The sequence below is a fragment of the Chryseobacterium sp. SNU WT5 genome, assembly GCF_007362475.1.
GTDB lineage: Bacteria > Bacteroidota > Bacteroidia > Flavobacteriales > Weeksellaceae > Kaistella.
Genome location: NZ_CP041687.1, coordinates 2,594,337 through 2,652,007 on the forward strand (window position 1 = coordinate 2,594,337; position 57,671 = coordinate 2,652,007).

Annotated in this window: 55 protein-coding genes (1 of these 55 only partly in view); 41 read left to right on the forward strand and 14 right to left on the reverse strand. The window is 34.9% G+C overall.

Features of this window, described 5'->3' with window-relative positions; genetic code table 11:
- Positions 1–30: 30 nt before the first annotated feature.
- Entirely contained in the window at positions 31–1,914 is a 1,884-nt protein-coding gene (locus FNJ88_RS12255) for a TonB-dependent receptor plug domain-containing protein (RefSeq protein WP_143853506.1), read from the forward strand.
- Between the two features lie 37 nt (positions 1,915–1,951).
- The gene (bioB, locus tag FNJ88_RS12260) at positions 1,952–3,037 is read left to right on the forward strand and encodes a biotin synthase BioB (protein ID WP_143853508.1); all 1,086 of its coding nucleotides are present in this window, start codon (positions 1,952–1,954) and stop codon (positions 3,035–3,037) included.
- Between the two features lie 327 nt (positions 3,038–3,364).
- Here bioB and FNJ88_RS12265 read toward each other — a convergent pair whose 3' ends face one another.
- On the reverse strand, positions 3,365–3,799 hold the full coding sequence (locus tag FNJ88_RS12265) for a cold shock domain-containing protein (protein WP_143853510.1): 435 nt from the start codon (positions 3,797–3,799) through the stop codon (positions 3,365–3,367).
- Between the two features lie 424 nt (positions 3,800–4,223).
- A complete protein-coding gene (locus FNJ88_RS12270) occupies positions 4,224–4,775 on the reverse strand; it encodes a hypothetical protein (protein WP_228414530.1) in 552 nt (183 codons plus the stop codon).
- A gap of 463 nt (positions 4,776–5,238) precedes the next feature.
- Here FNJ88_RS12270 and FNJ88_RS12275 point away from each other — a divergent pair, with 463 nt between their 5' ends.
- The 4 genes from FNJ88_RS12275 to FNJ88_RS12290 all read left to right on the forward strand — a co-directional run bounded on the left by FNJ88_RS12275 (position 5,239) and on the right by FNJ88_RS12290 (position 8,682).
- Complete coding sequence (locus FNJ88_RS12275) at positions 5,239–6,141, forward strand: universal stress protein (RefSeq protein WP_185145830.1); 903 nt, start codon at positions 5,239–5,241, stop codon at positions 6,139–6,141.
- A 9-nt stretch (positions 6,142–6,150) separates the two neighbouring features.
- Positions 6,151–6,597 carry a GNAT family N-acetyltransferase gene (locus FNJ88_RS12280; RefSeq protein WP_143853514.1) on the forward strand — a complete coding sequence of 149 codons (447 nt, stop codon included), beginning with the start codon at positions 6,151–6,153 and terminating at the stop codon, positions 6,595–6,597.
- Position 6,598: 1 nt separating this feature from the next.
- A complete protein-coding gene (locus tag FNJ88_RS12285) occupies positions 6,599–7,717 on the forward strand; it encodes an alanine racemase (RefSeq protein ID WP_143853516.1) in 1,119 nt (372 codons plus the stop codon).
- A 74-nt stretch (positions 7,718–7,791) separates the two neighbouring features.
- Positions 7,792–8,682, forward strand: coding sequence for an AraC family transcriptional regulator (locus FNJ88_RS12290; protein ID WP_143853518.1), 891 nt, complete (start codon positions 7,792–7,794; stop codon positions 8,680–8,682).
- Between the two features lie 342 nt (positions 8,683–9,024).
- Here FNJ88_RS12290 and FNJ88_RS12295 read toward each other — a convergent pair whose 3' ends face one another.
- From FNJ88_RS12295 to FNJ88_RS12305, 3 genes are all read right to left on the reverse strand, one after another.
- Positions 9,025–10,467, reverse strand: a complete 1,443-nt coding sequence (locus tag FNJ88_RS12295; protein ID WP_143853520.1) for an aminoacyl-histidine dipeptidase — start codon at positions 10,465–10,467, stop codon at positions 9,025–9,027.
- Between the two features lie 84 nt (positions 10,468–10,551).
- Positions 10,552–11,046 carry a hypothetical protein gene (locus FNJ88_RS12300; RefSeq protein WP_143853522.1) on the reverse strand — a complete coding sequence of 165 codons (495 nt, stop codon included), beginning with the start codon at positions 11,044–11,046 and terminating at the stop codon, positions 10,552–10,554.
- 25 nt (positions 11,047–11,071) lie between these two features.
- Positions 11,072–11,677, reverse strand: coding sequence for a hypothetical protein (locus FNJ88_RS12305; RefSeq protein ID WP_143853524.1), 606 nt, complete (start codon positions 11,675–11,677; stop codon positions 11,072–11,074).
- Positions 11,678–11,749: 72 nt separating this feature from the next.
- Between FNJ88_RS12305 and recR the strand changes: the two genes are divergently transcribed.
- The 5 genes from recR (at position 11,750) to FNJ88_RS12330 (ending at position 15,935) form a co-directional block, all read left to right on the forward strand.
- Complete coding sequence (gene recR / locus FNJ88_RS12310; protein ID WP_143853526.1) at positions 11,750–12,361, forward strand: recombination mediator RecR; 612 nt, start codon at positions 11,750–11,752, stop codon at positions 12,359–12,361.
- A 65-nt stretch (positions 12,362–12,426) separates the two neighbouring features.
- Positions 12,427–13,218 (forward strand): glycosyltransferase family 2 protein, encoded by a 792-nt coding sequence (locus FNJ88_RS12315; protein ID WP_143853528.1) that lies wholly within the window; start codon positions 12,427–12,429, stop codon positions 13,216–13,218.
- Positions 13,215–13,769: an acyltransferase gene (locus FNJ88_RS12320; RefSeq protein WP_143853531.1), complete on the forward strand. Its 555-nt coding sequence runs from the start codon at positions 13,215–13,217 to the stop codon at positions 13,767–13,769. The genes FNJ88_RS12315 and FNJ88_RS12320 overlap by 4 nt, the downstream gene beginning before the upstream one ends.
- 1 nt (position 13,770) lies before the next feature.
- Positions 13,771–14,904 carry an NAD-dependent epimerase/dehydratase family protein gene (locus FNJ88_RS12325; protein WP_143853532.1) on the forward strand — a complete coding sequence of 378 codons (1,134 nt, stop codon included), beginning with the start codon at positions 13,771–13,773 and terminating at the stop codon, positions 14,902–14,904.
- Positions 14,901–15,935 (forward strand): lipopolysaccharide biosynthesis protein, encoded by a 1,035-nt coding sequence (locus FNJ88_RS12330; protein ID WP_143853533.1) that lies wholly within the window; start codon positions 14,901–14,903, stop codon positions 15,933–15,935. The genes FNJ88_RS12325 and FNJ88_RS12330 overlap by 4 nt, the downstream gene beginning before the upstream one ends.
- A gap of 67 nt (positions 15,936–16,002) precedes the next feature.
- Here the strand turns inward: FNJ88_RS12330 and secG are convergent, their stop codons facing one another.
- Positions 16,003–16,359 carry a preprotein translocase subunit SecG gene (gene secG, locus FNJ88_RS12335; RefSeq protein WP_143853534.1) on the reverse strand — a complete coding sequence of 119 codons (357 nt, stop codon included), beginning with the start codon at positions 16,357–16,359 and terminating at the stop codon, positions 16,003–16,005.
- Between the two features lie 282 nt (positions 16,360–16,641).
- On the opposite strand from secG, the gene FNJ88_RS12340 reads away from it, so the two are divergent.
- The 4 genes from FNJ88_RS12340 to FNJ88_RS12355 all read left to right on the forward strand — a co-directional run bounded on the left by FNJ88_RS12340 (position 16,642) and on the right by FNJ88_RS12355 (position 19,010).
- Positions 16,642–17,109 carry a hypothetical protein gene (locus tag FNJ88_RS12340; RefSeq protein WP_143853535.1) on the forward strand — a complete coding sequence of 156 codons (468 nt, stop codon included), beginning with the start codon at positions 16,642–16,644 and terminating at the stop codon, positions 17,107–17,109.
- Positions 17,110–17,189: 80 nt separating this feature from the next.
- Positions 17,190–17,765 carry a pentapeptide repeat-containing protein gene (locus tag FNJ88_RS12345; protein WP_143853536.1) on the forward strand — a complete coding sequence of 192 codons (576 nt, stop codon included), beginning with the start codon at positions 17,190–17,192 and terminating at the stop codon, positions 17,763–17,765.
- 108 nt (positions 17,766–17,873) lie between these two features.
- Positions 17,874–18,320 carry a hypothetical protein gene (locus FNJ88_RS12350; protein WP_143853537.1) on the forward strand — a complete coding sequence of 149 codons (447 nt, stop codon included), beginning with the start codon at positions 17,874–17,876 and terminating at the stop codon, positions 18,318–18,320.
- Between the two features lie 261 nt (positions 18,321–18,581).
- Positions 18,582–19,010: an META domain-containing protein gene (locus tag FNJ88_RS12355; protein WP_143853538.1), complete on the forward strand. Its 429-nt coding sequence runs from the start codon at positions 18,582–18,584 to the stop codon at positions 19,008–19,010.
- Positions 19,011–19,083: 73 nt separating this feature from the next.
- Here FNJ88_RS12355 and FNJ88_RS12360 read toward each other — a convergent pair whose 3' ends face one another.
- Positions 19,084–20,070, reverse strand: a complete 987-nt coding sequence (locus tag FNJ88_RS12360) for an SDR family oxidoreductase (protein WP_143853539.1) — start codon at positions 20,068–20,070, stop codon at positions 19,084–19,086.
- Positions 20,071–20,383: 313 nt separating this feature from the next.
- Between FNJ88_RS12360 and secD the strand changes: the two genes are divergently transcribed.
- The 8 genes from secD (at position 20,384) to FNJ88_RS12400 (ending at position 32,562) form a co-directional block, all read left to right on the forward strand.
- On the forward strand, positions 20,384–23,311 hold the full coding sequence (gene secD / locus FNJ88_RS12365) for a protein translocase subunit SecD (protein WP_143853540.1): 2,928 nt from the start codon (positions 20,384–20,386) through the stop codon (positions 23,309–23,311).
- Between the two features lie 438 nt (positions 23,312–23,749).
- Positions 23,750–24,973, forward strand: coding sequence for a TCR/Tet family MFS transporter (locus FNJ88_RS12370; RefSeq protein WP_143853541.1), 1,224 nt, complete (start codon positions 23,750–23,752; stop codon positions 24,971–24,973).
- Positions 24,974–25,136: 163 nt separating this feature from the next.
- Positions 25,137–25,460, forward strand: coding sequence for a twin-arginine translocase TatA/TatE family subunit (locus tag FNJ88_RS12375; protein ID WP_143853542.1), 324 nt, complete (start codon positions 25,137–25,139; stop codon positions 25,458–25,460).
- Between the two features lies 1 nt (position 25,461).
- Positions 25,462–26,022 carry a phosphatase PAP2 family protein gene (locus tag FNJ88_RS12380; protein WP_143853543.1) on the forward strand — a complete coding sequence of 187 codons (561 nt, stop codon included), beginning with the start codon at positions 25,462–25,464 and terminating at the stop codon, positions 26,020–26,022.
- Between the two features lie 104 nt (positions 26,023–26,126).
- Positions 26,127–28,958: a DNA polymerase I gene (polA, locus tag FNJ88_RS12385; protein WP_143853544.1), complete on the forward strand. Its 2,832-nt coding sequence runs from the start codon at positions 26,127–26,129 to the stop codon at positions 28,956–28,958.
- A gap of 29 nt (positions 28,959–28,987) precedes the next feature.
- Positions 28,988–29,866: a glycosyltransferase family 2 protein gene (locus FNJ88_RS12390; RefSeq protein ID WP_143853545.1), complete on the forward strand. Its 879-nt coding sequence runs from the start codon at positions 28,988–28,990 to the stop codon at positions 29,864–29,866.
- A gap of 8 nt (positions 29,867–29,874) precedes the next feature.
- Positions 29,875–31,497, forward strand: a complete 1,623-nt coding sequence (locus FNJ88_RS12395; RefSeq protein WP_143853546.1) for an amidohydrolase — start codon at positions 29,875–29,877, stop codon at positions 31,495–31,497.
- A 6-nt stretch (positions 31,498–31,503) separates the two neighbouring features.
- Entirely contained in the window at positions 31,504–32,562 is a 1,059-nt protein-coding gene (locus FNJ88_RS12400) for a hypothetical protein (protein WP_143853547.1), read from the forward strand.
- A gap of 4 nt (positions 32,563–32,566) precedes the next feature.
- On the opposite strand, the gene FNJ88_RS12405 is transcribed toward FNJ88_RS12400, so the two are convergent.
- Positions 32,567–34,045 carry a lipopolysaccharide biosynthesis protein gene (locus FNJ88_RS12405; RefSeq protein WP_143853548.1) on the reverse strand — a complete coding sequence of 493 codons (1,479 nt, stop codon included), beginning with the start codon at positions 34,043–34,045 and terminating at the stop codon, positions 32,567–32,569.
- A 303-nt stretch (positions 34,046–34,348) separates the two neighbouring features.
- On the opposite strand from FNJ88_RS12405, the gene FNJ88_RS12410 reads away from it, so the two are divergent.
- Positions 34,349–34,879, forward strand: coding sequence for a TlpA family protein disulfide reductase (locus FNJ88_RS12410; RefSeq protein ID WP_143853549.1), 531 nt, complete (start codon positions 34,349–34,351; stop codon positions 34,877–34,879).
- Here FNJ88_RS12410 and FNJ88_RS12415 read toward each other — a convergent pair.
- Entirely contained in the window at positions 34,865–35,530 is a 666-nt protein-coding gene (locus tag FNJ88_RS12415; RefSeq protein WP_143853550.1) for a DUF2461 domain-containing protein, read from the reverse strand. The two genes, FNJ88_RS12410 and FNJ88_RS12415, sit on opposite strands and share 15 nt — an antisense overlap.
- Positions 35,531–35,682: 152 nt before the next feature.
- On the opposite strand from FNJ88_RS12415, the gene FNJ88_RS12420 reads away from it, so the two are divergent.
- The 6 genes from FNJ88_RS12420 (at position 35,683) to FNJ88_RS12445 (ending at position 42,533) form a co-directional block, all read left to right on the forward strand.
- On the forward strand, positions 35,683–37,470 hold the full coding sequence (locus FNJ88_RS12420) for a DEAD/DEAH box helicase (protein WP_143853551.1): 1,788 nt from the start codon (positions 35,683–35,685) through the stop codon (positions 37,468–37,470).
- A gap of 159 nt (positions 37,471–37,629) precedes the next feature.
- Complete coding sequence (locus FNJ88_RS12425) at positions 37,630–38,268, forward strand: DUF47 domain-containing protein (protein ID WP_143853552.1); 639 nt, start codon at positions 37,630–37,632, stop codon at positions 38,266–38,268.
- Between the two features lie 32 nt (positions 38,269–38,300).
- Positions 38,301–39,443, forward strand: a complete 1,143-nt coding sequence (locus FNJ88_RS12430) for an inorganic phosphate transporter (protein ID WP_143853553.1) — start codon at positions 38,301–38,303, stop codon at positions 39,441–39,443.
- 109 nt (positions 39,444–39,552) lie between these two features.
- Positions 39,553–40,524: a polyprenyl synthetase family protein gene (locus FNJ88_RS12435; RefSeq protein ID WP_143853554.1), complete on the forward strand. Its 972-nt coding sequence runs from the start codon at positions 39,553–39,555 to the stop codon at positions 40,522–40,524.
- A gap of 119 nt (positions 40,525–40,643) precedes the next feature.
- Complete coding sequence (locus tag FNJ88_RS12440) at positions 40,644–41,594, forward strand: GSCFA domain-containing protein (protein WP_143853555.1); 951 nt, start codon at positions 40,644–40,646, stop codon at positions 41,592–41,594.
- 162 nt (positions 41,595–41,756) lie between these two features.
- Positions 41,757–42,533 (forward strand): TatD family hydrolase, encoded by a 777-nt coding sequence (locus FNJ88_RS12445; RefSeq protein ID WP_143853556.1) that lies wholly within the window; start codon positions 41,757–41,759, stop codon positions 42,531–42,533.
- Positions 42,534–42,629: 96 nt separating this feature from the next.
- On the opposite strand, the gene FNJ88_RS12450 is transcribed toward FNJ88_RS12445, so the two are convergent.
- From FNJ88_RS12450 to hpt, 5 genes are all read right to left on the reverse strand, one after another.
- Positions 42,630–43,892, reverse strand: a complete 1,263-nt coding sequence (locus FNJ88_RS12450; RefSeq protein ID WP_143853557.1) for a DEAD/DEAH box helicase — start codon at positions 43,890–43,892, stop codon at positions 42,630–42,632.
- Between the two features lie 194 nt (positions 43,893–44,086).
- Positions 44,087–44,563: a DUF6438 domain-containing protein gene (locus FNJ88_RS12455; RefSeq protein WP_143853558.1), complete on the reverse strand. Its 477-nt coding sequence runs from the start codon at positions 44,561–44,563 to the stop codon at positions 44,087–44,089.
- A gap of 92 nt (positions 44,564–44,655) precedes the next feature.
- Entirely contained in the window at positions 44,656–45,639 is a 984-nt protein-coding gene (gene obgE, locus FNJ88_RS12460; protein WP_143853559.1) for a GTPase ObgE, read from the reverse strand.
- 124 nt (positions 45,640–45,763) lie between these two features.
- The gene (locus FNJ88_RS12465; protein ID WP_143853560.1) at positions 45,764–46,342 is read right to left on the reverse strand and encodes an adenylate kinase; all 579 of its coding nucleotides are present in this window, start codon (positions 46,340–46,342) and stop codon (positions 45,764–45,766) included.
- A gap of 17 nt (positions 46,343–46,359) precedes the next feature.
- The gene (hpt, locus tag FNJ88_RS12470; RefSeq protein WP_143853561.1) at positions 46,360–46,917 is read right to left on the reverse strand and encodes a hypoxanthine phosphoribosyltransferase; all 558 of its coding nucleotides are present in this window, start codon (positions 46,915–46,917) and stop codon (positions 46,360–46,362) included.
- Between the two features lie 151 nt (positions 46,918–47,068).
- Between hpt and FNJ88_RS12475 the strand changes: the two genes are divergently transcribed.
- From FNJ88_RS12475 to FNJ88_RS12525, 11 genes are all read left to right on the forward strand, one after another.
- Positions 47,069–48,355: an adenylosuccinate synthase gene (locus tag FNJ88_RS12475; protein ID WP_143853562.1), complete on the forward strand. Its 1,287-nt coding sequence runs from the start codon at positions 47,069–47,071 to the stop codon at positions 48,353–48,355.
- 209 nt (positions 48,356–48,564) lie between these two features.
- Positions 48,565–49,380, forward strand: a complete 816-nt coding sequence (locus tag FNJ88_RS12480; RefSeq protein ID WP_143853563.1) for an energy transducer TonB — start codon at positions 48,565–48,567, stop codon at positions 49,378–49,380.
- 171 nt (positions 49,381–49,551) lie between these two features.
- Positions 49,552–50,325: a ParA family protein gene (locus tag FNJ88_RS12485; RefSeq protein ID WP_143853564.1), complete on the forward strand. Its 774-nt coding sequence runs from the start codon at positions 49,552–49,554 to the stop codon at positions 50,323–50,325.
- Between the two features lie 40 nt (positions 50,326–50,365).
- Entirely contained in the window at positions 50,366–51,253 is an 888-nt protein-coding gene (locus FNJ88_RS12490) for a ParB/RepB/Spo0J family partition protein (protein WP_143853565.1), read from the forward strand.
- Complete coding sequence (locus FNJ88_RS12495) at positions 51,253–51,882, forward strand: DUF5683 domain-containing protein (protein WP_143853566.1); 630 nt, start codon at positions 51,253–51,255, stop codon at positions 51,880–51,882. The genes FNJ88_RS12490 and FNJ88_RS12495 overlap by 1 nt, the downstream gene beginning before the upstream one ends.
- A gap of 32 nt (positions 51,883–51,914) precedes the next feature.
- Complete coding sequence (dapB, locus tag FNJ88_RS12500) at positions 51,915–52,622, forward strand: 4-hydroxy-tetrahydrodipicolinate reductase (protein ID WP_143853567.1); 708 nt, start codon at positions 51,915–51,917, stop codon at positions 52,620–52,622.
- A gap of 78 nt (positions 52,623–52,700) precedes the next feature.
- Complete coding sequence (gene lepB / locus FNJ88_RS12505; RefSeq protein ID WP_143853568.1) at positions 52,701–54,356, forward strand: signal peptidase I; 1,656 nt, start codon at positions 52,701–52,703, stop codon at positions 54,354–54,356.
- Positions 54,357–54,613: 257 nt separating this feature from the next.
- The gene (locus tag FNJ88_RS12510; RefSeq protein WP_143853569.1) at positions 54,614–55,225 is read left to right on the forward strand and encodes a WbqC family protein; all 612 of its coding nucleotides are present in this window, start codon (positions 54,614–54,616) and stop codon (positions 55,223–55,225) included.
- A 10-nt stretch (positions 55,226–55,235) separates the two neighbouring features.
- A complete protein-coding gene (locus FNJ88_RS12515; protein WP_143853570.1) occupies positions 55,236–56,939 on the forward strand; it encodes a S8 family serine peptidase in 1,704 nt (567 codons plus the stop codon).
- Between the two features lie 101 nt (positions 56,940–57,040).
- A complete protein-coding gene (locus tag FNJ88_RS12520; protein ID WP_143853571.1) occupies positions 57,041–57,520 on the forward strand; it encodes a lipocalin family protein in 480 nt (159 codons plus the stop codon).
- 25 nt (positions 57,521–57,545) lie between these two features.
- On the forward strand, positions 57,546–57,671 hold the beginning of the coding sequence (locus tag FNJ88_RS12525) for an OmpA family protein (protein ID WP_143853572.1). The gene runs 570 nt beyond the window's last position; the window shows 126 of its 696 coding nt (coding positions 1–126); it begins with the start codon at positions 57,546–57,548; its stop codon lies off the right edge, out of view.

Here is a 57,671-nt window from a genome sequence, read left to right on the forward strand (position 1 = left end):
AAATTCAAATAGTATCGTTAAAGAATAGTTATGAAAAAAGTAATAGTCACTATAGGACTTATTGTTGCAGTTCCCAGCTTCGCACAAAAAAAAGATTCTGTTTCTAATCCTTTGGAGCGATCTATTGAAATACAAGAACTGCTGATCCAGGGAAATCGACTGCAAACCCCTTTCAGTGAATCTACTCGAGATATTCAAGTGATTACACAAAAAGAAATTAAGGAGCTTCCTGCCAGATCGCTAAATGAGATCCTATCTTATAGTAGTGGTGTAGATATTAGACAAAGAGGTCCATTCGGGACGCAGGCAGACATTTCGATTGATGGTGGTACTTCAGAACAAACATTAGTATTGATCAATGGTGTGAAGATGATTGATGCACAAACTGCTCATAATATGATGAATATTGCAGTTCCGCTAAGTGCGATCGATCATATCGAAGTAATAAGAGGTGCCGCCGCCAGGATTTATGGAATCAATGCGCTTACAGGAGCCGTGAATATTGTTACCAAAAAAGAAAAACACTCCTCTGTTGCTGTGGATCTTCAGGGAGGAAGTTCTTTTAAATCTAAAGAAGAAGGAGATGGTTCAGGGATTTATGGTGGTGGATCTGCTGAAGTAACCGGAATCTTCGGCACGGAAAAACAAAGTCAACTTTTATCGATAGCCCAAAGTGACTACAATGGACAGCGATACAACTCGGGATCTAAAAATATCCGTCTTTTTTATAATGGTAACTATGATTTTAATAGCAAAAACAGTGTTCAGGCCATGGCAGGTTATTCTAAAAATCACTTTGGTGCCAACGGTTTTTATGCTGCTCCGGGTGATGTGAATTCGGAAGAACATGTCGAATCGTCAATATTCAGTATTTCTTCCAAACATACTTTTGGTGATTTTACGATTTCTCCAAGAGTAAGCGATCGCTATGGAGAAGATGATTATCGATATTATAAAGATAATTTGAGTAAAGCGCGTTCTTTACATTATACCAATGCACTGATGCTCGAATTAAACAGTAGTCTTAAGACGCATATCGGAACTTTTGGTTTTGGATTAGAGTCGCGATTGGAAAAAATTAACAGTTCCAATATTGGTAGTCATGAACGTGATAATCATGGAGCTTACGCAGAATATAAAGGAAGTCTTGGGCAGAGATTTAAAGGAACTGCGGGTATTTATGCTAATTATAATACTGATTTCGGTTATCAGATTTATCCAGGAGTGGATCTTGCTTATATTGTGAATGATTATTGGAAGATCGCGACAAGTATTGGTTCAGGCCAACGAATCCCTTCGTTTTCAGATTTATATTTAAATCAGCGTCCGGGAAATATTGGTAATGAATCCCTTCAACCTGAAAATGCGTGGAATTACGAAGGAAACGTTCAGTACAGTAAAGGAAATGTTCAGTTTAAAACAGGATATTTTTACAGAAATATCAGTGATTTTATTGACTGGGTCCGGGAGAATCCTTCACAGCCTTATTCTCCAGTTAATTTAGGCGAAAATAAGATGCACGGTATTTATGGAAGATTGCAGCAGGATTTTACAATATCTGCAGAACAGTCCCTGGGTTACCAAGTGACTTATAATTATATGAATCCGTCCATTGAAACTTTATCTGGAACGCAATCTAAATATACTTTAGAATCTTTGAAACATCAGTTTGTTGCAGGAATTCAGTATAGGATCAACGATTTTTCATTACATATTAAAGACCGGTGGTTAAAGCGTGAATTGGGAGACTCCTATCATATTTCAGATATTCGTATCAATTATCAATTGCAGAAGTTTTTATTATATTCAGAAGTAACTAACTTGTTTAATGAGGTTTACAAAGAAGCTGGAGCGGTGCCAATGCCTACACGATGGTTTGGGTTTGGTATAAAATATCAATGGACGCAACGCTAACGATCTTTATAATATTAAAAACATTAAAACTTACAAGATGAAACAAACCAGAAAATGGACCCGAGATGAGGTAGTTGCGTTATATAAAAAACCGATGATGGAATTGCTTTACGAAGCTGCCACGGTCCATCGTGTGTATCATGACCCAAATAAAGTACAGATATCAACTTTGGTCTCCATAAAAACAGGAGGTTGTCCTGAAGATTGTGCGTACTGTCCGCAAGCTGCACGATATCATACGAATGTGAAAGTTGAGGCTTTGATGGGAGTTGATGAGGTTATCGCCAAAGGGTTAGAAGCAAAAAAGGCAGGAAGTTCAAGAATATGTATGGGAGCGGCGTGGCGCAATGTTAAAGATGGGCCCGAATTCGATCAGGTTTTAGATATGGTAAGGTCTCTTAACAAGTTGGATGTTGAAGTATGTTGCACGTTGGGGATGATCACCGAAAATCAGGCGCAGCGACTTTCAGAGGCTGGGCTGTACGCTTACAATCATAATATAGATTCATCTGAGGAATATTATGAAGAGATCATTTCTACAAGAGGTTTTAAAGATCGTCTGGAAACGATTGAAAATGTGCGTAAAACGAATATCACCGTTTGTAGTGGTGGAATTATTGGGATGGGGGAAAGTATAGAGAATCGTGCCGATATGTTGATTACCTTAGCGTCGATGACGCCTCAGCCAGAATCTGTTCCTATTAATTCCTTGGTTCCTGTAGAAGGTACACCCATAGGTGATTTGGACCTCGTAACAATTTGGGAAATGGTACGCATGGTTGCTACAGCAAGAATTCTATTGCCCGAAACTCAAGTCCGCTTATCAGCAGGACGATCCAACATGAGCCGTGAAGGGCAAGCCCTATGCTTCTTCGCCGGAGCAAACTCCATATTTGCCGGAGATAAATTACTCACCACACCAAACCCTGACGTAAATGAAGATATGAAAATGTTTCAAGAGTTAGGATTGGTACCACAACAGCCCTTTGAAAAGCATACACAACCAAAGACAGTGGAAGTTGAGGAGCTTCACTATCATGCTTTAGGGGAAAAGCCAAAATGGTCCCGACCAAAACATACCATTCAACGGAATGTGGATGCACAGAAGAAAAGAGAAAATTAATTATAAATTCGAAAAGAAGAAGAGTTTATCTAGTTTTTCCTATTGAAGAAAAACGATCCAATTCTTTAATTATTTATTTTTATCTTCATGTAATGAGGATTCTGCAACCTATCTATTCTAAAATTCATCCAAATAAAATTTTGAATTGGAATACAGAACTAATTTTAAATTGCAAAAAAAGGATATTTACTAAGAAGAAAAAATGTCTCAATATTTCAAATGATTTAGTGAGAATTCTATATTAATGAACCATTCTTAGATAGAAGGCCAAAGTAAAGACATAAGAAAAGCCGTTACAATTACAATTGAAACAGCTTTTTTATTTTGCTATTTGATTACCTTAATATCTACTGCGACAAGTCCTTTTGGTGACTTTTCTATTTCAAATGAAACTCTATTTCCTTTTTTTACCATCTCTGAGCAATTGTTGCTGTGGAAGAAAATATTTTCCTTGCTTTTCTCTTCAGTAATAAATCCATACCCTTTTTCACTGAAAAAAGTAATAGTCCCTGATTTTACAACTTCTTCGGCTTCGATCGGGGCAGCGCCCAGCTGAATCGTACTTAGATCCACACCTTCATCATCGCTTCTGTTAGGAGGCGTACTTGTGAACTGACCATTGGCATCTACGTACATGATCATGTCGTCAAGACCTTTTCCTTTGTCATTACTTTCTTTGCGCTCTTCACGACGCATTGCCTTTTCTTTTTGCTTTTGAAGTTTTTTCTTAAAATTTTCTTTTTTGGAGAAAGAATCCGCCATATATTTTTCTTTATTTTTTGATTATCTGATAAGGTACAAAATTACTTAATATAATGCAAGAAAAGTGATAAACTTTATTTAATTTTCTAATCAACTTAGTAATTTAGTGTGATCTGACTTCTTAATAAATCCTTTTTATTAATAAAGCGACTCCAGTTCAGTTTAGTTCTCGGAAGATGTTCAATAATCGGATTCATTTTTTAAGTCATTCTCTCACATTGATTATACCACAATGTCCTATAAAATTACATTTTTGGATAATAAAATTCTCTCTGACTTAACAGAATAGGAGAAGATTTAAATATTTTGCTTAAATTTCAATCGAAAATGTGAAAGCTAAAATAATGATGATTAATAGAGTAAATTTTAATGACAGAATTTATACAGACTTTTTATAATAGTATCGATGTAATTGAGGGAGGTTCTATTTTACTTTTTCGAAGAGATACAGCTTGCCACCAGAGAATGCATAACTCTGCATCAGATTTCCTTCTAAAACCATTGTTTTACTGGTAACATCGATAATAGAAATATAGTTGCTTGAATTATATTTCAGATAATTTTCTTTATTTTTTGTGAGCGGATTTTTACCGAATTCAAATTTGTATTTAACCCAGTCTTCCTTTTCTGTTTGACAGTGAATTGGTTGAAATTTTCCTTTATTAGATTTGAATTCTATGACCTCAAAAGTATCACCGCACTCACTTTTAAAGTTGTTTGCAGGATCGCCATCTTGTGTAAACTGTTCATAAGTTCCATTATAGACCCCTACTACTTTCCAGATTCCGTCTAAACGATCATCATCAATTTTTCCTTCAGCTTTTTTTACTGCCCAACTCACCACTTTTACGGTTCCCTTAACTGCTGAGATACCAATTTTTGCTGTAGTAGTTACCACTTTAGCGACAGTAGAAACTACACAGGAAGTAAGTAAAACGCTCATCAGCATTAGAATTACAATTTTATTTATTTTCATAATGATCTTACTATTTCCTGCAAATTACGATAAAATAAGTATGATTGTTTCCAATTAGGGATTTTTTTAAATCTATATAAACACGATTTAATTTTTATAAAAAATTATAGATAGTATGCGTTTTGAGTAAAAAATCGGTAGCCACTTACCAAATGATGCATGTAAGCGATAGAGTGTAAATAAACCCATTATCAATTTTAAACAAAAAATTAGTAAGCAGGCACAAGCACCACAGAAAAGTCTAAACGAAAATGATGCTGTTGAAAATATTTAAAAATTAACAGGAAAGCGTTTGTCGGTTTTTTCATGACCAAAGCTGGAATTAATTTAAGTAATATATCGTATAAAATACTTGTAAAAAATAAGTAATCCATACCATTAATGAATTGGTTACTAACACTGTTTCAGAACTCTTCTTCGTAATTTTGCATTTAGAAATGTTATGAATAATAAAATGATGAAGATGAGCACTACTATAAAAACAATCTTACTACCCACTGATTTTTCGAATAAATCGAAAAATGCCCTTAAGCTCGCTGTTAAAATGGCGCAAAGACATAACGCAAAGCTTATTGTAACTCATATGGTTCATACTTATTTTCTAATTGACAGAGGTGGTAAGCAAGTGATTGGTTCGCAAACGATTCAGGAAAATATCGACAGGGCAAATGAAAAAGTCCGTGCATTAGCAATCGAACTTAAAGAGAAGTATAACTTTGATGTTGAAACTAAAATTAGTAACCAAAGTATTGTAGATGGTATTAATGAGCTTGTGGTTACTGATAATATTGATTTGGTGATCGTCGGGACTTCTGGTCGTCAGAAAATGAAGGAATTTATATTAGGTTCAAATTCTTACAATGTACTTTTGCACGCAAATTGCTCTGTACTTTTAGTTCCACAAACCTTCAAGAGAACTACATTTAAAAAGATACTTTTTCCGGTACGTGTCCAAAATGAATTGGATCAAAAGGCAACTCTTTCTTTACTTCTCGCAAAAAAGAATAAAGGAGGCATTAATATTTTAGGAGTTGGCGATCCAGACCGAATGGTTTCTGTGAGAACATCTTTTTTGGAAATGAAAAGGGAGCTAGCAAAATCAGTGGACTGTATCTCGGAATTCAAACTTTCCCATGATAATGCACAAATTATATCAGAAGTTGCTAACAGTAAAGAAAGTGATATTATCATGCTTGCTGATTATGACGAGGATATCTGGAAGTCATTCCTATCGGATAATTTCTTTAAGAAAATGATCAATAATACAGATGTTCCATTGTTTATAGTAAAATCGAAACTCAACAAAATAAAAAATAATCCGGAAGAAATGACTGGCTATGATTTAACATTGCCAATTCCGGGATAAAATAAAAATATGATTAAAATTTATACTTATACCGATCAAGAAATTGCGGATGCTTCTACAAAAAAAGAAATCATTGATTTTCTTTTTGAAAGTCTTGAGCAATATGGTGATCCAAAATCAGATATTGAAAAGGCAATTGATTATGCCTTTGCGGAAGATAATAAACCGGGTGGAGTAGTTCTTTCTGCTGTAAATACTGAAACTAAAAAAATTGCAGGTGCAGTAGTCGTGAACAAAACAGGAATGGTAAGCTATATTCCAGAAAATATTTTGGTATATATAGCAACAGATAAAAACTTGCGAGGTCAGGGAATTGGAAAACAATTAATGCAGAAAGCAATCGAATCTTCAGAAGGAGATATCGCCCTACACTGTGAGCCCGATAATCCTGCAAAGCATTTGTATGAAAAGTTAGGTTTTACCAGTAAATATCTCGAAATGAGATTGAAGAAATAAGATGTCATATATTACATTACACGCGACAAAACTTCAACATAACTTTAAAGTTCTTGATCAAGTTTTTAAGTCTAGAAATATAGAGTGGGCAATAGTTGCCAAGCTTTTATGTGGCAATGAAAAATTTCTTAATATTCTGCTTGATTTATCAGATAAAGAGATCTGCGATTCAAGATTGAGCAATTTGAAAACCATCAAAAAACTATCACCCAAAACCCAAACCATCTATATAAAACCGCCAGCGAAACGGTTGGCGAAAAGTATCGTTCAGTTTGCCGACGTTAGTTTTAATACTGAGCTATCTACCTTAGAAGAACTTTCTGCTGAAGCTGTAAAGCAAAATAAGATACATAAAGTAGTCGTCATGGTAGAAATGGGTGAGTTACGAGAAGGGGTCATGGCACGAAATCTAATGAGTTTTTATGATGACGTTCTTGCTTTGCCTAATATTGAAGTAGTTGCGATTGGAACCAATTTAAATTGCTTAAATGGAATCTTGCCGGACGAAAAAAAGTTGGTTAAACTAAGCAGTTTTAAACAAATTATTGAGGAACACTCTGGTCATACCATCCCGTATATTTCTGGTGGGTCTTCTGTTACAATTCCCTTAATTTTCAAAGATGAAATACCGCTATCCATTAATCATTTCCGGATTGGTGAAACTTTATTTTTTGGAACAAATGTTTACACAGATTCTTTAATTAAAGGGATGTATCACGATGTTTTCACGCTCACTGCAGAAATTATAGAAATGCAGGAGAAACCAACGATACCTTCTGGTACCGCAGGAACTAATTTAACAGGTGAAACTCCAGTCTTTTCAGCGGAAGATAAAGGAAAATCTTCTGTGAGAGCAATTGTAGATATTGGCTTGTTAGATATTGATTACCATGATATTGTGCCGTTTGTTAGCGGAATCGAAATGATTGGTGCGAGTTCAGATATGCTTATTCTGGACTTAGGGGAAAACGAACAAGATTTTAAAGTTGGAGATACTTTGGATTTCAGCATGAATTATATGGCAGTGCTACGTGCGATGAACAGCGATTATGTAGATAAAAAGGTGGAAACGGTAATTTTAAAAAATAAACTTCCAATAGGTAAGATTAATGTTAATTAATTCCTTCTGTACATTTATAGTCACTTAAAGAAAAGGTTGTTTTATCTTTGTTAAAAAAGTAAAACGAACCACGGATGTATGACAATCAAATTAAATCTTTATCGATTAACGCGTTAAAAAAGCCATTTACATTTGATGGTGATTTCTTGCACACTACAGTAAATGATCTTATCTGTCTCTTTTCTGGTGAGAACACGCTAAAAACTAAATTCTACACTTTATTGCTTGTTCATAAAGGTTCGGGTACTTTTACCATCGATAATTACAGTTATGATATAGTTAAAGGACGAGTCTTTTTTGTGAACTACAACCAGATTTGTCAACTTTCAGATTTAAAAGAATTTTCTGGTGAAGCAGTACTTTTTACTCAATCGTTCTATAATTTAATTTATACAGGTAATAGAAAAATAAAAGATGATACCGCTTTCAATCAAATTGCCTCCTATATCGATTTTAATAAAAACGAAAACGCCGATTTTTTATTAAGTTTTGCAGATATTAAAAAAGAGGTTTTAAAATCTGAGGTTTTAAGTAAAGAAATTATCTGTCTTTTATTAAAGGTTTCAATGCTGAAATATATTCGTAAAACGAAGAATATCAACACAATTAATTTAAAAACAAGTCGAAAAAACTCCTACTTAGAGAATTTTGGAAAACTTGTTAACCTTTATTTTAAAGAGCTCAAAAGAACTTCGGATTATGCAGAGAAAATGCATATTTCTGCCAATTACCTCAATGCTTTAGTAAAGGAGAAGTTCGAAATTTCTGCGGAAACTTATATTCAGAATAGAGTGGTACTTCAAGCAGAACGGTTATTGTTGAATACCGATTTGTCTGTAGCTGAGATCGGGTATGAATTAGGTTTTTCAGATAAATCACACTTTGGCAAGTACTTCAAAAAAATAGCTTCAGAGAGTCCTAATAATTTCAGAAAAAAATTTCAGTCAACGAACAATAATTTTTAATCAAACAAATTTATATTAATGAAAACATTTAAACACGATACAATAATGATAAAGCCAATTTCTTTTTTAACAGGCATAAGATCTTTAACGCAACGGCGGATCGGATCGATCAATATTTTAACCAATGAGCAAATTTTACTGGAGAAAACCAAGGTAAAAAACATGAGAAATGGGAAAGTTCGCTCCTAAAAATCGTAAAGGATTGTAGTATAATGTGGTTGAGAGGTGACTTTTTGAATTAAGTTTGATGCAGTACCTATTTCGCAATTATGGATATTTAGGATAAAAAAAAAACAAAATACGACGGGCGCATTTTGCTTTTTAGAGTGATTTTCTAAGATATTACTTCATTGGAATATTTGCTAAAATCTCTTTTAAGAATCCCCAGTATTTTTGAACGGACGGGATACTGGCTTTCTCATCCGGCGAGTGTGCCCCACGGATCGTCGGTCCGAAACTTACCATTTCCATTTCAGGATAATTAGCGCCAATAATACCACATTCTAAACCAGCATGACATGCAACCACTTGTGGCTTTTCACCGAAGTCTTTTTCGTAGATCTTCTCCATTACCTGTACGATTTCAGAACCTGGTTTCGGTTTCCAACCTGGATATGAACCATTAAACTCCACTTCCATTCCTGCCAGTTCATAAACTGATTTTAATTGCTCTGCAACTGCATATTTTGAAGAATCAACAGACGAACGTGAAAGATTTAGAATCTTCAATCCTCCATTTTTTAATTCTACTCTTGCAATATTGTTAGAAGCCTCTACCAGATCTTCGACATCGGGTGACATTCTATAAACACCGTTGTGCGCTGATTTTAAAGCTAAAATAATTTTTTTAGAATCTTCTTCAGAAATCGCTTTTTCAGCGGAGGTGAAATTCTCGATATTAATAAGTAAATCTTTTTCAACAGACTCAAATTCTTGCATTATTGCAAATTTCATTTCATTTGCCTGCTCGATAAATTCCACTGCATTTCTTACGGATAAAACTGCATTCCCTTCTCTAGGGATGGCATTTCGTAAACTGCCGCTGTCGATAGAAATCAACTGGATGATTTGGTTTTCAAGCCCAGAATATAATAATCTTCCTAAAAGAACATTGGAGTTTCCGAAACCTTTATGAATATCCATTCCTGAATGTCCACCTTGTAAACCTTTAACCGTGATTTTTACGATTTGCCCTTTTGCATCTTGTAATCCGTAATTTTGTGATGCAGTTACATCAATTCCGCCTGCACAACCAATATCGATTTCATCATCTTCCTCAGTATCCAGATTTAATAGTATTTGACCTTCAAGCTCACCAGGTTTTAAACCGAATGCACCAGTCATACCCGTTTCTTCATCTATGGTAAAAAGTGCTTCCAAAGCTGGATGAGGAATATCATTGCTTTCCAAAATACTCATTATCGATGCAACTCCCAATCCATTATCTGCTCCTAAAGTAGTCCCTTTTGCTTTTACCCAATCTCCAACAACTTCCATCTGTATCCCTTCGGTTTCAAAATCGAAATTCACATCATTATTTTTCTGACAAACCATGTCCAGATGAGACTGTAAGATGATTGATTTTCGATCTTCCATTCCTGATGTCGCAGGTTTTTTGATGATTACATTTCCTACTTCATCAACTCTGGTTTCTAAACTGAGCTTTTCGCCAAAATTCTTGATAAATTCAATCACTTTTTCTTCTTTTTTTGATGGTCGGGGAACTGAATTCAGAGCTGAAAAATTTTTCCAGATAATTTGCGGTTCGAGTTGTGATAATTCCATTTTATAATTTATTTAGTCCAAAATTACGAATAAAAAAACGCTCTTGAAATTTTCAAAAGCGTAATATTTTATATTTAAGAGTATTTAACAACCACATTCTCCATAAATCGAGGTAATGGTTTTTTCGCCCTTTTTATTTTCGACGGTCATCGTTCCTTCAAACATCATTACCTCTTCCATTTCTTTGATTTTCTTTCCATCAATGGTAATCGTAACATCATCGTTTTTGATAGTTTTACTGAAGTTCTCAGGATCAAAATCACCTTCTTTCATTGGGATTTTTACCATTTTATCATCAATTTTTACATATGCAGTGTTGCCGTAATCATCAATATAAATATATTTTTCTTGGTCGAAATCTTCTTTGTTTTTAGAGAAATAACAGGAGCAACCATTTACTTCAGCAGGAAATTTAAAAATTCCCAGATTGATCTCATTAGGCGTTCCCGACCCGTGGATATCTGCAGAATCAACTTGAATCGCCGCAGAATCATTTTTAATAAGAATGTTATCTACGGTTTTACTTTCTTTCTGGCATGAAAACAACATTACCAAAGGAATTAGAAATAATTTTTTCATTCGAAATATTTATAAAGTTACTATTTTATCCACGCGACCTTTCAAGTAATACCATCATTAAGAATGATAAAACCACTAAGGACTCATCTTGATCATCAATATCTTTTAGACGGTCTAACTGAAATCTTCTACCAATTAAAGAGGGCATTTTTTTTAATTTGAAATATTCTGTGCCATTTGCATCCTTTACAGTGTAAGATGGGTTTAAAAAATAGCCGGTGAACATACCAATAACTGGTATCTCACCTACAATGCCATCAAATATTTTCACCCAAGCATTGTCCTCGCTTATTTGAAATTTTGTCTGGTCGTTTTCGTCTAAAATGTCGTAGTGAGATTTCCAAAAAGAGCGCATTCCTTTTCGGGCAAGCCTACCATAATTCTGTTTATTCACAAGATCTTGCATGGAATAACTTGCATTAAAATCTAACCAACGATCTGCTTTAATTCTAAACAGTTCTTTAGATTTTGATTCATCATTAAAAACGATCACATCTTCTTTAAGTTTGAACATTTTCTGACGAACATAAGCAACATAATTACCATTTTTATCGGTAATATTAAAGTCACTTGAAAGCGTTGTAATTTTGAATTTGAAGTCAAGCGGATAATTGAGGTTTTGTAGGATCATTTATATTTTTTCTTAAAGATAATAAAAACTCGGAAACTTGGTACTTCTGCGATTAAACTTTATTTTTGTGAAATGGATTATCCCAGCAAAGTTTTAGCAAAAGCCGTGGAAGAAATTTCCGGATTACCAGGAATTGGAAAAAAATCAGCCCTGCGTTTGGCTCTGCATCTTCTGAAACAAAATGCAAGTCAAGCTACCGCTTTGGGTGATGCTCTAAAGAAATTAGTGACTGATATTCAATATTGTAAAGAATGTCATAATTTTTCTGATTCAGAAGTTTGTGAGATTTGCGCAAATCCTAAAAGATCGGATGAATTACTCTGCGTGGTCGAAGATGTCCGCGATGTGATGGCGATTGAAAATACCGGTAAGTTCCGAGGAAAATATTTGGTTTTGGGTGGTAAGATTTCGCCGATGGAAGGAATTGGTCCGAACAAACTCAATATTTCATCAATCGAGAGAAAGTTGGAAAACGGCGAAACAAAAGAACTGATATTTGCCTTGAGTGCAACGATGGAAGGAGATACCACGGCGTACTACATTTATAAGAAGTTTAAAAATTCCCCAGTCCGTTTCTCTACAATTGCACGTGGGATTTCAGTGGGTGATGAATTGGAATATGCAGACGAGATCTCTTTGGGAAGATCGATTCAGAACCGTTTGCCTTATAATGAAAAAGATTAATCATCAATTCTGAATTTCTTACTTTAGACTTTTTAAACAGCTATTAATTAAATGCAGACCTTAAAGTGATTTCGGTAATTATTCCTCTTTATAATGGTGACCAAACTATTGTAAAAGCTTTGGTTTCCGTAAGAAATCAAACCTGGAAAGGTGATTTCGAGATCATTGTGGTGAACGACGGTTCTACCGATAACAGTAGAGTAGTTGTTGAGGATTTTATCAGAAAAAACAGTACTTTAAATATTCAACTGATCAACCAGAAAAACGGGGGCGTTTCTAATGCCCGAAATTCAGGATTAAAAATAGCAACCGGAGAATTTATTGCTTTTTTAGATGCTGATGATGAATGGTTACCGATGAAAACTGAACGCCAGATGAAGTACCTGTCAGACGGGAATTTAAAAATTGATTTCATCACCAGCTTATGGAATGATGAAATAGTGAGTTTTCCCTATTCGGTTGATGCTGAATATAATTTGGTAAAAATTACACTAAGTAAATTATTGCTCAAGGTTACAGGACAAACTTCTACCGCCCTTTTCAAACGAAAAATTTTAGACAATACGGGATTTTTCGACGAAACCCAACGGTATTCTGAAGATGCTAATTACTGGATGCGTATTTCTAAAAATAATATGATGTTTCTTTTATCAGAAAGCTTGGTTATTACCGGAAACGGTAAGAAATCATTTGGAGCTTCGGGTCTTTCTGCCAATTTAAAGGAAATGGAAAAGGGAATTCAAAAAAATATTTTGGAGATGTATAAGATGCAAAGAATTAACTTTGGGCGATATCTCTTTTATTTTGTAATTTCAAAACTGAAATATTGGGTGAGACCCTTAAGAGCAAAACTATGATCGATAAATTATTCTGGGGTTTACGGGCAGTCCTGTACGCGCCTTTTTTTGGGAAAATGGGTATGCCGTCTTATATGGGCAAACCTATTTTTGTAAAAGGTTTAAAGAATATTTTTATTGGTAAAAAAGTAAGAATTTTCCCTCATTTAAGAATGGAAACTCAAGATGGTGGAAGCATTGTGATTCACGATGATGTTGTGATTTCTCAAAACGTACATCTCACTTCAGCCGGGGAATTGGAAATAGGTAAAAGTTCTTTAATTTTGGCGAATGTATTTATTACCAATATCGATCATAATTACACTGAGATCGGAAAACACGTTGTCAATCAAAAAATCACCGTAAAAAACACCACCATCGGAGAAAACTGTTTCATCGGAATGGGTGCTGCGATCATGGCAGGAACCACATTAGGAAAACAGTGTATTGTGGGCGCAAATTCCGTAGTCCGTGGTTCGTTTCCGGATTATTGTGTCATCGTAGGAGCGCCGGCAAAAATTGTAAAAAAATATAATCCGCAAACTCAGGTTTGGGAAAAAACAGAAGCTTAGTTTGAAAAATATATTAATCACGGGTGGTGTCGGTTTTATCGGGAGTAATTTAGCTTTGAAATTAGTTGATCTAGGATACGTTGTAACGGTTTTAGATAACCTGTCGGAGCAAATTCACGGTTTAAATCCCAAAGATTCTTCTTTATACAAAAGCATTTTAGGAAAAGTAAATTTTATTAGAGGTAATGTTACTTGCAGAGAAGATATTGAAAGATCCGTTAAAGGGCAGGATGCAATTATTCATTTGGCGGCAGAAACCGGGACAGGACAATCCATGTATGAGATTGAAAAGTACAGTAAGGTAAATGTTTCCGGGACTGCCTTGATTTTAGATGTTTTGGTTAATAACAAAAATTCGGTTAAGAAATTTATTCTTGCTTCTTCCCGAGCGGTTTATGGAGAAGGAAAATATAAAAGGATGAATTCCGAAGTGGTCTATCCGGAATGTAGATCTGTTGATAATATGCAGCAGGGAAACTTTGAAATGACGGATAAAAATGGACAGTTTCTTGAAGCTTTAGCTACTGATGAAGATTCAAAATTACATCCAACTTCCTATTACGGTCTGACAAAACTCCAGCAGGAACAAATGGTACAACTGATCTGCGGATCGGTTGGGATTAATTACGTGATTCTGCGTTATCAGAATGTCTTTGGTACCGGACAATCATTACTCAATCCATATACTGGAATCTTATCCATTTTTTCGACCCAAATTTTAAATGGAAAATCGTTAAATATTTTTGAAGATGGTTTAATGACGCGGGATTTCGTCAATATCGAAGATACGGTAGAGGCAACCATCAGAAGTTTAGAGATGGAAACTGCTAATAATGAAATTATTAATATAGGAAGTGGAGTAGCTAAAACTGTTTTCTCCATGGCCAATTTGTTAGTTAGCGCGTACGAGATTAATGTTCCGACAGAGATTTCAGGTGAATTTCGAGTTGGAGATATTCGGCATAATTTTGCAGATGTAACGAAAGCAAAACAACTCCTTAAATTTCAACCCAAAGTGAGTTTTGAAAATGGAATTAGTGATTTTACCAACTGGGTAATGCAACAACCTCGGAACGATAATCATTTGAATGTGTCTTTTCAAGAATTGAAGGACAAAGGATTTTTGAAATCATGAATTTGAACGGTAAAAAAATCTTATTTCTCTCCGCGCACTTTTTCGGTTATGAAGAAGCGATTGTCAATCGGCTTCGCGAATTGGGGGCGGAAGTGGATTTTTATAATGAAAGGCCTTCGGAGTCCATACTTGCAAAAGGAATTATTCGTGTCAAAAGAAATCTTTATTTAAAAAGAATTAAGCGCTACTATCAATTCATATTAAAAGATATAAAAACCAAAGATTATGATTTTTTCCTTTTAATTAAAGGCGAAACAGTTCCGCTTCTTTTCTTAGAAAAATTTAGAATAAATCATCCTACGACCACTATGATTTATTATTCCTACGATTCGGCAGAGGAATATCCCAGGTTTCTAAAATTGTATTCTTATTTTGATAAAAATTTTACTTTCGAACCTAAAGATGCTCATCAATACAGGTTGCATTTCCGACCACTTTTTTTTCTGAATGAGTATCAACTCTCTGCTTCAAAAGTTCCTCTAAAATATGATTTGGTATTTATTGGAAGCGCTCATACGGATCGATACTTGATTGGAGAAAAAGTTAGACAGCTTTGTAAGGAAAAAGGGCTTAAGAGTTTTTTTTATTATTATGCACAAAGTAAAATAGTTTTTAAGTTGAAGAAAATCTTCGATCATCATTTACTTATTTTTGATATTAAAAAATTAAGCTTCAAAAAACTACAGCATTCTGAGATTGCAGAGATCTATAATAATTCGCGTTGTGTTTTAGATATTAATAAACCTTTCCAAGAAGGATTAACTATGAGAACCTTTGAAGCTTTGGCTGCAGGAAAGAAATTAGTGACTACGAATGCAGACATTAGAAATTATCCTTTTTACAACAAAGAAAATGTATGTGTCTTAGATCGAGAAAAGGTGGAAATATATCCTGGTTTCTTCAAGATAGATTTTAAGAAATTAGATAATGACACTTTGAAGATGATGTCCTTAGATGCCTGGATTGAATGTTTATTTCTAACAGATCAAGATTATTACTGGAAAGATGGCCATCCGCTTTTCATAATCTGAATGACCTAAATAGAAAAGAGATACTCAATTGAGTACCTCTTTTAATATATCGTAAAATATCTTTCTATTATTTAGTCACCGGCGCTGGTGTAGTAGGTGCAGGCAAAGTAGCTGCGTTATTAGTACCTGGTGCAGTTTGCGGAGCTGGAGCTTCTTTCTTAGCTGGAGTTTTCTGAAAAGCTGTGGTAGGTTTTGCTGTTAAAACTACACTTAGTAAAATTAATGCAACAATAATAATTCCTAAAGTCCAAGTTGCTTTTTCCATAAAATCATTGGTTCTCTGAACTCCAAATTGGGCTGAAGAAGTTCCGCCAAACGTTCCCGAAAGACCGCCTCCTTTTGGATTTTGGGCCATAACGATGATAACTAGTAAAACACTTGCAATCATGATCAAAATCATGAATAAGGTAAATATTGTGCTCATTTTTAACTCTGAAATTTAGTTTGCAAATATAGCGTAATTTTTTATTTATAAGAACTATTTGTGCAGATAGTGTGGAATTTTTATTAATTCGAGCAGCAGCGAGATCTTATTAGAAAAAAATTCTTAATATAGTAGAACTTGCAAAGTAGTGAAATCTATACAAATATGCCAAATGAAATTAGTAACATTGTGGTTTGTACATTCAATTCTTAGTGAGAATTAAAAATAATTTCCCTTATGAAAACGACCGGGCAAAAATTAAGCTATTTACTATTGTGGACAATGATTTTTATAGTATCGGGATCAATGCTTGTTTATGGATTGGCAAAACCTATTCAGTTTGCAGATTTCACCACTGGTCCTAATTCTGACCTGTCTGAAGGACATCAGGTAATGTGGGCTTTTTACAGTTTTACAAAAACCTATCCCATCATTATCGGGGTTTTAGAAGTGGGCGGTGCATTAGCGTTATTGCATCACCGGACTAGAATTTTTGGATCTCTGTTGCTAACCGTAATTTTGGCCAATATCATTATTCAAAATTACTTATATGAAATCCCTGCATTAAGGACGGCGATATTTTATCAGATATTGGTTCTTGCTATTTTAGCTTTTGATTGGCAAAAATTAAAAAGAATATTGCTAGAATTATTGCAACATCAAAAGAAAGAGAGAAATCTGATTTTTTTGATTTTCGCATTTATAATTGCATTTGTTCTAAAATATTTTGAAAACAAATTTCTTTTCTAGTTTTCTATATTTTTGAGAAGTTTTTACAGAGTAAACATCAACTTCCGATTTGAAATTCTTAAAATCATTTAAATCTAAAAATGTCACAAATATTTATACAAGATCAAATTTTTAACAAACTGGACTTTGCACGTATTATGCTGGAGAAAGGTGATTACGATAACTGTATTTTTAAAAATTGCAATTTTGAACAGACCAATCTATCAGACTTTAAATTCGTTGAGTGCGAATTCCATGATTGTAATTTGAGTTTGGCCTTGCTAAATGGAACAGTACTTCGAGATGTAAAATTTATAGATTGTAAAATGCTTGGTTTACAATTTCAAAATTGTAATGATTTCGGGCTTTCATTTTCTTTTGATCGTTGCCAGTTAAATCACTCTTCATTTGTTCAGTTGAATATCAAGAAAACAATATTTAAAGATTGTCAGTTGAGAGAAATCTACTTTTCCGACACCAACTTGACGGAGGTGATATTTGAAAACTCAGATTTGTTACGGTCTGTTTTTGCAAACAACATTCTAGAAAAGGCAGATTTTCGGACGGCTTTCAATTACTCTATTGATCCGGAAAATAATAGAATCAGAAAAGCAAAATTTTCGGTCTCGGGAATTTCTGGTCTGTTGGACAAATATAATATTGATATCGAAAATTAAGAAGTAGAAATCACATTTAATTAAATTAAAACTTTCTCCGTTTAAGAAATGGTTTAAAAAAAACGAGATTTCTTCATACTAATAGAAAATTTTTAGTAATTTAGTTATATGAGAAAATTAATATTCATAGTGGTGCTACTAAGTTTCAATTTGCTTTGGGCACAGAAAAAGGATCAAAAATCTACTCCAACTGTTTCTGCAAAATATGAATCAAGGAGTCCACAGGATGCATCAGTTCCGCCTCCACCAGTGATGATTTTCCCAGCACAATTCCCTGGAGGAAATAGAGCATTTATTAAGAAGGTTAAAGAAGAGGTGGCCAAGGAATACGTCCCGTCTGGTGAAGGACCCTTTAAAACGGAAATTATTTTGAAAATCGATGCAGATGGTAACATCTTGAATGTATCCACTTTTGGTGAAAAGGAATCTTTCAATGAAGAAATTAAAAGAATTTCCTATCAAATCACCGAAAATGTTAAATGGGAACCTGCTCGAAATAAAGAAGGGTTGAAAGTAATCGAAGTTGTTAGACTCCCTTTTTCTCTTAAAAATTAAATAAACCTGCCCTTATCATTTACGATGTACAAAAAAGATCAGAGCAACATTAAAGCTGAATTAATTTTTTTTAGTGAGAAATAGCATGCCAATAACCTCTTTAATGCATTAGTTGATAAGTCTCTATCATGAATATGGTGTTTTTTTAAGTTGGGCGTTTTAAATTAGCATAATAATTGCAACACTGAAGGATAATTTGTCAAAAGTACTTCTGTTAGAGAAGGAATTGATAATAAATACAATTATTAAATTAAAATTATTATGAAAAAACAAACCTTATTTTTACTGGCATTAATTTCATTATTCTTGGTTTCTTGCATGTCCACAATGAAAGGTGACAGCAGTAAACTTTACAGCAATTCTTGGGAATTGGAATATATCACTGGGCCACGAATCGCATTTCAGGGTCTATATCCAGATGATAAGCCCATGATTAAATTTAATGAAGATACCAAAACAGTAACCGGAACAACAAGTTGTAATGGTTATAATACAGAATATACAATGAAAGGGATGATGATGTCTTTCGCAACACCAAGTGCAACTACGATGAGATATTGTGGCGAAGGAGAACAGGTTTTCCTAAAAACGATGAAAGAAGTTACCTCTTATAGAATAACTAATGACGGAAAATTAGAATTGTTGATGAATGATGTTACAATGATGAGATTTACAAAGTCAATGAAATAATAAATGGTAACAAAAACCAAAAAAGCAAGAAATTAATTTCTTGCTTTTTTGGTTTTATATAGGTTTCAATAATTTATTTCTTTTTCGATTTTGTAAGAAGGAATCCTACAGCAATTCCGGCAACCATCATCATCACTGTTTTGGTTTTTTTAGAAGGAATTGGCAGCGCTAATTCACCATAGATTCGCATTGGATCTTTTGATGCGTGTAAAACGTTACCATCGGTATTCGTATCGGCGTTTCGTTTCATTGCCATTCTTAAAACTGCAGAAGCAGTGTTAATGATGGTGTTCGGAAACAAACCATACATGGTTTTCATTACTTTGGCGTAGCCATCTGTAATAATACTTTTTTTTGGATTTTTAGCTGCTTTGACCATGTGTGCGGCTAATGCACGTGGGTCTACAGAAAAAGGAGGAATTTTAAAATCTAACCCCGAATACTTGGCAGAATGTAGATTGCCTGTTGATCTTTGGATTGCAGGATATAATCCTACTACATGAATGTTGGGCTCGTTTGATAGTTCCCCCTGCAATCCTTCGACCATTCCTCGAATTCCAAATTTGGTACTTGAGTAGGCAGTGGAATAGGGTGCAGGCATCCATCCTCCAATAGATACATTATTAATAAGAATTCCTCCCTGCTGTTTTTTAAATATGGGAATGGCAGTATGTGCCCCATGTAAGTAACCAAGTAAGTTTGTTTTAACCACTTGATCCATTGTTTCTGCAGGAATATCCTCAAACTTTCCGCTAGCCATCACTCCTGCATTATTGATCCATATATCGATTCTGCCATTAAATTGCAAAGCCTGTTCTGCTAAATGCTTTACCTGCTCTATATCAGAAACATCAGTCTGAACTCCTAAAGCAATAACTCCTAAATCGTGACATAAAGAAACGGTCTTATCCAAACCCTCTTTACCTCTGGCAGCAACTACAATATTACAACCTTCCAAGGCAAATGCTTCTGCAGCGGCTCTTCCTACACCACTGGTTCCGCCCGTAATAACCACCGTTTTTCCTCGTAACTTTGCGTATTTTATTTCTTCGTTTTCCATAATTATTTGAATGTGATTTGTTTAGTAAGTATCTTATATCAATTATTGTGCAATTCGCCTGTAATGTCTGATAGATACCATTATATCATAAAGCTATTCTAGACGATATAAAATAATAGGTAATACTTCGTTAGTTTAATTTGGTTAAATTCTTAAAGATAATGCACCTAAAAGTCTGACTTTTTATCGATAATGAAGGGTGATCAAGGACATGTATTACTAAAATTTAAAAATCAGTTGTTAAATAATTCTTAATTATAGTCAAAATCATTATATTTGCCGACTATAATTTTAATGTTGTAAACTATTAACAATGCAAGGAAAAGGACTTATTACGCTAGTTGCGGTTATTCTGGGACTTATTTGTCTTAATGAATTGTTACCAACATGGTATGCTGGTAAAATTGAGAGACAAGCCACTGCTATTTCGGGAGATAACCCCGTGAAATATCAGGAAGAAATGGCGCGACTTTCGAAAGATACTCTGAATCTCGGATTTACAAAATTGTATTATTCCAGAGCAAAAGAAAGAGAAATGAAGTTGGGTCTGGATCTAAAAGGAGGGATTAACGTTCTTTTGGAAATTAACCAAAGAGATTTGGTAAATGATTTAACGCAATATTCTACCAATCCAATTCTTCTGGAAGCACTGGAACGAACCGAAAAAGCACAGAAAACTGCTTCGGGAACTTATATCGATAATTTCTTTAAGGAATTCGATGCAGTAAATAAAGAAAAAGGAACCAACCTGAAACTTGCTGATCCCGAACTTTTCGGAAATACCAATCTTACGGAAATTAAATTCAATACCTCGGATGAGGAGGTTAGAAATATTATTCGACGAAAAATAAACGCTTCAGAAGGAGCTGCTTATGAAGTGATCAGAACACGTATTGATAAAATGGGGGTAACCCAACCAAATGTTCAGCGTGTGCCAGGAACCGGAAGAATTTCTGTAGAAATGCCTGGTAGTAAAGATATCGACCGTGTAAAGAAAATGCTGGCAACTTCTGCGAAACTGCAGTTTTGGGAAGTGCAGACCGTTCAGGAAGTGATTCCTTACTTAGAGCAATTATCAACTATTGTTCCATTAAAAGCTGATTCTATTGGTGTTGCTAAAAATGCTAATTTAATGAATATGCTTCAGTTGAACTCTTTGAGATCAAGTGGAGTAGGAAACATTAAACTTTCAGATACGGCGGCTATAAATAAAATTTTAAATTCTAAAATTGCAAAAGACCTTCGCCCTGCGAACATTAAATATACCCATTTCATGTGGGGTTACAAGCCGGAATCTACCGATCCAAATAATTTAGTTCTTTATGCAATTCGTGGAAACATCAACCAAAAAGCGCCGGTTGACGGTGCAGTTGAATCTGCGAGAGTAAACTATGACGAACTTGGTAGAGTTGTAGTAGACATGCAAATGGACTCTAAAGGTTCTAAAGAGTGGAAAGCAATGACCGCTAAAAACGTGAACAAATCCGTAGCCGTTACTTTGGACAATGTAGTTTATACTGCACCAAATGTGGTTAACGAAATTCCAAACGGTATGACACAGATCTCCGGAAACTTTTCTCAGGAAGAAGCGCAGGATTTAGTAAATGTTCTTGGTGCAGGTAAACTTCCTGCAAGTGCCAAAATCGTTCAGGCAGATGTTGTAGGACCTTCATTAGGACAACAATCAATTGATGCGGGTATGCTTTCATTCTTAATCGCTTTCTTGGTTATCGTTGCCTATATCATTTTCTACTACGGTGGTGCTGGAGTTTATGCAGTAATCGCCATGGTGATCAACTTGTTTTACATCTTCGGAATCATGGATTCTGTAGATGCTACTTTAACTTTGCCTGGTATCGCAGGTATTGTGCTCTCGATGGCGATGGCGGTGGATACCAACGTAATTATTTATGAACGGACCAAAGAAGAACTCTTCGCGGGTAAAAATATTCTGGAAGCCTACAAAGACGGTTTCAAACATGCACTTTCTGCAATTATTGATGGTCACTCAACAACGATTTTGACTGCAATTGTTTTGTATATTTTCGGAACAGGACCAATTAAAGGATTTGCGGTAACATTGGTCATCGGTATTTTGATGACTTTCTTTACTTCTGTATTGTTATCAAGAGTGATGATTTTCTCTAGATTGAATAAAGGTAAAGGACTTTCAGTTTGGACGCCTTTAACAAAAAATTTATTCAGAAATGTTTGGATTGATTTTATTGGAAAAAGAAAATATGCCTACATGATCTCTGCTTTCTTAACAGTAGCCAGTATCATTTCAATCTATGTAAACGGATTCAAATATGGTATTGACTTTACGGGTGGTAGAAACTACGTCGTGAAATTCGATAAGCCTATTGATGCTGATAAAACAGAAAAAGACTTGATCAAAATGTTTGCGACCGAAGATGGTAAATTATCTGCAGTCGAGGCCAAAACCTTTGGAACAGGTAATCAACTGAAAATATCTACAGATTACTTAATTAATGACGAATCATTAAAAGCCGATCAAACAATTGAGCAGAAATTATATGATGGTTTAAAATCCAATCTTCCAGCAGGACTTACTTTACAACAATTTAAAGCTGCAGATGAATCTCACGCTGGAATTATATCTTCTACGAAAGTAGGACCAACCGTAGCAGATGATATTCAGAGAGGGGGTATGTTCGCCGTAATTGCGGCCTTAGCAGGGATTTTCCTTTACATCTTAATAAGGTTTACCAAATGGCAATTCTCCTTGGGAGCGGTTGTAGGACTGGCACATGATGCCATAATTATTCTGGGGGTTTATTCCTTACTGCATAAATACATGCCGTTTAATATGGAAATTAATCAGGATTTTATTGCTGCGATTCTAACCGTTCTCGGTTATTCCATTAATGATACCGTGATTGTATTTGACCGGATCCGGGAATATCTAAGAGAGAAGAAATCACTAACGTTGGCAGGATTATTTGATGATTCTATTTCCAGTACTTTAGGTAGAACGTTTAATACCTCATTTACAACCATCTTGGTAATCTTAGCCATCTTTATATTTGGTGGGGAAAACCTAAGAGGATTTATGTTTGCCTTATTACTTGGTATTGCTTTTGGTACGTATTCATCCATATTTGTTTCTTCGGCAATCGCTTACGATTTCTTAAAAGGAAAGGGAAAAGAATCTGAAGAAAAATTACATGGCAGAACATCCGTAGATGTAGAAGTAATTGACAAAAGAACTAAAAAGTAATTATTTTAAATAATACGAAATGTCCTTCTAAAGAGGGACATTTTTTCGTTTAAGATTTTAGTCCAGTCGTTTTTATTTGGCAGCTTGATCCGCCTTCCGCTCCCGCTTTTTCTGTTTCACGCCGTTCCACAAAAAAGAGCTCCGCTCAAGTCGGGCTGCAAACCAGGCTTTCAAACAAAATCATTCAATAAAACAATATTTTTTTTTTCAATATAAAGAGCGATTCAACAAAATGTGAAATTTCCCACCACAATTTCACTAGCCAAAATCTATTCTTTTATCTGTCCTGCAGATGGTACAGTTAGTCTGGTTTTGGAATAAATATTGATAAGAATTCGTCTTTACCAGGAGTAGATTTAGTGATCATCTAAAAACTGCAACAAAACACCTAAGAAGGTCTTTTTAAAAACCGACCAAAAAACTATCTTTACAGTCGCCATGAAAAAAAAGCAAAAATCTGCCGCAGTCGGTTTTATTTTTATTACGCTCCTGATCGATATTACCGGGTGGGGAATTGTGATACCTGTTATTCCAAAACTGATTGAAGAACTTATTGGCAGTACCGATCTAAGTGTTGCTGCACAGTATGGTGGCTGGATCAGTTTCGCTTATGCGGGAACGCAGTTTATTTTTGCTTCTGTTTTAGGAGGACTTAGTGACAAATTTGGTCGTCGGCCAATTATTCTGTTTTCATTATTGGGATTCTCCATTAATTTTTTTATTCAAGCAATAGCTCCAACAATCTTTTGGCTCTTTGTCGGGCGTATTTTTTCTGGCATTACCGGTGCCAGTATCACCACAGCCAGTGCTTATATTGCAGACATTTCTAATGATGAAGACCGTGCGAAAAACTTTGGTATGATTGGAGCCGCTTTTGGTGTAGGATTTATAGTAGGGCCTGTAATTGGTGGTTTCTTGGGCCAATACGGCGCGCGCGTACCATTTTATGCAGCTTCTATATTGTGTTTAGTTAACTTTTTATATGGTTATTTTATCCTTCCAGAAAGCCTTGACAAAGAACACCGTCGGCCTTTCGATTGGAGGCGTGCAAACCCGATTGGTTCTTTAATGCAACTTCGTAAGCACCCCGAGATTTTAGGGCTAATTTCAACTTTGGTTCTGGTTTACATCGCCGGTCATGCGGTGCAGACCAACTGGACTTTCTTCACCATGTATAAATTTGGCTGGAGCGAAAAAGTAGTTGGACTTTCCTTAGGGGTCGTGGGCTTGATGGCGGCATTCGTGCAGGGTTATTTGATCCGGTTAATACAACCCAGACTGGGTAATGAAAGAACCATCGTTTACGGATTATCGCTTTATGCGGTCGGAATGATTCTCTTTGCTTTCGCCAGTGAAAGTTGGATGATGTTTGCATTTCTGGTTCCTTACGGTTTAGGTGGTATTGCAGGTCCAGCATTACAATCCGTAATATCTGCGCAGGTTCCAAAAAACGAACAGGGAGAATTGCAGGGAGCCTTGGCAAGTTTGATCAGTTTTACTGCAATTATAGGTCCTCCGTTAATGACAAATACGTTTTATTATTTTACACATGATTCTGCTCCGTTCAAATTTGCAGGAGCACCATTTTTCCTTGGATTTGTCTTGATGGCAATCAGTGTGCTTTTGGTTTATCGGCTTTTCCCCAGAAAAAAGAATCTGTAAGAATGGATTCAAAAATGGAAAAAGTGTAAATTCTGATTAGCCATTATTTTACTTTCAACTAATTTTATGGTAAAAAATGGTCTTGGCTATTTCAAACAAACTTTTAAGAAGAATTTAATTTAAAAATGAAAATCCATAACATAATCTTTTGTAATTTTACGACATGGAATTAAGTCTAGGTGAAATGTTGTTGATTGCTGTAGCAATCGTAGTCTTGTTTGGTCCTGACAAATTGCCGCAGATTGCGCGCGATTTAGGACAGGGAGTGCGCAAAATGCGTGGCGCCATGGAAGATGTGAAAACCGAAATTCTAAAAGAAACCGATAATCCAATATCTGAAATCAAGAGGGAAATCGACAAAGTTAAGCAGGCTGCGCAGGATTTTAATCCTATGGCAGATCTTGACAAGCAAAAATTTATTCAAGAGGATCAGCCCAAAGTTAATATGGCAGAAAATGATTCTCATGAAGGACCGGTAAGTCGTTAAAATGGACGAATTTATTCAGGAAGACAAAAGTGTATTTCTTTTTCTCAATAATCTGGGAAGTCAGTCTTTTGACCAATTTTGGATTTTAATCTCCTCTACATGGATATGGATTCCGCTTTACGTGATTTTTCTTTTTTTACTATTTAAAAACTTCAAACCTCGGAGTTTATTTTTTATTATAATCTTTATTGCATTGGGAGTTACAGTATCGGACCAATTAGCAAGTATTTTTAAAACAGGTATTGCCCGTTATCGGCCTTGTCATGATGAAACACTGATGGCAATAATGCGATCTGTAAAATGTGGAGGCCAATTCGGGTTTTACTCCGGTCACGCTTCCAATACTTTCTTTATTGCTAATTTTATGAGTTTGTTACTCTACAAAAAATACAAATGGTTGCCTTACTTTCTATTCATTTGGGCAGCAGTTGTTTCTTACAGCCGTATTTATTTAGGGGTACATTTTCCCTTTGATATTTTAATGGGTGCTGCCATGGGATTCTTGATCGGGGGTTTTTTCGCCACTCTTGCTTTAAAGGTAATATATAAACAGAATAATTAAAATTCTGCACTTCTTTCTTTAAGTTTTATCTGAGGTGGTTGAACTTCTGTCAAAATGTAGGTTGACGGCGTGACTGCTTCTATCTTTTTTATATCTTTGCTTCTATGTCAGATAATAACGATAAAAGGCTTTTCCTTATTGATGCCTATGCGATGATCTTCCGTGGATATTACGCATTAATAAGAAGTCCACGTATCACAAGTACCGGAATTGATACCTCCGCAATTTTTGGTTTTACCAATTCTTTAATTGAATTGATTCGTCGTGAAAAACCTACGCATTTGGCAGTGGTTTTTGACGTGGGACAAGCAAGTGTCAGAACCGCTGATTTTGCCGATTACAAAGCAAACAGAAATGAAACTCCTGAAGCAATTAAATTAGCTATTCCTTATATTCATAGAATCTTAGAGGCAATGCATGTTCCTATTTTAGGTTTGGAAGGTTATGAAGCGGATGATTTGATCGGAACTCTTTCTGTGAAAGCAGAGAAGGAAGGTTACCAAACTTTCATGGTTACCCCAGATAAAGATTTTGCACAATTGGTGACAAACAAAGTGAAGATTTATAAACCAGGTTTAAAAGGGGCTGAATTTGAAATTCTAGGCGTGGAAGAAGTCAAAGCGAAATATGAGATCGAAGACCCAAAACAAGTTATTGATTTCCTGGCCATGATGGGTGACGCTGTTGATAATATTCCCGGCTTGGAAGGTGTTGGTGAAAAAACCGCTAAGAAATTTTTAAAAGAATATGGCAGCATCGAAAACCTTTTGGCAAATATCGCTGATTTAAAAGGGAAGCTGAAAGAGAAGGTAGAGAATTCGGCAGAACGTGGAATTCTGTCGAAAAAATTAGCCACCATTATTTGTGACGCGCCAATTGAATTTCATCAGGAACAGTATGATTTAGACACGCCGGATTTCGAAAAAGTGAAAGCAGTTTTTGACGAAATTGAATTCCGACGTTTATATGAAAATTTATACCGTGCTTTTGCTCCAACGACTGAAACTGTAAATTCTACTAGTAAACCATCCCTTTCCAACCCTCAACCTGCAAAGGGTAGTGGTCAAACCATGCAATTGGATTTGTTTGCCAACTTTGAAGAATTAGACCAAGCTACAACTACTAAAGAAACGGTTTCTGATAATGATCATCTTTATCAATTTATTGATTCGGCGAAAGCACAACACATTTTAGCAAAAAATTTAATTTCTCAAAATGCAGTCGCTTTTGATATCAAATTGACTTCTATGGATGAAATGGAAGCTGAAATGGTTGGGATGAGTTTTTCCTATAAAAAAGGTTTGGCATATTATGTTCCATTGTCAAAAGTCAGAGAGAAAACTTTGGAAACTTTAGAAATATTCCGTGTGTTTTTTGAAAAGAAGGATATTGTTAAAATTAGCCACAATCTCAAAGTTGATTACAAAGTATTGAAATTATACGGAATCCAAATTGAAGGTGCGATTTTCGATACCATGGTGGCCCATTATTTAATGAATCCTGAGGGCAGACATACGATGGAATATCTCGCAGAGATGTTCCTTAATTACAAGCCAATTGCGTTGGAATCTTTGATTGGTAAAAAAGGTAAAAATCAGGGAAGTTTTGAAACGCTTTCTATCGAAGAGCAAACTCAGTTTTCTGCAGAAGATGCTGATCTTACTTTTCAATTGTATCAGCTTTTTGCACCTCAATTAAAAATTGAAAATCTGGAGGATTTATTTTTTAAAGTTGAAATGCCTTTAATGAAAGTTCTGGCCAAAATGGAACTGGAGGGGATTTCCCTCGATAAAAAATGGTTAGCACAGGAAAGTATTGATTTAGAAAATGATCTGCGTAGCCTTGAAAAAACCATTTTCGAATTATCTGGTGAAGAGTTTAATATGAACTCACCTAAACAATTGGGCGAAGTTCTTTTTGAGAAAATGCAGCTGGATCCAAAAGCAAAAAAGACGAAATCCGGTCAGTATGCAACCTCGGAAGATATTTTACAGAAACTTTCCTCTAAACACGAAATTATTCAGCATATTTTAGAATATCGAACGTATCAGAAATTAAAATCGACCTATGTTGATGCTTTACCGCTTCAAATAGACAAAGATGATCATCGAGTTCATACCAATTTCTCGCAGACAACCGCAGCAACAGGACGCCTGGCAAGTGTGAATCCGAATCTGCAGAATATTCCGATCAGAACTTTGCGTGGACAGCAGATTCGAGGTGCTTTTGTTGCTAATCCTGGAAATAAATTGATTGCGGCGGATTATTCTCAAATTGAATTGCGTTTAATTGCTGCGATTTCGGAAGAAGAGAATATGATCAAAGCCTTTCAGAATGGCGAAGATATTCACGCTTCAACAGCTTCAAAATTATTTAATATCCCTTTAGAAGAAGTAACCAAAACCCAAAGATCTCAAGCAAAAACAGTAAACTTCGGTATTTTGTATGGGCAAGGCGCTTTTGCTTTAGCAGAACAAACTGGCCTTTCGAGAAAAGAAGCCAAGGAAATGATTGAATCTTATTTCGAAACCTATCCGAATTTGAAAAAGTACATGGCGAATCAGGTCGTGAAAGCGCAGGAAATGGGTTATGTAGAAACTATCTTACATCGTAAAAGACATTTGAAAGATATTAATTCTGCCAATTTTGTAGTGAAAGCGCACGCAGAAAGAAACGCTGTTAATGCTCCAATTCAAGGAAGTGCTGCCGATGTGATCAAGTTAGCAATGATTAGAATTGATGAGCAATTAACTGAACAGAATTTAAAAACTAAGATGCTTCTTCAAGTTCATGATGAATTGGTGTTCGAAGCGCCCGAAGAGGAACTGGAAAAGGTAAAAGCTTTAATTAAAAAAGAAATGGAATCGGCATATGAAACCACGGTTCCTTTATTAGTAGAAGTTGGAGTAGGAGATAACTGGCTGGAAGCACATTAAAAATAGTTCAAAAAAAATTAAGTAATACAGTGAAATTCCTTATTATCATTCCTGCGCATAACGAAGAAAAAAATATTCTTTTCACTTTGAAGTCTTTGGATCAGCAGAAGTTTCAGAATTTTTTCTGTGCCGTTGTCAATGATGGTTCTACGGACAAAACTCAACAGATTGTCGAAGAATTTATTGGTGAAAATAATAAATTTAAAATACTCAATTTAGATTTATCTCAGCATGAACCTGGCGCAAAAGTCGTTCGCACTTTTAATAAAGGCTTAGAATCTGTAGATTTAAAAGATTTTGATATCATCTGTAAGTTTGATGGAGATATTATTTTTCCAGTGGATTATTTATTGAAAGTTAAAGAAGTTTATGAAACCAATTTAAATTCGGGAATGGTCTCCGGACTCGTCCGAATTAAAAAATCGATTCATGAAAAAGCTTTAGCCTTTGATTTTAAAGACGAAAAGCATCAGTGGAAATTTGAAGATATATCTTCTAAGAATCATGTTCGCGGACCTATAAAATCGTATCGTAAAGAATGTTTTTTGGATATGAACGGATTACGTCCGGTTTTAGGTTGGGATAATATTGATGTAATGCTAGCGAAGAAAAATGGTTGGGACATCGTAACCATTAAAGATTTGTGGGTTAAGCATTTGCGGCCAACAGCCTATCAATATCAACAGCAAAAGGCTGAGAAATTAGGTCAGTATCTTTTTAATATAGGATTAAGTTTACCTTTAACGATAATTTCATCTGGAAAGTCAGCATTGAAAAACAAGTCCATCTCAGAGTTTTTTAGCACCATGAAGTCTTTTCTAAAACAAAAAGGAGAGAGAAATTTATCTAGAGAGGAGATTCAATTCATAAGAAAATTACGCTGGAAGCAAATGTTTACTAAAAAATAAAAACAAATATGAAAAAATTCATTTCCATTTTAACAATGTGTTTTTCAATCGTTATGGTTGCGCAAAAAAATGTAGATCTCATTATTGACAATGCGAAGATCTACACCGTCAATCAAAACTTTGATACTGCGGAATCGATGGCGGTTTCAAATGGAAAAGTTATCGCGATTGGAAAATCTGCTGATATTTTAAAAAATTATAAATCAGCAAAGGTTCAAGATCTAAAAGGGAAAACTATTTTTCCCGGTTTGATTGATGCTCATTGTCATTTTACTGGATATGCGACCGACAAATGGAAATGCCAACTTTGGGGTACAAAATCGTGGGATGAAATACTTGATAAAATTACTGATTATGCGAAGACAGCACCAAAAGAATGGATCTTCGGAAGAGGCTGGGATCAAAATGATTGGACAATTAAAGAATTTCCAACAAAAGAACGGCTTGATCAATTGTTCCCCAACCGTCCTGTTTATTTGAAAAGAATTGATGGGCACGCTGCAGTTGTGAATCAAAAAGCTTTGGATATTGCAGGTATCACTAAGGATTCTAAAATATTGGGTGGCGAAATTGAGCTGAAGAATGGTAAATTGACTGGTATTCTGGTAGATAATGCCATGTCTTTAGTTGAGAAACATATTCCGGAAATTGAAGATAAACTGACGATTCAGTATTATTCTGAACTTCAAAAAGAATGTTTTTCTTATGGATTAACTTCTGTCCATGATTGTGGAATTACAGAAAGGACTTTAGGACTTTTAGAAAAAGCACAATCCCAAAATAAATTGGAAATGAAAGTGTTTGCTTTGATGGAAGATAATCCTGATTATTATGACCGTTGGGTTAAAAAGGGGAGATACACTAATAAAAATATTACGGTGGGTGGCTTTAAGGTATATTCAGATGGAGCTTTGGGTTCCAGAGGAGCAAATTTGATTCATGATTATTCTGATAAAAAAGATTGGAGAGGATTTCTTTTAAGTGAAAGAACACACTTCGAAAATCTAGCTAAGAAATTAAAAAATAGTGATTTGCAAATGTGTACTCATGCAATTGGTGATTCGGCTAACCGAACGATTCTGCAAATTTATGGTGACGTATTAGGAGTTAAGAATAACAGAAGATGGAGAATAGAGCATGCTCAAATTGTCGATAAAAACGATTTTGATTTGTTTGGAAAATATTCAATTATCCCTTCAGTTCAGCCAACACACGCGACTTCGGATATGTATTGGGCAGAAGATCGATTAGGAAAAGACCGATTAAAATATGCGTACGCTTACGAAGATTTATTGAAGCAGAATGGTTGGCTCCCGTTGGGGACAGATTTCCCTGTTGAAGAAATTAGTCCGCTTAAAACGTTTTATTCCGCTGTTGCGAGAAAAGATTCTAAACATTATCCGGAAAATGGATTTCAAAAAGAAAATGCTTTAACAAGAGAGCAGGCGATAAGAGGAATGACGATCTGGGCTGCGAAATCTGCATTCCAGGAAAATGAGATTGGAAGTCTAGAGGCAGGGAAATCTGCAGATTTTATCGTTGTCGACCAAGATCTGATGACGGTCCCTGAAGTAAAGATTTTGGATACAAAGGTTTTAGAAACTTATAGCAATGGAAAGAAAGTTTTTTAGTTCATAATGTTAAAAAAAATTGCTTACATAGAACTGGATACCCACGCCGAAATTGCGGCTAATTTCATGACTTTAATGGGCAATTCCGTTCAATTTAGCATTGATTATTATTTTTCTGAAAAGATAATTTCACAGTTAGGAAAACACGAGTCAAATGTTTTTTTCAGTGAAAGCACCGAGTTGCTTAATCAGTTGAGGCAGAAAAAATATGATCTGGTTATTATCGGAACAGTGCATAGGTATTTTAATTTATTCAATGAGATCGTAGAAAACTATAACTCGGCAGTGATTATACATAACCTTAATTTTGTAAATATTTCCCGCTTTCAGCTCTTCAAAAACATTTTTAAAAAAGATTTTAAATACCGACTAAAATTGTGGTTAAAGGAAGACTTACTTTCCGCACCTGAAGTTTTTAAGAAAGCCAAAAATCTTTTGGTTCTGGATGAAGGTTTAATTAGATACCGTCCAAAATTTAATCTCAAATTATTGCCAGTTTTTTTTCTGAAGCAATATAAGAAACCAAGCAAATCAATTATTACCGTTGTTGTGCCGGGAACAGTTTCTCAACATCGGAGGGATTATCAGCATATTTTTGAATCTATTCAGACATTCAAACTTAAATCCAGTATCCAGTTTATATTTTTAGGAAAAGCAGAAAATAAGGAGTTGATTTTATTGAAAAATTTGGAACGAAAACTCCCTAAAAATATTTCGCTAAGATATTTTGAAGAGAAAGTTCCTGTTGAAATCTTCGATGATCTTATAATGAAAGCAAGCATTTTATGGTGTCCGATTCAAAAAGAAACCGAATTTTTCAGCAACAAAGAAATTTATGGAAAGACCAAGATGTCGGGAAATATTGGCGATGCGGTTAAATACGGAAAATTTGCTATTTTTCCTGGTGGGTACGTAAGTTCTCATCCCTTTATTATAGCAGAAAGTAAAAATATTGAGGAGCAACTCTACTCCTATGATCAATCGATGGAGTATGATTTTCAGGAAGAATTCAATAAGAATAAAATTACTGCTGAACTTGAGGAAACTTTACATTCTTTACTCTAAATCTTTAGAATTTAAAGATACTTTTAATGAATTTCTTATTTAGATAATCTTCAAGGGGAAAGATTTTCATTACGTGATTTGCACCGAAGATCACGATCAGGACAAATGCAGGTTTATACAACAGATTGATAAAGTTATTTTTTGTTTCAGGTAACATAATTGCTAAGGTTATGGCCAGCATACAGATAATTAAAACATACATCATCTCAATAGTCAGCGGGAACACTTTAAATTTCCAGTGATTGAAATAAATTTTAATTATATTAAATAAACTCAATGAAATTGCTGTTGCCATTGCGATCCCCATAATTCCTAGCTCTGTTTTGGTTAAGAAAAGATAGTTTAATCCAATGGTCGTAATTGCTAAAAATAACATCACCACAATATTGAATCGGTAACGTTTGGAAAGCGAAATAATATGGCCGTTGAAGCCTGTAGCCAAGTCGAAAATCATTGCAAATCCTAAAATCCAAATTACGGGTTCTGCTTGCCTTAGCTGATCTCCATTTTTAATCAAGGTACTGAGGTAAGGGAATCCAACCAAAATACATGAAAATAAAACGGTACCTAAAAAGAATAGAGTCAGCGATGTTTTTTTATGGAAGCGGTCGAGTTCTTCAAATTCACCTTCGGCAATAGTTTTATTGATGATGGGTGCAGAAATGTTATACAATCCCATTTGCGGAATTAAGATAAAAGAGAGGATCGACAGGATAATGCTATATACCCCATTCTCCTCGAAATTTAGGAATTCCCCAATCATAAAATTATCTACGCGAAAAGCAATATAGTTTCCGATATTTCCTAAAAACCCGTAAAAACTGTAATTTAAGATCTCTTTCCATAGTTGATCTTTTCTTAGATAGTCTGTACTGAAATCAGGTTTTATTTTTTCTAAGCTGTTGGCATAAAAAACATATCCAAAAAAAGATAATACAAACATTCCAAGAAAGAATCCATAAGAACCTTTTTCCGAAACGCCTAAAAAGAAGAAAAGGCAGAAGGCTCCTAAATTTGCGATCTTTGGAAAAATATTTTCAAAAATATTGGGAATAACAATTCGCTTGAAGTTGGTGATGTACTTATTAAAAACAGCAGATAGAGCCATAATTAAAATAAGTGGTAAAATTAAGCGCTTCATTTTCCAAAGCTCTAAACTTTTAAATTGAGGAAATATCTGGAAAAACAGGAAAAATAAAAGAGAAAATAGAACAAAATTAATCAGGATTCCTACGGTGGAAAGCGACAAGATATTTTGATGCTTACCCTCTTTTTTGCTTTGAAAGAAAAACTTTACATTAGAAAAGGAAAGTCCAAATACTACAATAGGCAAAAGCATTTCCGCTGTTGGCATTATGTAACGAAGCTTTCCGTAGAATTCCACGTCATATGGAAATATGAAAATCGCTGAGATCGTTCCCAGTAAAAAACCGAAATATCCAATTAAGGAATATTTAAAACCTTGACGAGCAATGACACTCATAGGTTATTGGTGTTTAGGATATTTAAGTTTTCTTTATAAACGAAATTCTGCATCATATATTAAGTGATTACGTTGTGATTATTCAAAATATAATTCGATAGTAAATTTCTAGTTCATAAAGATGCTTTTCAAATTCAAGAAAACAAAGATAGTAAAATATGTTAATTAAATGTTAAATTTTGAAGATTACTGTAATTGCTTTAGTGGTAAGCTGAATTTTATTTACCTTTAATTATCGAATAAATTGCTTTTACCTACATGTTTACAAGTGGTTTTGCAGCATATTCAATTAATATGATCATAATGAAAAAACTAATTCAGTTCTTCTTACTTCTATTTTTTACAGGGATTTACGCACAGAAAGTTCCTGTGATTAACAAAAAAGAATTTTCAAAAGATGCCCTTAGTCAAAAGATCTCTTCCTTACAGGGTAAGAAAATCTCCATTTCCGAAGTTTTAAAAAAGCACGAAGGAAGAATTTTAATTATTGATTTTTGGGCGAGCTGGTGTCAGGATTGTATCCGAGCACTCCCAGCTACAAAAGAATTAAAGGAGGCGAATTCAGAGATTGACTTTATCTATTTTTCATTGGATCGCTCTTACGAACAATGGAAAAGAGGATTGGAAAAATACCAAATTAATGAACAGGAAAACTACTGGTTTGATGAAGGTTGGAAAAATAATTTCAACAATTATATCGATTTGAATTGGGTTCCACGTTTTATGGTGATTGATCAAACGGGAAAGATTGCCAGGTATTATTCTATCCACCCGAACGATCCTGAAATTCAGAAAACAATCGACCAACTAAAAAACAATCTAACTAAAAGGTAATTCCAGGAAATCATTTAAAGGTTTGATGAACTGAAATATTGCAGCAAAGTTTTCTACTGCATTTTTATCTACAACTTGCTCATCGGATATCGGATGAGTGACAATATAATTTTTCAGTTTTAAAAACTCAGCGCTGGGATCATCTTTTTCAAAACCCATAGGTATTCGCTTCAATTTACTTTCTACACTTAATCCACGAAAATTATTTCGAAAATTCTTGTTTTTTATAATTGTCATGAAATCTGTTGTATTGAGCGATATTTCCTTTCTGATTTCTTTTAAGACATTAGGCTCAGGTTGGTAAACACCGCCTGCTAAAAAAGATTTTCCCGGTTCAATATGCAGATAGTATCCAGAGATTTTATCCCCTTTACCCATTCCTAGACTTACTCCGAAATGTGCTTTATAAGGGGTCTTATCTTTGGAAAATCGGGTGTCTCGATAGATTCTGAATAAGGCTTTTTTAGGGTCAATTTTTAAAATCTGTTCATCGAATGTTGCAATTTCTGTGATAAGCTCTTCTACAAATAACAGAACATTTTCTTTTGCTTTAAGATATTGTTCTTTATTTTCATTAAACCATTCACGATTATTATTTTTTGATAAATTTCGTAAAAATTGTAATGTATCTGGTTTAAGCTGTTGGTTCATAGGAATAGATTATGCTCAAATTTATGAAAAAATAGTTCTTTTCCATTTATTTTAGGAAATTTTCATAATTAACGATAAGTTAACAAACAGGCCATATAATTATCATAAATAAAAAACGTATCTTTGCACCCAATTTATAGACGATCTTTTACATGAATTTATTTACGGAGACCAATCTAAGTCCTGAAGTTTTGAAGGCAATTGGCGAAATGGGCTTTGTGAGCCCAACAGAAATCCAAAAACAGACTATTCCTTTTATCTCTACAGATACACGCGATCTAATCGCACTTGCGCAGACGGGAACAGGCAAAACAGCAGCGTTTACGCTTCCGATTTTGGATATGATTGACGACGGGAGTCGCAAAATCCAATTATTGGTGCTTTGTCCAACCAGAGAACTTTGTTTGCAAATTACCAAAGACATTATTAATTACTCGAAATACTTGAAAAACATCAAAACTACAGCGGTTTATGGTGGTAGCAGTATTAGTGATCAAATCAGATCTCTACGGGACAAACCGCAAATTATTGTGGGAACTCCGGGTAGGGTTATTGACTTGATCAACAGAAAAGCCCTTGATTTCTCAGAAATTCAATGGTTAGTTCTTGATGAAGCTGATGAAATGTTATCAATGGGTTTCAAAGAAGACTTGGCAACAATTCTACGTGAAACTCCAGAAACAAAACAGACTCTTTTATTCTCGGCAACGATGAATAAAGAAGTCGAAAGAATTTCTAAAAATTATTTGACGAATCCACACCGTATTGTTGTAGGATCTTTGAATGAGGTTAAGAAAAATATCAAACACGAATATTACGTGGTTGGTTACAGAAACAAAAAAGAAGCTTTGAAGAGATTGATCGATGCAAATCCAAATCAATATTCAATTCTATTTTGTAGAACCCGAATGGAAACTCAGGAAGTCGCTGACTTTTTGATGCAAAATGGGTATGCGGCAGATGCACTTCACGGTGATTTGTCTCAAGCACAACGTGATACGGTAATGAAAAAATTCCGTTTGAAAAATATCGATATTTTAGTTGCTACAGATGTTGCTGCTAGAGGTTTAGATGTTGATTCATTAACGCACGTTATTCACTTCTCATTGCCGGATGACCCTGAAGTATTTGTTCACCGTAGTGGTAGAACAGGTCGTGCAGGAAAAGACGGAATATCTATCGCTTTAATTAAACCAGAAGAATCTCGTAAATTAAAGCAGATTAAACAATCTACCAAGATTGAAATCACAGAGAAGAAAATTCCTACAGGGAAAAAAATTATTGAAGCTCAGGTTGCTGGAGTATTTGAAAAACTATTTACACAACACGAAAATATCGTTGAATTCGACAACGAGTTGATTCCAGATTTGTCTGCATTTAGCAAAGAAGAACTGGTACACCAATTATTGCAGTTGCAATTGAGAGATATGGCTCTTTATTATCAAGATAAAGATGATTTAGTTGATCAGAAATTCAGCGAAGATAGAGGTGGAGACAGAGGAAGAGATCGTGGTAGAGACCGTGATGGAAGAGGAAGAGATCGTGACAGAGGTGGAGACCGAAGAGATAGTGGAAACCGATTCAGAGATAGTGGAAGCAGGGATTCTGGTAGAGATCGTGATGGTGGAAACAGAGACTCTAGAGACCGAGACGGTGGAAACAGAGAATTCCGAGAGAGAAAACCAAGAAAAAACAATGGCGATATGGTCCGATTTTTCTTTAATTTAGGAAAAAGAGATCACTTGAAAAAAATTGATATGCTTGAGATCATCAACAAATCAACAGAAAAATCAAGAAAAAGACCAGATATTGGTGAAATCGAGATTTTAGAAAAATTCTCTTTCTTTGAAGTAGAAAAATCATTTAAAGACGAGGTTCTTAAAGGGTTACAAACTCAGAAATTTAAAGGTAAAGATATGAGAGCAGAAGAATCTAAGTAATTCTTACTCTTATTATTTATAAACCAGTTCCGTTATTTTACGGAGCTGGTTTTTTTTGTTAGGAACTATTTGCGCTATGTTAATAAAACTTAATATAAAAATGAAAAAGGTATAAGTCTTTTTCGGAGATTTGCAGAACTAATTATTAAATGAATAACAATGGGAATTGGTAATATTTTTAAAATGTTCCAGCCAAAAGACAAAGTGTTTTTTGTACTGTTTGAAAAAGTTGCGGAAGAACTTGTAGAAATGTCTAAAGAATTTCACGAGAGCTTACTTGATTTTGATATTAATGATGACACCATGTTGCAGCACATGAGTGACTACGAACACAGAATGGATGATCTTACCCATGAAATATTCGTTCAACTAGGAGAAAATTTTATTACGCCTTTTGACCGTGAAGATATCAGTCATTTAGCAGCTCGATTAGATGATATTGCGGATTTTATGTATGCTTCTGCAAAATATATTTATTTGTATAAAGCACCTCTGGATCCGGCATATACTGAATTTACGTTGTTGATTTATAAGTCATGTAGTGAAATCCAGATTGCGATTAAAAATCTAAATGATTTTAAAGATCCAAAAGCAGTGAAAGAATCTTGTATTAAAATCAATTCTTTTGAAAATATAGCAGATGATGTCTTGAGTCAGGCTATTGTTAAATTGTTTGAAACCAATGATGCCATTAAAATTATGAAAGTAAAATCTGTTTTGGAATACCTTGAGACGGTTACTGACAAAGCAGAAGATGTCGCAAATACAATCGACAGTATTTTAATTAAATACGCTTAATCTATCCTTAATTTATTATTTGAAAATATAGAATGGATTTACCAATTTTACTTATCATCATCATTGTCTTAGCTTTAATTTTTGACTATATCAATGGTTTTCATGATGCAGCAAATTCTATTGCTACCATTGTTTCTACTAAAGTTTTAACTCCTTTTCAAGCAGTTCTTTGGGCTGCGGTTTGGAATTTTGCAGCATTTTTTCTTGCTGCTTACGTTATTGGAGAATTTAAAATCGGTAATACGATTGCGAAATCGGTAAATGAAAATTTCATCAATTTGGAAGTGATTTTTTCGGGACTGGTTGCGGCAATTCTATGGAATTTATTGACGTGGTGGTTTGGGATCCCTTCATCATCATCTCACACTCTGATTGGTGGTTTTTTGGGCGCAGCTTTAATGTATGCTCTTGTTTCAGATTACCATATCGTTGCCCTGACAAATCCCGATTTAGGAATTGCTGATAAATTAATGCTGGCTTTCAAACAGCTATTTACGCAGGATGTCGTCAGGTATGATAAAGTGATACCGATATTTTTGTTCATTTTCCTCGCGCCGATAATTGGTGGATTAATCTCTGTGGTCATCACTTTGTTTATTGTGAATGTTTCTAAAAGAACAAGTCCACGAAAAGCAGATAACGTCTTCAAAAAATTACAATTGGTCTCTTCTGCACTTTTCAGTTTAGGACATGGTACCAATGATGCACAAAAGGTAATGGGAATTATTGGTGCAGCGGTTATTTTTCACCATACCCAAACTTTACATGACCCTGTGTACCTTGCCTTAGATGGTAGTCATCAGTTTAGTTATTTTGTCGAACATTATTTCTGGGTGCCTTTTACCTCATTCTTAATGATCGCTTTGGGAACCATGAGTGGTGGTTGGAAAATTGTAAAAACAATGGGTACCAAGATAACCAAAGTAACTCCTTTAGAAGGAGTAGCTGCCGAAACTGCAGGTGCAATAACGCTTTTTATCTCAGAGCATTTCGGTATTCCAGTTTCTACAACACATACGATTACCGGTTCAATTATTGGGGTAGGCGTTACTAAGAGAGTTTCCGCAGTTCGCTGGGGAATTACGGTAAGTTTGTTATGGGCATGGATATTAACCATCCCGATTTCTGCTTTCGTTGCAGGTTGCACTTATCTGCTCGTTGTATTTTTAAGATAAACCAGTTAGAATATATTATTAAACCATTTCATTCGAAATGGTTTTTTTGTGGGGTCTTTAGTCGTCAAAGAATTATTTTAAATCGTATTTTTGCACAAATAAGAATTTTATGCAGTTTTTAGATGAATATCAAAGAATGGTTGGTGAAGCAATCGAAAAGTACATCTTCAAAAATAAACCAGAGGAGCTGTATGAGCCTATGAATTATATTATTTCACACGGTGGAAAGAGACTTCGTCCGATGATGGTTTTAATGGCTTGTGAGATGTTTGGTGGTGATTTAAAGAAAGCCCTAAAACCAGCTTTAGCCATAGAGTTTTTTCATAATTTCACCCTCATTCATGATGACATTATGGACGAAGCACCGCTTCGTCGCAACAAACCTACTATTCATACCCTGCACGGGATCAATACAGGAATTCTTTCTGGAGATGCCCTAATGTTCAAAGCTATTAAGTTTTTTGAAGATTTAGAACCAGATCTTTACAAAGCATGTATGCGTGTTTTTATTCACACTGGGTTATTACTTTGTGAAGGACAGCAATATGATATTAATTTTGAAACTCAAGATGAAGTGACTTTCAATGATTATATCAGGATGATCACGTACAAAACTGGGATTTTAAGTGCTTCTTCTTTTGAAATAGGTGCTTTGATTGCTGGTGCTGATTTTAAAGATGCTAAGGCGATTTTTAATTTTGGAAAACATTTGGGAATTGCTTTTCAGATTATGGATGATTATCTGGATGTATTCGGAAATCAAGAACAGTTCGGTAAAAAACATGCAGGAGATATTTATGAGAATAAGAAAACAGTTTTATACCTTTTAGCAAAGGAAAATGGAACCGAGGAAGAGAGAAAAGAACTTCATTTCTGGTATTCCAAAAAAACCGACAATGTGGATAAGGTTTATAGCGTCGAGAAAATTTTTCGCCGTACACGAGTTGATGAAAAAACGTTGCATCTTATCCAGGAACACAACGAACTTGCACAACAATATCTAAATAAAATAAGCGTTTCTGACGAAAAGAAGAAACCATTTATCGAACTTGCTAATTACTTATTACGAAGAGAAAGCTAAAAAAATTAGTGACTTTTCTTTTGCAATCTTTTAGATCACTTAAAAATAAAACATTTATGAATTTTGTGGTTTAAATTATTGCTATTCTTTATCACAGTGCCACGTCATCAAATAAACCAATGAAATTTAGGACTGAAGTAGAAATTCCATATTCTGAAACAAAAATTGAAATTGAAGACCAAATCTTTTCAATAGGTTCCTGCTTTGCTACAGAAATGACAGATTTACTAAAAAACGGACAACTACAAACCTATAATAATCCTTTCGGAACGCTTTTCAATCCTTTTTCTATCAATCATTCAATTAAGAAATTGCATGATGCTCACTTATATGAAGAAGCGGATCTAATAAGTTACGATGAAGAAGTGATTTCTTTAGATCATCACACTTCTTTTAATACTAGGTTTGTTCACCAGACTCTAGAAAAGATCAATTCGCAAATAGAAATTGGTAATAGATTCTTACAAAACACGAAATGGGTGCTAATAACCTATGGCACTTCTTTCATCTATGAATTTCTTCCAAAGAAGAAACTCGTTGCCAACTGTCATAAAATTCCCGGAAAATATTTCGAAAAGAGATTGTTGACCAATTTAGAATTAACGGATTCAATTTATGAAACCATTGTAAATCTTAAAGATATTGCGCAAGAGAATGTGCATATTTTATTTACCGTTTCACCCGTACGGCATACGAAAGATGGCATGGTAGCTAATAATCTAAGCAAATCAAAGTTGATCACAGCACTTCATGAGATCTTACCTCAATTTGAAAACTGCCATTATCTTCCCGCTTATGAGATCTTAATGGATGATTTACGCGATTATCGGTTTTATAAAGAAGATTTAATTCATCCTAATAAACAGGCGATTAATTACATTTGGGAAAAGTTTGGAAATGCTTATTTCTCAGACGATACAATGGATTTTATTGAAGAGAATTTAAGAATATTAAAATCTTTAGACCATAAAACGGCAGATGAAAAGAATCCAAAATATCAGGAATTTGTAGGGAAGTTGAACACAAAAATTTTGATGCAGCAAGCCAAAGTGAAACATAAAATATTTTAAAATAATTTGGGCAGCTTTTTCCATCTTCCGTTCCCGCTTTTTTGTTTCGCTTTGCTGCACAAAAAGAGCTCCACTCAAGCTGGGCTGCAGCGGGGATTTCAATAGAGGTGCCAATTTGTTAATCTAAAATCTATTTTCTAATACCTATAAACTCCAACAAAAATGATCGATACCCATACGCATTTATATTCTGAAGAATTTGATGAAGATCGAAAGGAAATGATCGAAAGAGCCATCAGTAAAGGTGTTTCTAAATTTTATCTTCCTGCAATTAATTCAGAAACTCACGAGAAAATGCTTGCTCTAGAGGGTGAGTATCCAAATCAGATAATCTCCATGATGGGACTTCATCCATGTTATGTAAAACACGATACTTGGGAAGAAGAACTTAAGTTAGTTGAAAACTATTTAAATCAAAAACCATTTTCTGCTATTGGTGAGATTGGTATCGATTTATATTGGGATCAATCAACTTTAGATATACAGGTAAAAGCCTTTGAACGGCAAATCGATTGGGCGATTGAAAGAGATTTACCAATTGTGATCCATACCAGATCAAGTTTTGATGAAGTTTTTGAAGTTTTAGATCGTAAGAAACATCCCAAATTAAGAGGAATATTCCATTGTTTTTCTGGAGATGTGGACCAGGCAAAACGTGCTATTGATCTCCAATTTATTTTGGGAATTGGTGGAGTAGTTACTTTTAAAAATGGAAAAATAGACCAGTTCCTGAAAGAAATTCCTTTAGATAAGATCGTTTTAGAAACAGATTCTCCGTATTTAGCACCAGTTCCACACCGCGGGAAAAGAAACGAAAGTTCTTATTTGGATTTGGTGGTTGGGAAACTTGTAAATATCTATAACAGAGACTTTGAAGAAATAGACCGAATTACAACCGAAAACGCAGAACGGTTATTTGGCTCGTTAACGTCGAAATGATAAATATTACTGGGATCATCTATCTGTTAAAGTAACAAAAAAGCAGTCTTGTCAATTAATGACAAGACTGCTTTTTTATTTTAGAAAGATTTTCAATTATCTGTTTCTAGTAAAATTGCTCTTATTATTGGGCTTCTTACTGTGACTGTTATTTGAATTGCCTTGTCCTTGTCCCTGCGGTCTTGGTCTGAAAGGCTTATTGTTAGAATCTCTTTTTTCAGCGACTAAGCTGTCTGTATGGAATGGATGTTCTCTTTCAACTGGAATTTTTTTACCAATTAATTTCTCTGTATTTTTTAGATTCAATAGATCTAAACCATCAACAAAAGAGATAGAACTTCCTTCTGAGCCCGCTCGTCCTGTTCTTCCAATTCGGTGAACATACGTTTCAGAAACATCAGACAGTTCGAAATTTACCACATATTTCAACTCATCAATGTCAATTCCTCTTGCTGCAATATCTGTTGCCACCAAGATTCTCGTTTTCCCAGACTTGAAGTTGGAAAGTGCGTTTTGTCTTTGATTCTGTGATTTATTTCCGTGAATGGCTTCGGCGGAAATTTTATGACTCTGTAATTTTCTGGCGATTTTATCTGCGCCATGTTTTGTACGTGAAAATACCAAAACAGATTCCTTAATATCTTTTTGTAAAATATGGGTTAGCAAATCCAATTTGTCGTCTTTTTCAACAAAATAAACTTTCTGCTGAATCGTATCTGCAGTCGCAGAAACCGGAGCAACTTCAACCTTAATAGGATTTGTGAGCATAGAACTCGCCAGTTTATTAATTTCCTCAGGGAAAGTTGCCGAGAAGAACAGAGTCTGTCTCTTTGGTGGAAGTAATTTAATAATTCTCTTCACATCATGAACAAATCCCATATCGAGCATTCTGTCCGCTTCGTCTAAAACGAAAACTTCTAAATGTTTTAAGGAAATAATTCCTTGGGAAATAAAATCTAGTAATCGTCCTGGAGTTGCTACTAAAATATCAACGCCTCTTCTTAAAGCGTTTTCTTGTGCAGCTTGTTTTACGCCTCCAAAAACGACTAGATTTCTTAATCTTAGATGTCTTCCGTACGATTTGAAACTTTCATCAATCTGAATGGCTAATTCTCTGGTTGGAGTAAGAATTAACACTTTGATGTTGTTGTTTTTAACGTTTTTAACTGCTAAATTTTGAAGAATAGGAATCGCAAATGCTGCGGTCTTTCCTGTTCCTGTTTGGGCGGTTCCCAGTAAATCTCTGCCTTGTAAAATATGAGGAATAGATTTTTGTTGAATGGGCGTTGGTTGGGTGTATCCCTCTTCCTTAAGCGCTTTTGCGATAGGATCAATTAAGTTTAGGTCGGTAAAATTCAAATGAAATGTTTTTAATTAAAATGAAACTCGTGTCATTCTATAGTATATGAAACGAAGAAAATGAAGTAAAAAAAACTTTAAGGGTTTTCAGTGCCGCAGGAAAGCGGATTCATCTAGAATGACTACGTTCATAAAAAAACCTTCCGCGAAGAAGGAATTTAGTTTTGCAAATATAGTTTAATTATTTTTAGTAATTATTTAATCTTGGTCCAATTCTGATTTGTTTTTAAACTGTCAAAAAATTGATATAGCTTTTCTAAGCCCTTGGTTCCATGTTTTCCATAATCTTGAATTTTTTTCACCGTTCCATCTTGATAAGTAATGATTAAATTGGAACTGGGTAAATCAGATACATTTTTATTTCCGTAATAATCCTTCAGATCTTTTGGATTTTGGGAGTCTAATAACTCAACCAGTTGACGGTAATTTTCCGGTTTTAGAGTACCTTTAAAAGTACCTTCACTCTCTTCCGAATTTGCATCGCGCGAGAAATTGAATCGTTCTGCTTCAAATAATGCAGTGCGATCAGAGTCAATAGTCATTTTATAAATTGGACAAAAACCAAAACAAGCCCCAGCTGAATATTCTATCTTAGAATATTTTGAGGCATTTTGTGTGGTAGAACAAGAAATCATGAATGTGAATACGAGGAGACTGAGTAAATATTTCATATGGATAATTTTAAGGTATATTCCAATTATTGTTCCAAAAAAAATAGATCTACCAAAGGCAAATCTATAATGTATTATTTCGTGATTAATTCTTACCCGTGTAATTTCTTCCAAATTGCATCTTTCAATTCCACTAATCCTTCTTGCGTCACGGCAGAGAAGAAGATGGGTTGTCTGTTTTCAGGAAATTCTTTGGCAACTTCTGCCTTTAATTCGTCATCCAATAAATCTGCTTTGGAGACCGAAATAATGTAATCTTTATCTACTAATTCAGGATTGTATTCCTTTAATTCATTTTCTAAGATCTTAAACTCCTGAAAGTGATCCTCTGAATCTGCAGGTATTAAGAATAATAAAATAGAGTTTCTTTCAATATGTCTTAAGAATCGATGTCCCAAACCTTTACCCTCCGCAGCTCCTTCAATGATTCCTGGAATATCTGCCATTACAAAAGATTTGTAATTTCGATAATCTACGATTCCTAAATTCGGTGTCAATGTTGTAAAGGCATAATCAGCGATTTTAGGCTTCGCCGCAGAAACGGCAGCTAATAAAGTAGATTTTCCTGCATTTGGAAATCCAACTAAACCAACATCTGCAAGAAGTTTTAACTCAAAGGTAATATATCCTTCTTCACCTTGGAGTCCAGGTTGTGCATATCTTGGAGTTTGATTAGTAGAAGACTTAAAATGCTCATTACCTTTACCACCTTTGCCACCATGTTTAAGAATGATTTCCTGGCCATGTTCCAGAATTTCTGCAACAATTTCTCCTTCTTCGTTCTTGGCAATGGTTCCTAAGGGAACTTCAATATATACATCTGCACCATAAGCACCGGTTAATTGGTTTTTACTTCCATTTACTCCGCGTTCTGCTTTAATATGTCTTGTATATCTCAGTGGAAGTAAAGTCCACTCGTGAGAATTTCCTTTTAAAATTACGTGACCTCCACGTCCACCGTCGCCACCATCGGGACCACCCTTGGGAACATATTTCTCACGGTTAAGATGCGCTGAACCTGCACCTCCATGACCACTCTTACAATGGATTTTTACGTAATCTACGAAATTTGACATATTTATTTTGGTTGTCGGTTTTAGGATTTAGGTCGTAGTTTTTAGGTTGTTGCTATTTTCATGCTTATAAGTAGATTTAAATCATATTAATTTAAACTATAAACTACCACCTATAACCTATTACCTATTTAATTTTTTCTACTTCCGCAAAAAGTTTTTCAGAGATTTCGTCGATAGCGCCAACTCCGTTTACTTCTACATATTTTCCCTGTTGTTTGTACAACTCGGCTACTTCTGCAGTTTTTGCGTAATATTCTTTGATTCTATTGGTGATGATATCGTGGTTAGAATCATCTGTTCTGCCACTTGTCTCACCTCTTTTTAACAGTCTTTCTACTAATATTTCATCTTCTACAACTAAAGAAAGGCAGATATTAATATCACTGTTTAAAATTTCTTTAACAATCTGTTCTAATGCTTCAGTTTGATTTGCTGTTCTTGGAAATCCGTCAAAGATATACCCTTTTGCGTCACTAGGTTTTTTTAGTTCATCAGTTAGCATGTCAATGGTCACTTGATCTGGAACCAATTCACCTTTATCTATATAGGATTTTGCCAGTTTACCGAGTTCGGTATCGTTTTTCATATTGTAGCGAAACAGGTCACCAGTAGAAATTTGCTTCAAATTAAATTTTTCAATTAAATTTTGCGCTTGTGTACCTTTTCCGCTTCCAGGAGGACCGAAGAGAACGATGTTTATCATTTATATCAGTTTTATTTTTAGTGATTTATTCTTCCTTCCGACAATTGATACAAATCTGGAAGATTTCTACCTAACTCATCATAATCAAGGCCGTAACCTAAGACAAATTTGTTTGGGATTTCTTTTGCCACATAATCGATTGTAAATTCTTTTTTGTAAACATCTGGCTTTAATAATAAAGATGCTACTCTTAAAGATTTAGGTCGTTGTGTATTTTTAAAATATTCAAACAGACTTTCAATCGTATTTCCAGTGTCGATAATATCTTCCATTAAGATAATGTGTCGCCCTTCAACTTCTTTGGTCAAGTCCATTTTTTTATAAACAATTCCAGTAGACTGTAATCCTCCCGCATACGAACTCATTTGGATAAACGCGATTTCACATTTACCAGGGTAATGCTTCAGGAAATCAGAAAAGAACATAATTACTCCGTTTAATACTCCAATGAAAACTGGTGTTTCATCTTTGTAATCTTCGTAGACTTTTTGGGCCAGATCTTTAATTAGGGATTGAATTTCGTCGTTTTTAAGATATGGAACGAATTCTTTGTCGTGAATTTTAACTACTTGCATATGTTCTAATAAAGTGCAAATTTAAGGAATTTATTCGAAAGTTACCTTTCATAATCCACATCAGGATGAGATAAGTAAATATTTTTTCTTTAAATTTTGTTCAAGATTATTATTAAAACTATTTTTGTAGAAATCTAAAAAAAAGTAAAATATGGCAACTTACGTTGTGGTTGGTCTTCAATATGGTGATGAAGGCAAAGGTAAAATTACGGATGTACTTTCTGCGAAATCAGATTATGTAGTACGCTTCCAAGGTGGTGACAATGCAGGACATACTGTATATGTTGGCGAAGAAAAATTTGTTTTGCACTTGCTTCCATCGGGAGTTTTACAATGTAAAGGGAAGTGTGTAATCGGTAATGGAGTCGTAGTAAATCCTAAATCCTTTTTGAGAGAAATTGCTCAAATTGAGGAAAAAGGAATGCGTACTGATCATGTTTTCATCAGCAGAAGAGCTCATGTGATCATGCCATATCATATTTTGCTTGACACTTATCGTGAGGAAGAAGAAGGAGGAACACAGATCGGAACCACCAAAAAAGGAATTGGTCCTTGTTATGAAGATAAGATTGCTAGAGTGGGAATTAGAATGGTTGATCTACTAAACCCAGAGGTTTTAGCCGAGAAAATTAAAAAAAGTCTGAAAACTAAAAATTCGCTTTTTGAAAAGTATTTTGAAAAACCAACTTTAGAATTTGATGAAATTTATAATGAGTTTTTAGCACTTGGCGAAACATTAAAAGATAGAATTGTAGATACCGAAGTAGAATTGAATCAAGCAATTCATAATGGTAAAAATATTTTATTTGAAGGTGCACAAGCTGCAATGTTAGATATTGATTTTGGAACGTATCCTTACGTGACCTCTTCGTCACCAACAACAGGCGGTGTTTGTGCAGGAGCTGGAGTTCCACCAACAAGCCTTCAGAACTTAATTGGTGTTGCAAAAGCATACACCACAAGAGTTGGAAACGGTCCTTTTCCTACAGAGCTAAACGATGAAACAGGAGCGGAAATGAGAAGGATAGGTCACGAATTTGGTGCTACAACTGGAAGACCTAGAAGATGTGGTTGGCTTGATTTGGTTTCATTGAAACATGCAACTATGATTAATGGAATCAACAATTTGGTAATTACCAAACTTGACGTGTTATCAGGTATGCCCACTCTGAAAATTGCGACAAAATATAAAACGGAGGACGGAAAAATTATTGATTATTTTACATCATCTACTACTAAGCTGTATAACTACGAGCCAATGTATGAAGAGTTGGAAGGATGGACAGAAGATATTACACAAGCTAGAAGTTATGATGAACTGCCTGCAAATGCGAAGAAGTATATAGAATTTATCGAAAATTACTTAGGAATCAACGTGTATTTGGTTTCAGTAGGACCAGAGAGAAGTCAAAATATTATTAGAAAAGAATTATTTTAACTTTCGTACCTATTTTAAACTGAAATTTAATATTAACCACTCCTGATAAGAGTGGTTTTTTTAGAATTAAATTCTTTATTATAGAAGTGTTATGTTTTAAATGGTTATTGTCAATTTTGTGGCGTAAATTTTGTTAAATAGTTAACACTAGGTAAATAATACTGGTGATCAGTTAATTTAACGCTAGCAACCAATTAAAATTATTAGTGATGAAAAAGTTACTTGAAAACAAAGAGTTTCAGTTGGATGAAATTCTTTTTGAAAACAGAAACAAAAGTTATGGCGCTTTTGCAATTAGGAGTGATGCGGATTTTATCCTGACAAAGGCAATGTTCTTAGGAATTGGTATTTTCGCCATGGTTGCGGTTACGCCTTTAGTTATAAATGCATTTCATACCACACAGCCTACTGAAGCTCCTGGTCCTCCACCAGTTTTTGATTTAACTCCTGTTGATCCAGTAGAAATTCCACCGGTGGCTCAGGTGATTCCGCCTTCTAAACCATTAATTAATTCAGTAGATTCTAGAACAGTAACCCCAACTAGAGATCCTAAAGTACAAACAGTAATGCCAAAGCAATCAGAATACAAAGATGCTGTTCTTGGCACAGAAAAAGTGACGGGTGAACCTCCTGTCATTAATTATCAGCCACCAGTTATCCGCACGGTTCCTGGTAACGGTTCTGAATTATCAACGCCGAAACCTGTGGACAACAGTCCGAAAACTAAGGTTGATGTTGAGGCTAGCTTTATGGGTGGGATTGATGCATTCCGGAATAAAGTGATTAGCAATTTTGACACTTCTTTGATGGGCGGAACCAACGAGGTTGTAAAAACTACCATTGTGTTTATTGTTGAAAGAGATGGAACAATAAGTGATGTGAAAGCTTCAGGAATAAATGGAGATTTTAATCGTGCTGCGGAGAAAACCATAAAATCTATAAGAGGGAAATGGATTCCTGCCAAAGTAAATGGGGAGAATGTCAGAAGTTATTTTAAGTTCCCAATTTCAATGCAATTTGAATAAATAAATGGCTTATTGATCGTATTTATAGTTATCCACAAAATATAAGGTTTTGTGGATAATTATTTTTATACGGTAATTCGCTTGCTGTTAATGGTTTAGTGCTATCTGAAACTTTATAGATTATTTAAAAATCAGAAAAAAGTGTATTTTTGAGGATTAAATTTTTATATGATGGCTAAAATTATCGGAGTTGCTAATCAGAAAGGTGGAGTCGGAAAGACTACCACTGCAGTAAATCTTGCAGCAGCTTTAGGTGTTCTGGAAAAGAAAGTGTTAATTATTGATGCTGATCCGCAAGCAAATGCGACTTCTGGTTTAGGAATAGAAGATGCAAATTATTCTACCTATCATATCTTAGAGCATAGCGTAGATGTAGAGAAGTGTATCCAGAAAACAGCATCTCCAAATCTTGATATCATTCCTTCCCATATTGATTTAGTAGCAGCCGAAATTGAATTGGTAGATCGAGAAAATCGGGAATACATGCTTAAAAAAGCGTTACAGCCAATTAAGGCGAACTATGATTATATCATTATCGACTGTGCGCCAAGTTTAGGTTTGATTACAATGAATGCATTAACTGCAGCGGATTCTGTAATTATTCCAATTCAGTGTGAGTATTTTGCTCTTGAAGGTTTAGGGAAATTATTGAATACCATAAAAAATGTTCAGAATATTCATAATAAAGATTTAGATATTGAAGGCTTGCTTTTAACGATGTTTGATTCTCGTTTGCGATTATCTAATCAAGTTGTAGAAGAGGTTCATCTCCATTTTCCAGAAATGGTTTTTGAGACAATTATTAGCAGGAATGTCCGTTTAAGTGAAGCACCAAGTTTTGGCGAAAGTATTTTAAATTACGATGCCGAAAGTAAAGGAGCAATTCAATACCTTCAGTTAGCCGAAGAAGTATTGTTGAAAAATGAAAATTTAATCAATTCTTAAAAGTGATTTTTTGATTAAATAAATCAGAAAAATAGAGATAATGAAAGATAAGAAAAGAGCAATGGGACGTGGTTTGGGAGCAATCCTAAGTGCAGAATCGAAAGCTTCTGTGAATTCCGCTACCGATGAAGGAGCAGATAAATTTGTGGGAAATATTATGGAAGTTGCTCTGGACGATATCGATCCGAATATTTCCCAACCTCGTACTTATTTTGATGAAAAGGCGCTGAATGATTTGGCGCAATCTATTAAAACACTAGGGGTAATTCAACCGATTACGCTTAGAAAAGATGGCAATAGATTTGAAATTATTTCCGGTGAACGACGTTTCAGAGCAAGTAAAATTGCTGGTCTTAAAAGCGTTCCAGCATATATTCGGTTGGTTAATGATCAAGAGCTTCTGGAAATGGCGTTGGTTGAAAACATCCAGAGAGAAGATTTAGATGCGATAGAAATTGCGCTCACTTATCAGCGACTGTTGGAAGAAATTGGCTTGACTCAGGAGAATCTTAGTCAGCGAGTTGGCAAAGAACGTAGTACAATCACGAATTCTATAAGATTATTGCGTTTGGATCCTGCTTATCAAAATGCGATCAGAAGCGGTGAGATTTCTGCCGGACACGGTAGAGCACTTATCAGTGTAGAAGATGGAAAAATGCAACAGGACCTGTTCAATAAAATATTAAAGAATAATCTTAGCGTTCGGCAGACCGAGGCCGAAGCAAGTTTATTAAAAGAGCCAAAAGCAACAACGAAAAAAATACCTACACAACTTCCTAATAATTTTAAGAAAGCAGAGAAAAACTTAGCGGATATTCTTGCGGTAAAAGTTGAGATTAAAGGGTCTGCAAATGGAAAAAAAGGAAAAATAGTGTTGGATTTCAAAAATGAAGAAGAATTGGAACAGATTCTTTCACACTTTAAATAATGCAAAGACTAACTTCTTTATTTTTAATATTATTTTCAATTCAGATCTTCGCCCAAATTGGTCCGAAAGACACCATACGTGTAGAAAATTATCCCAAGGATTCGGTTTCTACTAAACGGGCACCATCAGATATTGAAGTTCTTTCTGATTTGAAAGAAGCAAATGCACCTGCCAAAGAAATGAAATTTAATCCCACAAAAGCGGGCTTATATTCTGCCATTCTTCCAGGTTTAGGACAATATTATAACAGAAAATATTGGAAAATTCCTATTGTTTGGGGAGCGATTGGAACAGGTGTAGGAGTTACATTGTGGAATCAAAGACAGTACAATCGTTATAGAGAAGCATTTATTGCACAACTAAATGGGCAACAGCATGAGTTTTCTGATATTCCGGGCGTAACAAAAGAAGCTTTGGGAAGAACGCAGGATCGGGCGAAAAGACAACGTGATTACGCCATTGCAATTACCAGCCTGGTTTATATCTTGAATATTGTGGATGCTGTCGTAGATGCACATTTATATGAAGGTAGAAAAGATCCAGATTTGGCTTTGAAACCCACTATTATTTTTGACGAATTTGGAAAGACTAATTCAAAAGCTGGTCTAAGTTTAAGTTATAACTTTTAATAAAAATCTAACGCTACGCGTTGAAGTAAAATATGAGAATAGCACTTGTTGGTTACGGGAAAATGGGTAAAATCATTGATGAGATTGCTTCAAAAAAAGGTCATGAAATTGTTGCAAAACTTAATGAGAACCCAACTGTTGAAAATCTGAATAATGCAGATGTTGTTATTGAGTTCTCTAATCCAGAGGTCGCTTTTCAAAATATCAAACTTTGTTTGGAAAATAAAATTCCAGTAGTATGTGGAACTACGGGTTGGTTAGATCAGAAACCGGAGATAGAAGAGATCGCTAAACAAAATAATACTGCTTTTTTATATGGTTCTAATTTTTCCTTAGGAGTAAATCTGTTTTTCTCTTTAAATGAGAAATTGGCAGAATTGATGAAGAATTTCCCTGAATATAACGTGCAAATTGAAGAAATTCACCACACCCATAAAAAAGATGCACCCAGTGGTACTGCCATTTCCTTAGCAGAAGGAATTATTAAAAATGACAAGAGATTTGATGCCTGGAAATTAGATGAAACCCAAAATAAGGAATTAGGAATTTTCGCCATCCGAGAAGATGAAGTTCCCGGCACGCATAGCATATATTATAAAAGTGAAGTTGACGAGATCGAAATAAAACACACGGCTTTCAATCGAAATGGCTTCGCTGTGGGAGCAGTGATTGCTGCAGAATGGATCATAGGAAAAAAAGGAAATTTCTCGATGAACGATGTGCTTTTCAACAAATCTTAAAAATAAATATAACCTTGTTACAAATGATTTTGTAACAATTTTCAAATAAACTAAACTCATTGCATTAAGCATATCAATATGGATTACTTTCTTACTTATTCAGTTTACGTTATAATTCTCTCATTATTGATGGGGATCTCTACTTGGAAACTTTTCAAAAAAATGGGTTACAATCCAATTTTTGCATTCATTCCATTCTATAACTACTTCATTATTTTAAAAGAAACACAGCACACCAAATGGTGGGCAGTTTTAGCTTATATTCCAATTGTCGGACCCATTATGATGACGGTTTTTCATTTGTTTTTAATGAAACATTTTGGGAAATCCACACTTGTGCAGAAACTACTGACCATTATTCTTCCGTTTATTTATTTGGCGGTCGTCAATTATTCAAAAGATCCTGAAATTGCCAAAGAAGATGATCTATATTTAACAGAGGAAGAAAAACAATCCAAAAAGAAAGAAACCTTTGTAGGTTCCATCACTTTTGCGGTAGTTTTTGCGACAATCATTCATATTTTTGTAACCCAACCATTCGGGATCCCAACCGGTTCTATGGAAAGAACATTATTGGTCGGTGATTTCTTATTTGTAAACAAATGGACTTATGGATACAGAATGCCAATGCGTCCTGTAGCGATCCCTTTTTTACAGGGAACCATTATGGATACAGGTGTGAAAGGAAATCCCAAAGATGATCCCAAATCTTATGTAGAAGCAGTAAAATTACCTTACCTAAGATTGCTGCAAACTAAGAAACCGCAAAGAAATGATATTGTTGTCTTCAATTATCCACAGGATTCAGTACATGTTGCAACAGATAGAAAAGATCCGTATGTAAAAAGATGTGTTGCAGTTGCAGGGGATGTTCTGGAGATGAGAGCGGGGCGACTTTTCGTAAACGGGAAGCCAGAAACTATTTTAGGAGATCAACAAAAACAACATAAATATATTGCAACTACTGGAAGCCAACTGGATATTCCGGCATTATACAAGCAATACGGTTTTTTACCAGTGCAGGAAGTTCAAACTCAAAATGGATTTTTATATGATTTCCAGGGATTAACAGATCAAACTGCCAAAGAAATTAAGCAGCTTCCACAGATTATCGACCTCAAAGAACATATTTGGGATAAAGATTCTGCGGCTGTTTCTTATAAAGTAAATGCTGCCAGAGACGCTTACACCAAACATATAGATACCACACAATCCATCTTCCCTATTAATAAAAAATGGAATCAGGATTGGTACGGACCATTAACAATTCCGAAAAAAGGTGATGTTATAACTTTAAATCAAGAAACTTTACCTGAATATCGATGGATCATTTCTGAATATGAGCATCATCATTTAGAAAATAAAGATGGAAAAATTTATATTGATGGCAAAGAATCTACGCAATATACCATTCAACAGGATTATTATATGATGATTGGTGACAATCGCGATGCTTCTTTGGATGCAAGATTTTTCGGTTTTGTTCCGGAAGAAAATATTGTGGGTTCACCCATGTTTACATGGTTAAGTGTAGAAGGTTTATTTGCAGATAGCGGATCAACCTATCAGGCAGATGGTAAAAGGATTCGTTGGGACAGAATGTTCAAGGCTACCAACACCGGGGAATTGCACAAAACATCTTATTGGTGGGTTGCAGCGATCATTCTTTTGTTATTCTTCGGCTGGGATTTCATCATGAAAATATTTAGAAAGAAGAAAGAAGAAGAGAATTAAGTTTGTTTGGAGCTTGATCCCGCTTTCCGCTATATCTATTGTTTCGCCTTGCCCCTGCTTATGCCTGTTCACCGGCTACAAAATAGGATGCCGCTACAATCGGGGCTATGGATCGCGCTTTTAAAAGAAATGCTGGTGCACATTGGGAAAGGTATTTAATGCGCTTAAAAGGAGAGTGATTTTTATACCCTTTTATCCGCCTTTTCTCTGTCAGTAACTCATATTCTTTCTTTGTTTAACAAAATAGTATTTCAGCAATGCCAACTCTACTACCCGTATTTTACCTGCCGCCAATTTCGTGGTTTTCAGTTTTTTTGAAAGAAGACAATGAAATTGTATTTGAGCAGTTCGAGACCTTCCCGAAACAAACTTTTAGAAATAGAACCAATATATATGGAGCTAACGGAAAGTTATCATTGATTATTCCAATTGATCATTCCGGAAAAAGAGTAATTAATGAACTGCAGGTTTCAAATCGTGATAAATGGCGGAGTCTCCATTGGAAGTCGATTAAAACCGCTTATCAAAGTTCTCCTTACTTTGATTATTATGAAGATCAACTTGAAGAAATATTTAATTTTAAAGAAAATTCATTGTTTCAATTTAACCTTCATGCTTTAAAAATCATCCAAAAGATTCTGAAATCCGAAAAGGAATTTACTTTTACAAAAGAATATATAAGAAAGCCTGAACAACTTAATTATCGGGAACATTTTTCTGCCAAACATAAGTCACCTTTCGAAATGCCCGAATATTTTCAGTCATTTTCCGAAAAATATGGCTTTTTGGAAGACCTATCAATAATCGATTTGATTTGTAACAAAGGCCCAGAGTCTATGACCTATCTTAAAAATGTTAGACCAATATAAATATTATAATATGAAAAGAATACTTATTGCAGCTTGCTTTATAACAGGTTTCACATCATTTGCACAGAAAGCAGAAGCGCCATTAGACCCGATGAAAGACAAAAACTTGATGACTTGGTATCATCAGGAATTTTCATCTACAAATGTTTATGGTGTAAATACTCAAAATGCCTATAAATATTTAGAATCCAAAGGTTTAAAACCTAAAACTGTTATTGTAGGAGTTTTAGATAGTGGAGTTCAAGTCACTCATCCTGGTTTAGTTGGAAACATGTGGAAAAATCCAAATGAAATTCCCAATAATGGAAAAGATGATGATGGAAATGGCTATATCGATGATGTTCATGGGTGGAATTTTCTGGGAGGCAAAAACGGCGATGTGGAGGTTGACAATATGGAAGTAACCAGATTGGTTAAAAAATATCAATCTCTGTTTGAAGGTCCAAATTCTACAGCGAACAAAGCGAATCAAGCTAAAATGCCTGAAGAATTTAGCGAATATATGAAAGCGAAACAAATCTTCACGAAGAAAAGTGTAGAGGCGAGACAAAATTATGAGACTTATAAGAGAATCCAAGAGATGATTCCAATGATGATTTCAATGCTAAACGGTCAAAACCTTACACGGGATGTTATTGGAGCGCTTAAACCAAGCACGCAAGAACAATCAATGGCTGCTTCAATTTTAGACCAGGTCAGCAGAGATCCGGCAGTTGCTGGAAAATCTCCTGCTGAAGTACAAAAATTTTTAGAGAAAGAAATGAAAGGTGCTTTGGATCACTTTGAACCTCAGGCTACCAAACAATATAATTTGGATTACGATCCTAGGGCTGAAATCGTTGGTGATAACTATGATGATTATTCTCAGAAGAGTTATGGAAATAATCATTACGCTGGGCCCGACGCGCAACATGGCACACACGTGGCAGGAATTATTGCAGGGTTGCCCAATAGTAAAGAAATTCAATATGGAGTGGGTTATAAAACGGCCAAGATTATGACTGTTCGTGCAGTTCCAGATGGTGATGAAAGAGACAAAGATGTGGCAAATGCAATCCGATATGCGGTAGATAATGGAGCGAAGATCTTAAATATGAGCTTTGGTAAACCAGTTTCTCCAGGTAAAAATTATGTTTGGGATGCATTTAAATATGCAGAACAAAAAGGAGTTCTTTTAGTGAAGGCCGCAGGAAACGATAACGAAAATATAGCAGAAAATATTTATTTTCCAACCAATTTTAAATCAGCAGAAGATCCTAAGCCTTTCATTAACAATATGATTGTAGTTGGTGCATCTACAAATGATAATGAGTTTCTAAGAGCAGATTTCTCAAATTACAATAAAAAAATGGTGACGTTATTTGCCCCAGGAGAGAAAATTTACTCTACGGTTCCAAAAGATCAGTATGAATATCTTCAGGGAACGTCCATGGCTTCCCCGGTAGTTGCTGGTGCAGCATCTGTTCTTTTAGCTTATATGCCTAATCTTACCCCGGTGCAGGTTATCGATTCATTTGTAAAAACAGCAAATAAATCGACGGTAAATGCAATGATTAGTTCAAATACAGATAATAGATTTGATTTAATTTCTGAAGCTGGCGGTGTCATCGATTTACGAAAAGCTGCAGAATATGCTTTTACGCATTATTATAAACCAACGGCTACAAAAGCAACTCATGCGAAATCACAAAGAAGAGCAGTCAAGACTAAATAAAAATAATTTAAAGAATTCTAAAACCCGATTTTCGGGTTTTTTTATTTTTTAACTAAAATGGCACGGTTTTTCTTAGTTAAATTCTAAATAATTATAATACTATGAAAAATTTACTACTAGCTGGAATTATTGGAGCAGCGATGACTGTTTCTTGTTCCACAGCAAAAACAGCGCAGTCTAACAAAGCAGAGTTTTTAAAATTGAAAGGTGATTGGCAAATTACAAGTGTTAATTATGACAAAAATTTCAAAGTGAAACCTTTTGATGAAGGAGCAGACGCTCAATGCTTTGTTGGTAGTAACTGGAGGTTAATTCCAAATAACTGGTCAGGCTCTTATACGATTAATGGAGGTGGTAGTTGCCCTAGTGTTATTCAGCCTATTAAATTTGAGGTGGTAAATGGTAATGAATTTAAATTCAAAAAAATGTTAGAAGGTACAAAAGCGAAAGCTGTAACTGTTGGATATACTTTGAATTTAATTAGTCAAACTGAAGATCAATTTACTCTTGAACAAAACGTTCCTTCTAATGGAGAAAATGTACGAATTGTATATAACTTCGAAAGAACATCATTGAAATAATATTATTAAAATTAAAATAAAAAATATGAAAATTTTTAGCAAAACAAATATCGCAGCTTTATTTCTGTCAGCTTCTATGTTGACGATGACGAGTTGTGAAGCAGTAAAAAATTCAAATAACCAACAAAAAGGAACAGTTATAGGTACTGCT

Coding starts and splice junctions, on each gene's coding strand:
- FNJ88_RS12255 (WP_143853506.1), top strand. CDS start 31: ATGAAAAAAGTAATAGTCACTATAGGACTTATTGTTGCAGTTCCCAGC.
- bioB (WP_143853508.1), top strand. CDS start 1,952: ATGAAACAAACCAGAAAATGGACCCGAGATGAGGTAGTTGCGTTATAT.
- FNJ88_RS12265 (WP_143853510.1), bottom strand. CDS start 3,799: ATGGCGGATTCTTTCTCCAAAAAAGAAAATTTTAAGAAAAAACTTCAA.
- FNJ88_RS12270 (WP_228414530.1), bottom strand. CDS start 4,775: ATGAAAATAAATAAAATTGTAATTCTAATGCTGATGAGCGTTTTACTT.
- FNJ88_RS12275 (WP_185145830.1), top strand. CDS start 5,239: ATGAGCACTACTATAAAAACAATCTTACTACCCACTGATTTTTCGAAT.
- FNJ88_RS12280 (WP_143853514.1), top strand. CDS start 6,151: ATGATTAAAATTTATACTTATACCGATCAAGAAATTGCGGATGCTTCT.
- FNJ88_RS12285 (WP_143853516.1), top strand. CDS start 6,599: ATGTCATATATTACATTACACGCGACAAAACTTCAACATAACTTTAAA.
- FNJ88_RS12290 (WP_143853518.1), top strand. CDS start 7,792: ATGTATGACAATCAAATTAAATCTTTATCGATTAACGCGTTAAAAAAG.
- FNJ88_RS12295 (WP_143853520.1), bottom strand. CDS start 10,467: ATGGAATTATCACAACTCGAACCGCAAATTATCTGGAAAAATTTTTCA.
- FNJ88_RS12300 (WP_143853522.1), bottom strand. CDS start 11,046: ATGAAAAAATTATTTCTAATTCCTTTGGTAATGTTGTTTTCATGCCAG.
- FNJ88_RS12305 (WP_143853524.1), bottom strand. CDS start 11,677: ATGATCCTACAAAACCTCAATTATCCGCTTGACTTCAAATTCAAAATT.
- recR (WP_143853526.1), top strand. CDS start 11,750: ATGGATTATCCCAGCAAAGTTTTAGCAAAAGCCGTGGAAGAAATTTCC.
- FNJ88_RS12320 (WP_143853531.1), top strand. CDS start 13,215: ATGATCGATAAATTATTCTGGGGTTTACGGGCAGTCCTGTACGCGCCT.
- FNJ88_RS12330 (WP_143853533.1), top strand. CDS start 14,901: ATGAATTTGAACGGTAAAAAAATCTTATTTCTCTCCGCGCACTTTTTC.
- secG (WP_143853534.1), bottom strand. CDS start 16,359: ATGAGCACAATATTTACCTTATTCATGATTTTGATCATGATTGCAAGT.
- FNJ88_RS12340 (WP_143853535.1), top strand. CDS start 16,642: ATGATTTTTATAGTATCGGGATCAATGCTTGTTTATGGATTGGCAAAA.
- FNJ88_RS12345 (WP_143853536.1), top strand. CDS start 17,190: ATGTCACAAATATTTATACAAGATCAAATTTTTAACAAACTGGACTTT.
- FNJ88_RS12350 (WP_143853537.1), top strand. CDS start 17,874: ATGAGAAAATTAATATTCATAGTGGTGCTACTAAGTTTCAATTTGCTT.
- FNJ88_RS12355 (WP_143853538.1), top strand. CDS start 18,582: ATGAAAAAACAAACCTTATTTTTACTGGCATTAATTTCATTATTCTTG.
- FNJ88_RS12360 (WP_143853539.1), bottom strand. CDS start 20,070: ATGGAAAACGAAGAAATAAAATACGCAAAGTTACGAGGAAAAACGGTG.
- secD (WP_143853540.1), top strand. CDS start 20,384: ATGCAAGGAAAAGGACTTATTACGCTAGTTGCGGTTATTCTGGGACTT.
- FNJ88_RS12370 (WP_143853541.1), top strand. CDS start 23,750: ATGAAAAAAAAGCAAAAATCTGCCGCAGTCGGTTTTATTTTTATTACG.
- FNJ88_RS12375 (WP_143853542.1), top strand. CDS start 25,137: ATGGAATTAAGTCTAGGTGAAATGTTGTTGATTGCTGTAGCAATCGTA.
- FNJ88_RS12380 (WP_143853543.1), top strand. CDS start 25,462: ATGGACGAATTTATTCAGGAAGACAAAAGTGTATTTCTTTTTCTCAAT.
- polA (WP_143853544.1), top strand. CDS start 26,127: ATGTCAGATAATAACGATAAAAGGCTTTTCCTTATTGATGCCTATGCG.
- FNJ88_RS12395 (WP_143853546.1), top strand. CDS start 29,875: ATGAAAAAATTCATTTCCATTTTAACAATGTGTTTTTCAATCGTTATG.
- FNJ88_RS12400 (WP_143853547.1), top strand. CDS start 31,504: ATGTTAAAAAAAATTGCTTACATAGAACTGGATACCCACGCCGAAATT.
- FNJ88_RS12405 (WP_143853548.1), bottom strand. CDS start 34,045: ATGAGTGTCATTGCTCGTCAAGGTTTTAAATATTCCTTAATTGGATAT.
- FNJ88_RS12410 (WP_143853549.1), top strand. CDS start 34,349: ATGAAAAAACTAATTCAGTTCTTCTTACTTCTATTTTTTACAGGGATT.
- FNJ88_RS12415 (WP_143853550.1), bottom strand. CDS start 35,530: ATGAACCAACAGCTTAAACCAGATACATTACAATTTTTACGAAATTTA.
- FNJ88_RS12420 (WP_143853551.1), top strand. CDS start 35,683: ATGAATTTATTTACGGAGACCAATCTAAGTCCTGAAGTTTTGAAGGCA.
- FNJ88_RS12425 (WP_143853552.1), top strand. CDS start 37,630: ATGGGAATTGGTAATATTTTTAAAATGTTCCAGCCAAAAGACAAAGTG.
- FNJ88_RS12430 (WP_143853553.1), top strand. CDS start 38,301: ATGGATTTACCAATTTTACTTATCATCATCATTGTCTTAGCTTTAATT.
- FNJ88_RS12435 (WP_143853554.1), top strand. CDS start 39,553: ATGCAGTTTTTAGATGAATATCAAAGAATGGTTGGTGAAGCAATCGAA.
- FNJ88_RS12440 (WP_143853555.1), top strand. CDS start 40,644: ATGAAATTTAGGACTGAAGTAGAAATTCCATATTCTGAAACAAAAATT.
- FNJ88_RS12445 (WP_143853556.1), top strand. CDS start 41,757: ATGATCGATACCCATACGCATTTATATTCTGAAGAATTTGATGAAGAT.
- FNJ88_RS12455 (WP_143853558.1), bottom strand. CDS start 44,563: ATGAAATATTTACTCAGTCTCCTCGTATTCACATTCATGATTTCTTGT.
- obgE (WP_143853559.1), bottom strand. CDS start 45,639: ATGTCAAATTTCGTAGATTACGTAAAAATCCATTGTAAGAGTGGTCAT.
- FNJ88_RS12465 (WP_143853560.1), bottom strand. CDS start 46,342: ATGATAAACATCGTTCTCTTCGGTCCTCCTGGAAGCGGAAAAGGTACA.
- hpt (WP_143853561.1), bottom strand. CDS start 46,917: ATGCAAGTAGTTAAAATTCACGACAAAGAATTCGTTCCATATCTTAAA.
- FNJ88_RS12475 (WP_143853562.1), top strand. CDS start 47,069: ATGGCAACTTACGTTGTGGTTGGTCTTCAATATGGTGATGAAGGCAAA.
- FNJ88_RS12480 (WP_143853563.1), top strand. CDS start 48,565: ATGAAAAAGTTACTTGAAAACAAAGAGTTTCAGTTGGATGAAATTCTT.
- FNJ88_RS12485 (WP_143853564.1), top strand. CDS start 49,552: ATGGCTAAAATTATCGGAGTTGCTAATCAGAAAGGTGGAGTCGGAAAG.
- FNJ88_RS12490 (WP_143853565.1), top strand. CDS start 50,366: ATGAAAGATAAGAAAAGAGCAATGGGACGTGGTTTGGGAGCAATCCTA.
- FNJ88_RS12495 (WP_143853566.1), top strand. CDS start 51,253: ATGCAAAGACTAACTTCTTTATTTTTAATATTATTTTCAATTCAGATC.
- dapB (WP_143853567.1), top strand. CDS start 51,915: ATGAGAATAGCACTTGTTGGTTACGGGAAAATGGGTAAAATCATTGAT.
- lepB (WP_143853568.1), top strand. CDS start 52,701: ATGGATTACTTTCTTACTTATTCAGTTTACGTTATAATTCTCTCATTA.
- FNJ88_RS12510 (WP_143853569.1), top strand. CDS start 54,614: ATGCCAACTCTACTACCCGTATTTTACCTGCCGCCAATTTCGTGGTTT.
- FNJ88_RS12515 (WP_143853570.1), top strand. CDS start 55,236: ATGAAAAGAATACTTATTGCAGCTTGCTTTATAACAGGTTTCACATCA.
- FNJ88_RS12520 (WP_143853571.1), top strand. CDS start 57,041: ATGAAAAATTTACTACTAGCTGGAATTATTGGAGCAGCGATGACTGTT.